The 54,102-nt window shown below is 36.2% G+C and carries 52 protein-coding genes, 1 tRNA gene and 2 pseudogenes; 19 read left to right on the top strand and 36 right to left on the bottom strand.

What is annotated here, in order from left to right; all coding sequences use genetic code 11:
- Positions 1-186: 186 nt before the first annotated feature.
- Together FLS47_RS06550 and FLS47_RS06545 are read right to left on the bottom strand one after the other, a co-directional pair.
- Positions 187-2,115, bottom strand: coding sequence for an LTA synthase family protein (locus FLS47_RS06550; RefSeq protein ID WP_149913578.1), 1,929 nt, complete (start codon positions 2,113-2,115; stop codon positions 187-189).
- Position 2,116: 1 nt separating this feature from the next.
- A complete protein-coding gene (locus FLS47_RS06545) occupies positions 2,117-3,994 on the bottom strand; it encodes an LTA synthase family protein (protein WP_149913577.1) in 1,878 nt (625 codons plus the stop codon).
- A 143-nt stretch (positions 3,995-4,137) separates the two neighbouring features.
- Here FLS47_RS06545 and FLS47_RS06540 point away from each other — a divergent pair, with 143 nt between their 5' ends.
- The 5 genes from FLS47_RS06540 (at position 4,138) to FLS47_RS06520 (ending at position 10,268) form a co-directional block, all read left to right on the top strand.
- Positions 4,138-6,756, top strand: coding sequence for a valine--tRNA ligase (locus FLS47_RS06540; RefSeq protein ID WP_149913576.1), 2,619 nt, complete (start codon positions 4,138-4,140; stop codon positions 6,754-6,756).
- Positions 6,757-7,047: 291 nt separating this feature from the next.
- Entirely contained in the window at positions 7,048-7,341 is a 294-nt protein-coding gene (locus tag FLS47_RS06535; RefSeq protein ID WP_149913575.1) for a hypothetical protein, read from the top strand.
- A 511-nt stretch (positions 7,342-7,852) separates the two neighbouring features.
- Positions 7,853-8,527: a superoxide dismutase gene (locus FLS47_RS06530; protein WP_149913574.1), complete on the top strand. Its 675-nt coding sequence runs from the start codon at positions 7,853-7,855 to the stop codon at positions 8,525-8,527.
- Positions 8,528-8,793: 266 nt separating this feature from the next.
- Positions 8,794-9,741: an IS110 family RNA-guided transposase gene (locus tag FLS47_RS06525; RefSeq protein WP_149913573.1), complete on the top strand. Its 948-nt coding sequence runs from the start codon at positions 8,794-8,796 to the stop codon at positions 9,739-9,741.
- Positions 9,742-10,001: 260 nt separating this feature from the next.
- Positions 10,002-10,268: a DUF4342 domain-containing protein gene (locus tag FLS47_RS06520; protein ID WP_149913572.1), complete on the top strand. Its 267-nt coding sequence runs from the start codon at positions 10,002-10,004 to the stop codon at positions 10,266-10,268.
- Positions 10,269-10,316: 48 nt separating this feature from the next.
- Here the strand turns inward: FLS47_RS06520 and FLS47_RS06515 are convergent, their stop codons facing one another.
- The 5 genes and pseudogenes from FLS47_RS06515 to FLS47_RS06500 form a co-directional block, all read right to left on the bottom strand.
- On the bottom strand, positions 10,317-10,496 hold the full coding sequence (locus FLS47_RS06515; RefSeq protein ID WP_149913571.1) for a hypothetical protein: 180 nt from the start codon (positions 10,494-10,496) through the stop codon (positions 10,317-10,319).
- Positions 10,497-10,504: 8 nt separating this feature from the next.
- Entirely contained in the window at positions 10,505-11,590 is a 1,086-nt protein-coding gene (locus tag FLS47_RS06510) for an IS4 family transposase (protein WP_149913570.1), read from the bottom strand.
- A 118-nt stretch (positions 11,591-11,708) separates the two neighbouring features.
- Positions 11,709-12,578, bottom strand: a pseudogene (locus tag FLS47_RS18455) (glycoside hydrolase family 31 protein); the annotation flags it as partial.
- Positions 12,579-12,599: 21 nt separating this feature from the next.
- Positions 12,600-13,139, bottom strand: coding sequence for a hypothetical protein (locus tag FLS47_RS18450; RefSeq protein ID WP_223225161.1), 540 nt, complete (start codon positions 13,137-13,139; stop codon positions 12,600-12,602).
- A gap of 22 nt (positions 13,140-13,161) precedes the next feature.
- The gene (locus FLS47_RS06500; protein ID WP_149913569.1) at positions 13,162-14,028 is read right to left on the bottom strand and encodes a DUF808 domain-containing protein; all 867 of its coding nucleotides are present in this window, start codon (positions 14,026-14,028) and stop codon (positions 13,162-13,164) included.
- 114 nt (positions 14,029-14,142) lie between these two features.
- Between FLS47_RS06500 and FLS47_RS06495 the strand changes: the two genes are divergently transcribed.
- Complete coding sequence (locus FLS47_RS06495; RefSeq protein WP_149913568.1) at positions 14,143-14,892, top strand: isocitrate lyase/PEP mutase family protein; 750 nt, start codon at positions 14,143-14,145, stop codon at positions 14,890-14,892.
- A 16-nt stretch (positions 14,893-14,908) separates the two neighbouring features.
- On the opposite strand, the gene FLS47_RS06490 is transcribed toward FLS47_RS06495, so the two are convergent.
- A complete protein-coding gene (locus tag FLS47_RS06490; protein WP_149913567.1) occupies positions 14,909-15,226 on the bottom strand; it encodes a DUF4372 domain-containing protein in 318 nt (105 codons plus the stop codon).
- Positions 15,227-15,404: 178 nt separating this feature from the next.
- Between FLS47_RS06490 and FLS47_RS06485 the strand changes: the two genes are divergently transcribed.
- Together FLS47_RS06485 and FLS47_RS06480 are read left to right on the top strand one after the other, a co-directional pair.
- Positions 15,405-15,725, top strand: coding sequence for a winged helix-turn-helix transcriptional regulator (locus FLS47_RS06485; RefSeq protein WP_317131682.1), 321 nt, complete (start codon positions 15,405-15,407; stop codon positions 15,723-15,725).
- Between the two features lie 197 nt (positions 15,726-15,922).
- On the top strand, positions 15,923-18,469 hold the full coding sequence (locus FLS47_RS06480) for a DUF5686 and carboxypeptidase-like regulatory domain-containing protein (RefSeq protein ID WP_149913566.1): 2,547 nt from the start codon (positions 15,923-15,925) through the stop codon (positions 18,467-18,469).
- Between the two features lie 149 nt (positions 18,470-18,618).
- Here the strand turns inward: FLS47_RS06480 and FLS47_RS06475 are convergent, their stop codons facing one another.
- The 5 genes from FLS47_RS06475 to FLS47_RS06455 all read right to left on the bottom strand — a co-directional run bounded on the left by FLS47_RS06475 (position 18,619) and on the right by FLS47_RS06455 (position 22,391).
- The gene (locus FLS47_RS06475) at positions 18,619-19,257 is read right to left on the bottom strand and encodes a YciE/YciF ferroxidase family protein (RefSeq protein ID WP_149913565.1); all 639 of its coding nucleotides are present in this window, start codon (positions 19,255-19,257) and stop codon (positions 18,619-18,621) included.
- Positions 19,258-19,323: 66 nt separating this feature from the next.
- Positions 19,324-19,824, bottom strand: a complete 501-nt coding sequence (locus FLS47_RS06470; protein WP_149913564.1) for a hypothetical protein — start codon at positions 19,822-19,824, stop codon at positions 19,324-19,326.
- A gap of 90 nt (positions 19,825-19,914) precedes the next feature.
- Positions 19,915-21,045, bottom strand: a complete 1,131-nt coding sequence (locus FLS47_RS06465) for a serine hydrolase domain-containing protein (RefSeq protein WP_149913563.1) — start codon at positions 21,043-21,045, stop codon at positions 19,915-19,917.
- A gap of 15 nt (positions 21,046-21,060) precedes the next feature.
- A complete protein-coding gene (locus FLS47_RS06460; RefSeq protein WP_149913562.1) occupies positions 21,061-21,792 on the bottom strand; it encodes a DUF3307 domain-containing protein in 732 nt (243 codons plus the stop codon).
- Positions 21,786-22,391 carry a hypothetical protein gene (locus tag FLS47_RS06455; RefSeq protein WP_223225160.1) on the bottom strand — a complete coding sequence of 202 codons (606 nt, stop codon included), beginning with the start codon at positions 22,389-22,391 and terminating at the stop codon, positions 21,786-21,788. The genes FLS47_RS06460 and FLS47_RS06455 overlap by 7 nt, the downstream gene beginning before the upstream one ends.
- A 190-nt stretch (positions 22,392-22,581) precedes the next feature.
- On the opposite strand from FLS47_RS06455, the gene FLS47_RS06450 reads away from it, so the two are divergent.
- Positions 22,582-23,445 (top strand): PPK2 family polyphosphate kinase, encoded by an 864-nt coding sequence (locus FLS47_RS06450; protein WP_149913560.1) that lies wholly within the window; start codon positions 22,582-22,584, stop codon positions 23,443-23,445.
- An 11-nt stretch (positions 23,446-23,456) separates the two neighbouring features.
- Here the strand turns inward: FLS47_RS06450 and FLS47_RS06445 are convergent, their stop codons facing one another.
- Both FLS47_RS06445 and FLS47_RS06440 read right to left on the bottom strand, forming a co-directional pair.
- On the bottom strand, positions 23,457-24,419 hold the full coding sequence (locus FLS47_RS06445; protein ID WP_149913559.1) for a bile acid:sodium symporter family protein: 963 nt from the start codon (positions 24,417-24,419) through the stop codon (positions 23,457-23,459).
- A gap of 76 nt (positions 24,420-24,495) precedes the next feature.
- Positions 24,496-24,924 carry a CBS domain-containing protein gene (locus tag FLS47_RS06440; RefSeq protein WP_149913558.1) on the bottom strand — a complete coding sequence of 143 codons (429 nt, stop codon included), beginning with the start codon at positions 24,922-24,924 and terminating at the stop codon, positions 24,496-24,498.
- Positions 24,925-25,193: 269 nt separating this feature from the next.
- On the opposite strand from FLS47_RS06440, the gene FLS47_RS06435 reads away from it, so the two are divergent.
- Positions 25,194-26,399: a pyridoxal phosphate-dependent aminotransferase gene (locus FLS47_RS06435; protein WP_223225159.1), complete on the top strand. Its 1,206-nt coding sequence runs from the start codon at positions 25,194-25,196 to the stop codon at positions 26,397-26,399.
- 60 nt (positions 26,400-26,459) lie between these two features.
- Here FLS47_RS06435 and FLS47_RS06430 read toward each other — a convergent pair whose 3' ends face one another.
- The 4 genes from FLS47_RS06430 to FLS47_RS06415 are packed head-to-tail and all read right to left on the bottom strand — an operon-like array spanning position 26,460 to position 33,552.
- Positions 26,460-27,731, bottom strand: a complete 1,272-nt coding sequence (locus FLS47_RS06430; protein ID WP_149913557.1) for a glucose-1-phosphate adenylyltransferase — start codon at positions 27,729-27,731, stop codon at positions 26,460-26,462.
- Positions 27,732-27,733: 2 nt separating this feature from the next.
- Positions 27,734-29,152, bottom strand: a complete 1,419-nt coding sequence (locus FLS47_RS06425) for a glycogen synthase (RefSeq protein WP_149913556.1) — start codon at positions 29,150-29,152, stop codon at positions 27,734-27,736.
- A gap of 29 nt (positions 29,153-29,181) precedes the next feature.
- Positions 29,182-31,092 (bottom strand): 1,4-alpha-glucan branching protein GlgB, encoded by a 1,911-nt coding sequence (gene glgB, locus FLS47_RS06420; protein WP_149913555.1) that lies wholly within the window; start codon positions 31,090-31,092, stop codon positions 29,182-29,184.
- Positions 31,093-31,101: 9 nt separating this feature from the next.
- Positions 31,102-33,552, bottom strand: a complete 2,451-nt coding sequence (locus FLS47_RS06415) for a glycoside hydrolase family 31 protein (protein ID WP_149913554.1) — start codon at positions 33,550-33,552, stop codon at positions 31,102-31,104.
- A gap of 249 nt (positions 33,553-33,801) precedes the next feature.
- Between FLS47_RS06415 and queA the strand changes: the two genes are divergently transcribed.
- Positions 33,802-34,851, top strand: coding sequence for a tRNA preQ1(34) S-adenosylmethionine ribosyltransferase-isomerase QueA (gene queA / locus FLS47_RS06410; protein WP_149913553.1), 1,050 nt, complete (start codon positions 33,802-33,804; stop codon positions 34,849-34,851).
- Positions 34,852-34,929: 78 nt separating this feature from the next.
- The gene (locus FLS47_RS06405) at positions 34,930-35,622 is read left to right on the top strand and encodes an IspD/TarI family cytidylyltransferase (protein WP_149913552.1); all 693 of its coding nucleotides are present in this window, start codon (positions 34,930-34,932) and stop codon (positions 35,620-35,622) included.
- A 10-nt stretch (positions 35,623-35,632) separates the two neighbouring features.
- Here the strand turns inward: FLS47_RS06405 and FLS47_RS06400 are convergent, their stop codons facing one another.
- From FLS47_RS06400 to FLS47_RS06360, 9 genes are all read right to left on the bottom strand, one after another.
- Complete coding sequence (locus FLS47_RS06400; RefSeq protein ID WP_149913551.1) at positions 35,633-35,785, bottom strand: lmo0937 family membrane protein; 153 nt, start codon at positions 35,783-35,785, stop codon at positions 35,633-35,635.
- A 91-nt stretch (positions 35,786-35,876) separates the two neighbouring features.
- Positions 35,877-36,647, bottom strand: coding sequence for an MBL fold metallo-hydrolase (locus FLS47_RS06395; protein ID WP_149913550.1), 771 nt, complete (start codon positions 36,645-36,647; stop codon positions 35,877-35,879).
- 1 nt (position 36,648) lies between these two features.
- Positions 36,649-36,918, bottom strand: a complete 270-nt coding sequence (locus FLS47_RS06390) for a hypothetical protein (protein WP_149913549.1) — start codon at positions 36,916-36,918, stop codon at positions 36,649-36,651.
- A 22-nt stretch (positions 36,919-36,940) separates the two neighbouring features.
- Complete coding sequence (locus FLS47_RS06385) at positions 36,941-37,948, bottom strand: glycosyltransferase (RefSeq protein WP_149913548.1); 1,008 nt, start codon at positions 37,946-37,948, stop codon at positions 36,941-36,943.
- 4 nt (positions 37,949-37,952) lie between these two features.
- On the bottom strand, positions 37,953-38,903 hold the full coding sequence (locus FLS47_RS06380; protein WP_149913547.1) for a glycosyltransferase family 2 protein: 951 nt from the start codon (positions 38,901-38,903) through the stop codon (positions 37,953-37,955).
- Between the two features lie 27 nt (positions 38,904-38,930).
- Positions 38,931-39,536, bottom strand: coding sequence for a DUF4199 domain-containing protein (locus FLS47_RS06375; protein ID WP_149913546.1), 606 nt, complete (start codon positions 39,534-39,536; stop codon positions 38,931-38,933).
- Between the two features lie 3 nt (positions 39,537-39,539).
- Positions 39,540-40,208, bottom strand: a complete 669-nt coding sequence (locus tag FLS47_RS06370; RefSeq protein ID WP_149913545.1) for a hypothetical protein — start codon at positions 40,206-40,208, stop codon at positions 39,540-39,542.
- A gap of 4 nt (positions 40,209-40,212) precedes the next feature.
- A complete protein-coding gene (locus FLS47_RS06365) occupies positions 40,213-41,478 on the bottom strand; it encodes a dihydroorotase (protein WP_149913544.1) in 1,266 nt (421 codons plus the stop codon).
- Positions 41,479-41,670: 192 nt separating this feature from the next.
- Positions 41,671-42,240: a UbiX family flavin prenyltransferase gene (locus FLS47_RS06360; protein WP_149913543.1), complete on the bottom strand. Its 570-nt coding sequence runs from the start codon at positions 42,238-42,240 to the stop codon at positions 41,671-41,673.
- A gap of 344 nt (positions 42,241-42,584) precedes the next feature.
- Between FLS47_RS06360 and FLS47_RS06355 the strand changes: the two genes are divergently transcribed.
- A complete protein-coding gene (locus tag FLS47_RS06355) occupies positions 42,585-43,238 on the top strand; it encodes an ankyrin repeat domain-containing protein (protein ID WP_149913542.1) in 654 nt (217 codons plus the stop codon).
- On the opposite strand, the gene FLS47_RS06350 is transcribed toward FLS47_RS06355, so the two are convergent.
- Positions 43,235-44,521 (bottom strand): DUF2851 family protein, encoded by a 1,287-nt coding sequence (locus tag FLS47_RS06350; RefSeq protein ID WP_149913541.1) that lies wholly within the window; start codon positions 44,519-44,521, stop codon positions 43,235-43,237. The genes FLS47_RS06355 and FLS47_RS06350 overlap by 4 nt on opposite strands.
- A 22-nt stretch (positions 44,522-44,543) precedes the next feature.
- Positions 44,544-45,599 (bottom strand): bifunctional diaminohydroxyphosphoribosylaminopyrimidine deaminase/5-amino-6-(5-phosphoribosylamino)uracil reductase RibD, encoded by a 1,056-nt coding sequence (ribD, locus tag FLS47_RS06345; protein ID WP_149913540.1) that lies wholly within the window; start codon positions 45,597-45,599, stop codon positions 44,544-44,546.
- Positions 45,600-45,665: 66 nt separating this feature from the next.
- Between ribD and prmC the strand changes: the two genes are divergently transcribed.
- On the top strand, positions 45,666-46,523 hold the full coding sequence (gene prmC / locus FLS47_RS06340; protein ID WP_149913539.1) for a peptide chain release factor N(5)-glutamine methyltransferase: 858 nt from the start codon (positions 45,666-45,668) through the stop codon (positions 46,521-46,523).
- Between the two features lie 170 nt (positions 46,524-46,693).
- Positions 46,694-46,766: transfer RNA gene (locus FLS47_RS06335), tRNA-Lys, on the top strand.
- Between the two features lie 739 nt (positions 46,767-47,505).
- Here FLS47_RS06335 and FLS47_RS18445 read toward each other — a convergent pair.
- Positions 47,506-48,303 (bottom strand): annotated as a pseudogene (locus FLS47_RS18445) (recombinase family protein); the annotation flags it as partial.
- A 26-nt stretch (positions 48,304-48,329) separates the two neighbouring features.
- Positions 48,330-48,491: a hypothetical protein gene (locus FLS47_RS18250; protein WP_185211645.1), complete on the bottom strand. Its 162-nt coding sequence runs from the start codon at positions 48,489-48,491 to the stop codon at positions 48,330-48,332.
- Between the two features lie 390 nt (positions 48,492-48,881).
- Here FLS47_RS18250 and FLS47_RS06325 point away from each other — a divergent pair, with 390 nt between their 5' ends.
- The 3 genes from FLS47_RS06325 (at position 48,882) to FLS47_RS06315 (ending at position 51,219) form a co-directional block, all read left to right on the top strand.
- Positions 48,882-49,514, top strand: a complete 633-nt coding sequence (locus FLS47_RS06325; protein ID WP_262713858.1) for an antirestriction protein ArdA — start codon at positions 48,882-48,884, stop codon at positions 49,512-49,514.
- Between the two features lie 365 nt (positions 49,515-49,879).
- On the top strand, positions 49,880-50,245 hold the full coding sequence (locus tag FLS47_RS06320) for a TIR domain-containing protein (RefSeq protein WP_149913538.1): 366 nt from the start codon (positions 49,880-49,882) through the stop codon (positions 50,243-50,245).
- Entirely contained in the window at positions 50,245-51,219 is a 975-nt protein-coding gene (locus FLS47_RS06315; protein WP_149913537.1) for a caspase family protein, read from the top strand. Before FLS47_RS06320 ends, FLS47_RS06315 begins: the two co-directional genes overlap by 1 nt.
- Before the next feature lie 28 nt (positions 51,220-51,247).
- Here the strand turns inward: FLS47_RS06315 and FLS47_RS06310 are convergent, their stop codons facing one another.
- The 4 genes from FLS47_RS06310 to FLS47_RS06295 all read right to left on the bottom strand — a co-directional run bounded on the left by FLS47_RS06310 (position 51,248) and on the right by FLS47_RS06295 (position 53,445).
- Entirely contained in the window at positions 51,248-51,691 is a 444-nt protein-coding gene (locus FLS47_RS06310) for a response regulator (RefSeq protein ID WP_149913536.1), read from the bottom strand.
- Positions 51,692-52,046: 355 nt separating this feature from the next.
- A complete protein-coding gene (locus tag FLS47_RS06305; protein ID WP_045756378.1) occupies positions 52,047-52,325 on the bottom strand; it encodes a hypothetical protein in 279 nt (92 codons plus the stop codon).
- Between the two features lie 103 nt (positions 52,326-52,428).
- Positions 52,429-52,833 carry a DUF3872 domain-containing protein gene (locus tag FLS47_RS06300; RefSeq protein ID WP_308214544.1) on the bottom strand — a complete coding sequence of 135 codons (405 nt, stop codon included), beginning with the start codon at positions 52,831-52,833 and terminating at the stop codon, positions 52,429-52,431.
- A 54-nt stretch (positions 52,834-52,887) separates the two neighbouring features.
- Complete coding sequence (locus FLS47_RS06295; RefSeq protein WP_149913534.1) at positions 52,888-53,445, bottom strand: conjugal transfer protein TraO; 558 nt, start codon at positions 53,443-53,445, stop codon at positions 52,888-52,890.
- Positions 53,446-53,605: 160 nt separating this feature from the next.
- On the opposite strand from FLS47_RS06295, the gene FLS47_RS06290 reads away from it, so the two are divergent.
- Positions 53,606-53,905: a transposase gene (locus FLS47_RS06290; RefSeq protein ID WP_149913533.1), complete on the top strand. Its 300-nt coding sequence runs from the start codon at positions 53,606-53,608 to the stop codon at positions 53,903-53,905.
- The last annotated feature ends 197 nt before the right edge of the window (positions 53,906-54,102 follow it).

Genomic DNA, 54,102 nt, shown 5'->3' with positions numbered 1-54,102 from the left:
GAAGTTTTGCCTCAGACTTCCTTCAGATTCCACCTCGCGCTGGACACCCTTGTCATAAGCTAACACTTCCCACTGTAAAGGCGTGTTCGGGACTTACACCCTAGAGTTATTGCCCATGCTGGGCACACCAAATAGCAAAGGCTCGAAAATTCCGAGCCTTTGCTATTTTATTCTTCCTTTCTTAAATTAATCGTAAACTAATTTATTATGAATCATACTGTAATTATACTGCTGTATAAAAGTTTTGAGAGTATGCTCTAGCGAATCTTTTAACTTGTTATCAGGTAGTAAATCTTTTTTTAAGAATTTATCATGCTTGAGATCGAAAATAGAAGTTGGCTTTTCACCATCGTGTGTCATATAATAATTTCCTTGGAAAAGATTGTATACCCCACCTATATTATTGACTACAAAATTATTCTGTTGATTTGCGAATGCATCAAATCCAAATGAAAAATAAGGTTTTGGGTAATTCAAATAATTCAATACAGTTGGCAAAATATCTATTTGTTGCACTAATTTGTCTGACAATCCCTTTAAATTACCACCCGGATTATAAAATACAATAGGTATTGCAAATGAATTGGGAGCAGTTTGGTATTCGGGCAAATGGCTCACCGTTGCGTGATCTGCACATATCACAAATAATGTGTTATTAAACCATGGCGATTTGGCTGCTTTATCAAAAAATTGTTTTAATGCATAATCCGAATACCCAACTGGTTCATGAACCTCTAGAGGTCCTTTCGGGAATTGTCCTTTATATTTTTCAGGAATTTTGAATGGATGATGAGATGACAAAGAAAAAAATCCAGCAAAAAATGGTTGTGGCAGATCATCAATTTTATCTGCCATAAACTGCATAAAAGGCTCGTCCCAAATACCCCAAATCCCATCAAAATCCGCTTCGTTATTATATTCGTTCTTGCCGAAATAATGGTTTATTCCCGCCAATTGCGTGTAAGCTGAGAAGCCCATACTTCCATTAGGAGCACCATGAAAAAATGCAGTTTCGTAGCCTTCATCACCTAATAATTTGGCAAGACTTGTTGTTTTATTACCTGAGTAAATAGAGAGAACAAAAGGTTCACCAACTGAAGGAATACCCGTTATAACCGAAGGTAACGCATCTATCGACTTGCGACCATTCGCGTATGAACGTGTAAACGTGTAAGACTCTCCTATCAAAGAATCCAAAAATGGCGTATACCCTTTGTAAGTTCCATTATTAATATCCTTATTGAGCGCTCCAACATGTTCCTTTCCAAAACTTTCTAAAATTAACACCACAACATTTAGCTTTTTAAATTCTGTGCTGTCTTTTGGATGATGTATTACTGGATATATTTTTTCTAATTCTTTGTCCGAAAAGTAATGTACTTCTTTGAGCGAAATTGCTTTCAGCGTTTTCAGAATACTGAAAGGTGTGTTCAACACAATATTCATTTCTTCAGGATTTCTCACATAATCTCCAGCGTTACTCAACGTAATAGGTCGCGTGCTGTGCGCCCACCCTCCCCGAACTCCACCAATGAATAAGAATATAGTGAATAAAAAAGCTATAAATTGAACTCCATAAAATAACCAGCTTACTTTTTGAACTTTAACTAAACTAACCGAATTGTATACTTTAAATAAAAAGAATATAAAAAGCACAAAAAGTATAAGTAAATACCAGTATCCAATTAGAAAATCAAAGCTTAGTTTAAACAAATTTTCCTCGTTAGCAAATTGCCCAAATACAGTTCCTGTGGTTCTTTTAAGTGTGAAGGGATAATATGCGTAATCAACTAAATTTAATGCTATGCCAATTGAATTAGTTGCTACAAAAACCCATTTACAAACTTTTTGATAAGCAATAGCATACTTAAAAGGAAAAGGTATACTCTGCAACAAAATGTAAATTATATTCAAATAAAGAATAGCGACAGTATCAAACTTAACGCCTCCCCACATCATGAGTAGTAATTCAGAATTACTCACTTGCGGAAACATGGATTTATTAAAAACATAAAATCCATAACGCAATCCCGCATAGATCACGAGAACAATTACAAATTGAATAAACAATAAAAGTAATGTATTCGAAACACCCTTTAATTGAATCTGCTTCATTTTAATATTGCTGAAAGTCTTTAAAAACATATTGATAATAACCTTTGGCGATTCGTATCAAGCTATCTTTTTGCAATTGAGTATTAAGTCCTTGATCAAAAGACACTTTTGCACCTTGCACATCGTACGAAATAGCTTCACTGTTTGTCACGATACCTAATGTTGTATTGGAATTATAAAAGGCATAATTTGGTCGGTTAGTTGAAAATAGATCTATAGAATACTTAAAAGGCGAAGGTTTATCACTCACAAAATTCCAAAGTGTGGTCGCTAAATCAGTTTGACTAACCACGTGTTTGATTTGCTGCCCTCTCCACTCATCTTTCAAAGCCTCACCAAACATAAACAGTGGAATATGGTAACGATCCGGATGTTGCAACCCAAATTTTTCGCTAGGATAAACAGAACCATGATCCGACAAAACAACGAAAAGTGTATTTTCATACCAGTTCTCCTTTTTCGCATGATTAACCATATCATTTACAACCGAATCGGTATAGTAAACCGTACTTCTGTATTTGTTAGCTTTCGTGTCACTTCCAAATTTATAATTTCCCTTTAAATCAAAAGGTTCATGATTTACAACTGTATAAAAGATTGAAAAAAATGGCTTCTCATCATCATTCAAATCCTGCAACATTCTATCCGCTACAACATGGTCATAAACACCCCATGAGACGCGCTCCGTTGCAAGATCAAAGCTATTATTGTCAACAACACGATCAACACCGTGCGATAGCATATAGGATTTGAAATTATAGAATTCCGACTGTCCGCCATGATAAAATGAAGTCGAATACCCTAACGAATCATACACCTGCATGATGGCTGGTAATCGCTCATGTTTGGAAATATATTTGATGATACTTTCAGATCCTTGAGCCGGAAAGCCACTGAATGTAGCAATCATCCCTTTGTCCGAACGGTCTGCTGCGGCATAAGCACGCGTAAAGGTGATTCCTTCATTCATCAGATTATTCATACCTGGAGCAATTTCTTTTTCTCCACCTAATGCCTCAAATACTTGTGCTACTATTCCTTCCAATAATATAACTACAACATTTGGCTTATTTGTATGTAATATCTGAGAAATACTATCTGGAGAAGCTTTAAAAATTGAATCGACTATACTGTCTGCCTCAGCGATATCCATAAAATTGTACGGATTTTTCACTCCACTTTTTGTCAAGTCTTTTAGAAATGCCCAATACGTATTGACAGCAGTATGATTTAAAGTCGAACTTTCAGAATAGTACGCCACACTAGGATTTAAATTTGCACGACCATATCCTCCTCGAATCATCGTAAAAATCACGCCCAAACCGAGTAAGAATACCAATACATTACCTCCAATAGTAAGTGGAACATATTTCGCATAGCTAGCCACGACTAAATGATAAAAGTAATGGGCAAACCCAAAAAAAACAAGTAATCCAATAACCACCTGAAACACAATAGACCAGTCCAATGAAGCCGTTACGCCTTGTGGTGTATCAACCGCCATGCCGATTGCACGTTTGCTGATTTTCTCTCCCCAAGATTGGTACAATGGAATATTTGAAACACTGATTGCTGCACATAAAAAAGTCGGTACCATCACATAACCTCTTAACCACCAACTTGATACAACTTCTCTTATAAAGAAATGCTGCACCATAAAAAATAGAAAAGGTAAAACAAACAGGTATCCCGCTAGTGACAAATCCAACTTATAACCAGCTACCGACGTGTCAAATAATGCCGAAATATAAGATTGCTCTATTTTATCTGAAACGGAAAACAGAAACAGCGCGCGATCAATCGCAGAAAGCAATAACCAATACGCCAATAAACTAAGGTAAAAAGTTACAGCAGAAAAGTAACCTAACTTTTTGTTCATACTCACTTCAAATGAAAAAGCAAAACTAAGTAATATTCTGTGTAAATATGTCGTTTAGCGGTAAGATATTAATGTAAGAATTAAAGGAATAATTGCTTTATTTCCGTATTTTTGTACTTCAATTTTTTGAACGAATTATTACAATGAGCATAGCAAAAACTTATAGCCCAAAAGAAGCAGAAGAAAAATGGTATTCTTACTGGATGGAAAACGGTTTTTTCCGTTCCACACCAGACGAGCGTGAACCCTACACAATTGTAATGCCTCCGCCAAACGTCACTGGAGTATTGCACATGGGGCACATGTTGAATAATACCATTCAAGATGTATTGATTCGTCGTGCACGTATGCAAGGTAAAAATGCATGTTGGGTGCCTGGTACTGACCACGCCTCTATTGCTACAGAAGCTAAAGTTGTTGCCATGTTGAAAGAGCAAGGAATTGATAAAAAATCGTTAACTCGTGAGGATTTCTTGAAACATGCATGGGAGTGGAAAGAGAAATACGGCGGTATCATCTTGAAGCAATTAGAAAAATTAGGTGCTTCATGTGATTGGGAACGTACTAAATTCACGATGGATCCTGATTTGTCAGAAGCGGTTATCGATACCTTCATAAAATTCTACAAAGACGGTTACATCTACCGTGGTGTGCGTATGGTGAATTGGGATCCACAAGGCAAAACTGCGCTTTCTGATGAAGAGGTAATTCGTAAAGAAGTAAATCAAAAATTATACTACATCCGATATAAAATCAAAGATTCGGATGAATATATCATTATAGCGACTACGCGTCCAGAAACGATTATGGCGGATTCAGCCATCTGTATCAACCCTAACGATGAGCGCTACCAACACCTTAAAGGTAAGAAAGTTATCATTCCTTTAGTTAACCGTGAAATTCCGATTATCGAGGACCAATATGTAGAAATGGAATTCGGTACAGGATGTTTGAAAGTAACACCTGCACACGATTTGAATGACTATGAATTAGGTCAAAAACACAATCTTGCGGTTATCGACATCCTAAATGATGACGGTACATTAAATGAGAAAGCAGAAATCTTAGTTGGCGAAGACCGTTTCATTGCACGTAAGAAGATAGCTAAATTATTAGAAGAAGTTGACCAAATCGAGAAAATCGAAGATTACAAATCTCAAGTTGGATTCTCAGAACGTACAGATGCGGCTATAGAACCAAAGCTATCTATGCAATGGTTCTGCAAAATGGAAGACATCGCTAAGCCTGCTTTATCTTACGTAGAAGATGGTACGATCAAATTAATTCCAGAAAAATTCTTTGCTTCGTACAAGCACTGGATGGAAAATGTGAAAGATTGGTGTATCTCTCGACAATTGTGGTGGGGACAACGTATTCCAGCTTGGTATAATGAGAACAACGAATGGGTTGTTGCTAAAACAGAAGGAGAAGCTGTAAAAGAATTCGAAGTGCAAGGTAAATCTACGGCAGCATTGCGTCAAGAAGACGACGTATTGGATACCTGGTTCTCTTCTGGCTTGTGGCCAATGTCTGTTTTCGACGGTGTACGTAACCCTGAAAACGAAGATTTTAAATACTACTACCCTACAAATGATTTAGTGACTGCGCCAGAAATTTTGTTCTTCTGGGTGGCACGTATGATTATTATGGGTCATGATTATACACAAAAACCTCCTTTCCGCAATGTATACTTAACAGGTATCGTGCGTGACAAGTTAGGTCGCAAGATGTCAAAATCATTGGGTAACTCCCCTGATCCTATCGAATTGATGGAACAATACGGAACGGACGGCGTACGTGTAGGAATGTTATTATCTTCTCCTGCCGGAAATGACTTGATGTTTGACGTTTCTTACTGTGAGCAGGGTCGTAATTTCGCCAACAAAATTTGGAATGCTTTCCGTTTGGTAAAAGGTTGGGAAACGAAAAATTCACCAGCAACTGAAGCACAAAAAACTGCTGCTGTTTGGTTCGAAAATCGTTTCAATCAAGCTGTAGTAGAGATTGACGAACACTTCGCAAATTACCGTTTATCTGATGCCTTGATGGCGACTTACAAGTTAATTTGGGATGATTTCTGTGCGTGGTATTTGGAATTAGTAAAGCCTGCTTACCAACAGCCAATCGAAGCGGAGACTTTAGAAACTGTAAAAGGTTTCTTCTTGAGGGTATTGGCTTTAGCACATCCATTTATGCCATTCTTGACTGAAGAATTGTATCATGATGAATTATTCGGATTACGTGAAGACAAAGATTGTATAATCGTAGCAGAATACCCTAAAGTAGCTGCTTTCGATGAGAAAATCATAAAAGAGTTTGCTACAGTACAACAGATTATTTCTGAAGTTCGTGCTGTTCGTAACTCAAAAGGTCTTTCTCCAAAAATTGCATTGCCTTTAGCGATTAGCAACACAGATATCGATTTTGCGAAATACGAAGAGTCAATTACTAAATTGGCAAATATTTCGGAATTGACTTTTGTACAAGAGAAAATAACTGGCGCATTGAGCTTCTTAGCTGGTAAGACAGAATGTTATGTTCAGTTAGCCGCTGATAATATCGATGTAGATGCAGAACGCGAGCGTATTACTAAAGAAATTGATTACTTAAAAGGATTCTTGATATCTGTAGATAAGAAATTATCCAACGAGCGCTTCGTACAAAATGCAAAACCAGAAATCATCGAAAACGAAAGAAACAAAAAAGCAGACGCTGAAGCTAAAATTCAAATCTTAGCAGAAAGCTTAGCGAATTTGGGATAATTTTGTTTAAAACGTTATGTCGACCGAAGAGAGACATCTAAACGTAAGATAATCTACAAAGTATATAAAGCCTCATCAAGTTTTTGGTGAGGCTTATTTTATTATAATTTATTCGTATTTTCACAATACTAAGACCATAATAAATGAGTAAAACTGTATCGACAAATAAAAATTCTGAAGAAAAGACAGAATTAAAAGAGTGTTTTATTATCACTCCAATAGGTTCTCCTGATTCTGAAATTTTCAAAAAAACAGAAGGTCTGATTAATTCAGTTTTGAAGCCAGTACTTAATGAACACGGATTCGAACCTCTCCCCGCGCATCATATTAGATAGCACAGGCTCAATAAATAAGCAGATTATCGAAAAAATTGTAAACTGTGAACTGGTTATTGCCAATTTGACAAGTGTAAATCCAAATGTAATGTATGAATTAGGTATTCGTCACTCTTTTGAAAAGAGAGTGATTACAGTTACCGAACATGGTACTAAACTGCCTTTTGATATCATAGACCAACGAACATTATTTTATAGTGATATATGCATGGTGTTGATAAATTTAAACCTGAATTATCAAAAGCTATAAAAAAATGTATTGAATAAAATGAAGATATTCAAAATATTAGCAATCCAATTTACGATGCTGTTAAACAAATTGCAGAAATTAAGAGCTTACCAGAAAAGAATAGAGATGCATTAGAAATTATATTAAATAAATTAAATGATTTTTCTTTTTTCAACAGAAACCTCCCTCCTAATAACTTTGAAGAAACTAACACTCAATCAATTTACTTCTTTTTATATTCAAATTCAATTGATCAAGTTAAATTACCTGCGGCACAATTACTTGAAAAAGAAAGGGTTATGCACAAATTTCTTTTTACCTGTGCAGAGCATTTTGTGGTTGAAACCTTAAATCTGGATGATATTGATTCAAAAATATTACTAAATAAATTAAAAATAATACCCGGAATAAAACACGCTGAAATAAGTTTTTTACCGTTCTAAGCTTCTATTTGTTAAAATAATTGTAATAAAACCACGACGATTTGTATTGAATACCAACAAAGCTTATATTTAAAACAAAAACAAATACTATGAATATATTGAAATCAGCTTTCTTGGCTTCAGCGATATTTGCTTCACAAGCTACATTTGCGCAATTCAAACAGACACCACTTCCGTACGCATTCAATGCATTAGAAGGTGCGATTGATGCACAAACAATGGAAATTCACTACGGCAAACATGCGGCAGCGTATACAACAAACTTAAATAAAGCTATCGCAGGAACTCCAACCGAAAAAGAAAGTATTGAGTCAATCCTTGGTTCGATTAGCAAACAATCTGCAGCAGTGCGTAATAATGGCGGTGGTCACTACAACCACGAATTATTCTGGTCTATATTAACCCCTAAAGTTGGAACAAAGCCATCTGCAAAATTAGAAAAAGCGATAAACGAAACTTTTGGATCAGTAGATGCTTTAAAAGAAAAAATCAATGCTGCTGGAGCTGCTCGTTTCGGTTCGGGATGGTCTTGGCTGTCCGTAGACAAATCTGGTAAATTATTCGTTTCTTCGACAGCAAATCAAGACAATCCATTGATGGATGTCGTGGAAGAAAAAGGCACCCCTATTTTAGGGCTTGATGTGTGGGAGCATGCTTATTATTTGCGCTACCAAAACAAACGTGCTGATTATTTAACTTCGATTTGGAACATCATCAATTGGGATGAAGTTTCAGCACGCTACGAAAAAGCTTTAAAGAAATAATATTACAAATATATTATCGTCATCGTAAGTTTGTAAGTAATTAGTTGGAAATGATCTATCAGAATTTAATTTTGTTTGGTTAACAGATCCAGCAGAGAGAGGGATTAAGACTTTTACTTGTCCTTGGTCAAAGAGACCCTTCGAAATGTTAGTCCCTCTCTCTCATTCTTATTGCGAACTTGGACAGTTCATTAGGCCTGTAGAGCCTGTTTTTACGATTGATAAGTCACGATAAGAACTGCTGTGATCCACTATTCAATACAAATATGGTAACAGGTATCGATTGTTCAAAGGATTATTTTGACATTGTAGTATTAAAAGAAGGTAAAGTAGGTTTCAAAAGCAGGTTTACAAACGACATAAAAGGCTTTATAGATATGCTTCCGCATATTTTGGATACCCATTTAGCGATGGAAGCCACAGGACCTTATTATTTCCAGCTGGCAAGATTTGTACATCATTCGGGAATACTCGTTTCGGTCGCAAACCCCTTGGTCATACGCCGGTTTGCACAGATGCGAATGTCCCGGGCAAAGACAAATCAGAAAGATGCTATGGTCATAGCAGAGTTTGCAAAAATGACTGTACCAAAGTTATGGGAACCGCCCACTGTGGAAATCCAGGCTATCCGCAACCTAGAGAGCTACCTTGAAGGATTAAAACAACGACGGCAGATGTTATCCAACCAGTTGCATGCATTTGAGGCAGCAGGCACAATAGATGAGCTATTATACAATGAAATAAAGGAGGAAGTGGAAAGCCATGATAAAAGAATTAAGAATAAAGAGCACCAGATTGCAGAATTGATACAGCAAAACTATGCAGAAATGGCCGCTAACCTCAAGAGCATACCAGGCATAGGACCAAGGAGTACCTCCATGCTCATTATCGCCACGGATGGCTTTGGGATGTTCGAGAACTATAAGCAGGTGATATCTTATTTCGGACTGGCACCAAGGATATATGAATCGGGCACAAGTGTGAAAGGAAAAGGCCATATCTGCAAAATGGGAATGGGGCAAATGAGAAAAGTGTTGTATATGGCTGCTACTTCTGCAATACGTTGCAATAAGGCTTGTAAAGAATTATACGAAAGACTGATGGCTAAAGGGAAACCTTATAAGGTAGCTCTGATAGCAGCTGTAAACAAGCTGATCAAGCAAGCCTTCGCTATAGCAAAATCAGTCAAGTCGTACACGGTACAGCTTATCTGAACAAAATATTATTTGGAAAAATTTTAAATTTTATTTGGATTTAAATACAGTTCATTTCGAACGAAACAGCGTGAAGTGAAAAATCTAAAATTTAGAAATTCCACCTTACCCATTCAATTGAAATGACGATTTCTTTTTGGTAACACTTCACCGAAAAATTCACCAATCTCGCCGACATTTATTCTTTGTACGCCTATTCCCTATCCCTTTCCATATTGTCAGCTGCTATCTTTGAATATAAATTTTAAACAAAGAACATTATGGCAACTAAAAGAATATTTTCAATCAACGGAGGCACAATCAATAACATGATCAAAGGTCTATTTTCAAACATCAATAATTCGAGATTTGTAGCTACATCAAAATCAGGAAATAATATTGTTAATCTTCCACTCCTACTCGTGATTATTGTAGCGATAATACTTCCTTTTACTTTAATTGCAGGTATTATTTTGGGATTAGTTTTTAAAATTAATATTTCGATAGAAAGAGATATCACAAAAGATACTAAATTATTAAATCCATAAAAAAACCGGATTTCAGTGTAATCCGGTTCAAATTTTAATAGAAATTATCTATTTAATTCTTTCGAAATAAGGTAATCGAGTTAAGGGAACATCCAATCTATATGTTTTTCCACCTTTATAAATTTTGCCCAAGTCATCTTTCCACTTGTATCCTTTAGGTAATTTAACTTCTCGCTCTAATTTATTATCCACAACTGGAGCTACTAAATATTTTTCACCTAAGTACATGACAAAAACTATAATAGACTGATGTATAATTCATTGAATCCGGATAATAAACACTCTGCAATATAATCAAGGCCGTATTTGAATATTGACACGGCTTTTCTTTGATGTTTCTTGATTTTAATGGGTCGAATCTGGTCATGAATATAATCACCAACTTTGTAGCACCACAGGCATGCTATCATCGTAAGCATGAACAATTTTTCAAGGCCCTCCAAGTCAGTGACATGGGTATCTTCTATATTGAACCCGCTAGATTTCATAAATTTGAATAGTGTCTCGATATTCCAACGCCGCCTATAATATTCCAGTGCCTGCTGTGGTTTATTGAATGATACCAGTATTAAAAATTCAACTTTTCCATCGATCACAGTTTTAGTAGCTGATAGGTAACATAATTGACCGTGCATTTCTACAATATGCTGGTAATGTCTGAATTTCCTACTATTAAGGTTGTTAAACAAGTGCCATACCGTTATTTCTTTTTGTTTTCTAGGCAAGAACACCTTAAAGTTATTCCGGATTCTGATATGATACCGGATGCTATGTTCATTTAAGAATCCTAACCATTTCTCTCCGATAAATTCACGATCAGCTAATATACAGTCAATAGAATCCAGTCCAAACCAATCGATGAAATTCTGGACCAATGTAATTCGTTCCTGTGAATTAGAGTTCCCTCGCTTGTCCAGCATCTTAAACATGATTGGAATGGCAACAGACTTATAACTGATACCCAACATGAGTATATTGATGTTTTGCTGTCCAAATTTCCAGTTTGTCCTATACATGACTAGAATAACGGGGTTATTGTTTTGTAAAAGATTGAATATAAGTGTACTGATAAGTCGCATTGGCAGATCCACTTGCGCCATGAAGCGCGGGATTCTCCTAAAACAACTGCTGGCAGCGGATGGAGAATCAAATCCTGCAGACAATTTGGAATAGTTTACTGACTTAACTTTGCATAGAGCAGTTATAAAAAGACAGACCAGGCGGATCCTGGAAAGATTGAGATCCTTACTTAGATGGGGTGTAAATACGGTTAATAAATCCGTACATTTATCGCACTGACTGGCATTCGTGTTTAAGGACATTACGTTGAAAATAATTACTTAACATGCTGAATATCAGTCTTTTATCCAAATTTATTACGAAATAATTACCTGATAATTAGGTGGTTATATTTTTTGTCATGTGCTAAAATTTTTCACCTCACATGAATTGATCAGTAACTGTAGCAAAACCTTCAGCAGGAAAAGAATATTCCATATGCCTTAGGATCGGTTCGCCAGTTTTAGAAGATTGTTTTCCCGCTTCTAGTATGTAATCGCCAAATTTTTCATGCAATAATGCACATTGACGTACTAATTCTAGATTCTCACTATTTAGAATACGCCATGGAGCTACAGAGTATTGCATCATTGGCATCAATGCATGCACCTGAGCTGAACGTACAATTAAAGATTGGTCGAAATCCTCTGCTTTTTTGTTCAAAAATGTCGTAAACTCTCCTCCACCAATCATATCAGGGCAAGTGTATGCATACCCCAACAATCCAGTTGCAATCATATCGGGGATTAAGGTACGAACCGAATTCCACGAATACGTTTTATCCCCCAAACGTTGTACAAGGGGCTGTCCCCCCATTTTCCATCCCGCTCTATATTCATTAAATGGAAACTCTAACCCCAATCTAGCCCAAGCCAATGTATGATCAACTGATAGTGCATTCTTATCATAACTGTCCAGCAAATTCTCATCATAAAATGCATTATCACCAGCATCAAATTTGAATCCGTCGATTCCATAATCTGCTTGCATTTTTTTCAAAATGGTAACGAAATGATTAAAAGCAGCTGGATTTGTCAAATCATAACATGCTGATTGACCATTCCACCAATTTAGAATTGCAGGCTCATCCTTGCCTTTCTTCTTTATTAAATAACCTTTTTGGGCTAATTCACGATATCCAGGACTATCAGGACTTAAAAAAGGACATATCCACAACATCACTTTGAAACCTTGAGAATGGAGCTTTTGAACCATACCTTTTGGATCTGGAAATCTTTCAGCTCTAAAATCAAAATTTCCGTAATAGCGTTGCTAGTTATCGTCAATCATCAAGACTCCAGTCGGAAAGTTGTTGTCCAAAATATCTTTCGTATATTTTAGGATATCATCTTGATTTTGGTTATACATCAACTCTATCCATGTATTATATTGTGGTTTTGTAAAAAATTCTTCTGCTGGAAGAACTCCTGATGCAGGAAAATATTTTGCACTAGCTGCTAAGTAAGCCGACTTTAAGGTATTACCTTCTTGTTGGATTTTTAATTCTTCGAAATCAGATTTTGACACAATTTTTTCTGTAGTTACAGAAAATTTAAATGGTGTATCACTCCAAATATATCTTCCCCTGTTCGACACAAACAAAGGCACGACTTGATTATTGGAATTTTCCCTTGCCAAATCATATTCCTTGGCGGCTTTTAAATAAGGCATACTCGCGCCCTGTGCTACTACGCCACCCCACAAGTATTCATCTTGCCCAATAGATAGTTCCACAGTATAGGGTTTCTGTGAATAAGCCAAATGAATACCAGCTAGTAAGACGAATAGACTTAATATTAATTTAATTCTCATAATTGTTTATAGTTTAGTTGGTTTATTTTTTTACAGCATAGTACATTTTCTTTACTAATGTAATGATGACAACTACAATTAAGCCCATACCAAATCCAATCAACATTTCTTTCAAAGTGCTGTTCCAAGTTGGTAATATATGATGAAAATAATCTATATTATGTACAAAAATGCCCCCCGCAACCATCAACAAAGCAATAGTCCCAACAACAGAAAGAATTTTGATCACTACTGGAAGAGATCTCACCAATAGCCTTCCAAGAGCAGCCAAAAAACCTTCATTGCGAGTACGCTTAATTAATTTATATCCTGCATCATCCATACGAACAATCAGTGCAACAATACCATATACACCCACCGTTGCTAATAACGCAACCACAGATACAGTCATTATCTGAACAGATAATGGACGATCCAGAACTGTAGCTAAAGCTATAATCACAATTTCTACAGATAAGATAAAGTCTGTCGTAATTGCAGATTTTACTTTAGATTTCTCCAAGTCTTCATTGGATTGGACTGATTCCACTATGACTTCCGCTCCCCTTTTTTTACGATGAAAAATAAATTCCACAATTTTTTCTACCCCTTCATATGCCAAATACAATCCACCGATAATCAGAATTACTTTAATAGCTATTGGAAAAAAGACTTGTAATAGAAAAACTACTGGAATAATAATTACTTTATTAATAAAGGAACCTTTCGTAATTGCCCAAAGAACAGGTATTTCTCTTGAAGAGAGAAATCCAGTTGCTTTCTCTGCATTTACAGCAAGATCATCCCCCAATATCCCTGCTGTTTTACGCGTAGCTATCTTACTTGCAACTGCTACGTCATCCATTAATGCGGCAATGTCATCTAACACTGCGAAAATCCCTGAAGCCATTTATGTTTTTTTAAGTTTAGGTGGTAAAAATATAAATTTTGGCGAAAACACAGCGCAAGTAAAAGAAAAAACATTTTATAACTGTCGTATGTTCTTTACTAAACGGAATTAGATATGACATATACAAACTTTAAGAAATTACACCACGAATCTGAGTTACTGATTTTAGGAAATGTATGGGACGCACAGTCTGCAAAAATTGCCCAAGAAGCTGGTTTTAAAGCATTGGGCAGCTCAAGCCACGCTATTGCCAATGCTATGGGATACGAAGATGGAGAACAAATAACAGTTGATGAGATCTTGTTCGTAGTCGAGCGTATAGTAAAAGCAGTTAATATTCCAATATCTGTGGATTTTGAATCGGGCTATTCGGATAATCCGGATGAGGTAGCTAAAAATGTTAAAAGATTAGTGGATATTGGAGTTGTTGGGATAAACCTTGAAGATGGGCAAGTTAAAGATGGGAAACGTATATTGGGAGATGCAGAGGTGCATAAGCAAAAAATCGAGGCTATAAAATCATTAACAAAGAATATATTTATCAATGCGCGTACTGACACATACACAACGAAACACGCTACAGCACTTGAAGAATCTATTAAACGTATAAATAGCTACACGCAAGCTGGCGCAGATGGAAGCTTTGTCCCACTGATAGAATCAGTTGATGATATTGAGACCTTCTTGAAGCAGACATCTATACCACTCAATGTTTTTTTAACAGATAACCTTCCATCTATAGAAAGACTTAATGAATTGGGTGTTAAAAGATTGAGTCATGGTGCGAAAATCTACGAATGGCTAATCAAACAAAACACGAAAATCTTTCAAGAATTTATAAACAATCCGAAATTACCAAAGTAATTTGTAGAAAGCACTATTATAAAAAATGGTGCTTTTTTATATTATCACGGAATAGGCCATGATCTCGATGTTTGTTTATGTAGGATAGATTGGATTTGCTCGGCGTACTAGAGATACCCATATGACTCATGTTACCTGTAGTACTACCCAGACCATTAGAAATATCACGAACGGAATCAGCAGAGGATAAATGGCAGAAAAGCATACTCACAAAGTGTGTCCAACTATTGATCCCTTTGTGATGTTTGTCGGACTGATATTGTTGAACCAATTTGTTAAAAATATTGCGATCTACAAGCCCTAAAATCTGAGAAAATACGTTTATATTTACCATGGCGGTTGAGTAATTTTAGCGAATTAAATATAGCAATCCTTGATATATAAATCCACCGCCATTTTTCCAATTATTTAGGACGGTACTGAAAAACAATACTAAAAATAGTTTGATATATTTGCAATAAAAGAACAAAATGATAGTTACAGATGTATAGTATAGACAACAAGACCTACCCATACCATACAAGCTTGACAATGAAATACATAGGTGGCAAGTAAAAAGCAGTAATACTCATCCATTTATTCGAAAAAAAAGGTATAGTGAGCTACGAAAAGAATGTCGGGTTATCACAGAACGAACATTAAGTCTGCAGCTCAAGGAAATGGAAGAAGATGGTTTAATAAAGCGAACAGTTTACACCTCAAAGCCGCCACTGAAAGTGGAATATGAATTGACCGAATTTGGCAAAACATTAATTCCGATTTTGCAATCCATAGCAGATTGGGGTAAACAAACAGCAGAAAATAACGATAAAATAAAAAGTCATTTTGTATAGAATCAATAGAGTCCTTTTCTAAATGAAATACTCATCTATGCTATATTTGTAATTAAAATGTATAGTTTTTAGACTTTTATCATCAAAAAGTCAAACTGAATTTAACGCTTTCTTGATATTCAAAATAAGTGTTTTCTTTGTATCAGAATTTTTGAACAAATTACACAAAAAGTCAAAAGTTTTGATTCAGATAAGTCATGAGCTATTACATACAAAGAACTATATTATTAATTTTAGGGATATCATTTAGCCTAATTTCGGTTGCACAATCATTTGTTATCAAAGGTAATGTCAGTGATAAGGATACCAAAGAACCTATCGAATTTGCAACCATTGCTATTGTCGGGAGTACGCATGCTACCAAAACGGATGAATTGGGTAATTTTGAATTTTCTATTCCAAATCGAAATGTTAATGTACGAGTGTCTTACGTAGGGTATCCTTCACAGGATTTAGATTTATCTTCAGGTAAGAGTAATTTTAATATAGAATTATCTTCCGAAAATCAAATCGCTGAAGTGGTTATAAAACGTCCAAAACTTAAATATTCCAATAAAAACAATCCTGCAGTTGAGTTAATTAGAAAAGTGATTGCTAATCGTGATCAAAATAGATTAATGGGGCAAGACTTTGTGGAATTCGAACAATATGAAAAAATTTCACTTGGTCTTAGCAATCTATCCCCAAAATTTGTAGGAAGAAAAGCCTTTAAAAATTATCAATTTTTATTTCAAAAACAATCAGACTCCACTTCTACGTATGTTCTTCCAGCATTTATGGAAGAGAAAGTTTCAAAAGTTTATTATAGAAACGACCCAAAGAAAACAAAAAAATATATTATTGCGGAGCAAAAGGCAGAATTTGATCCAAAATTTATAGATAACGAAGGTTTGTCTAACTATTTCAACAAGCTGTATGATAAAGTTGATATCTATGACAATAATATCACCTTATTGACGAATCAATTCCTTAGTCCAATTGCAAATAGTGCCCCTACATTCTACCGATTTTATATCACGGACACCATAAAAACTACTACACCCTTTCTCGTGGAATTGAGTTTCTTTCCGCGTAGCAAGACGGACTTCCTTTTTCAAGGAAAATTGTATGTGACCTTAGATGGTCAATATGCGGTTCAAAGTGCTAAGATGAAAGTTAATGAAGATATTAATCTTAATTTTGTCCGTGATTTGAATATTGAATTGTCTTTTGAGAAGGATAATATCAATAAGTATTACCTAAGCAGAAGTGCACTTGGGATTGATTTTGCATTGACTGGTAAAGGAACTGGAATTCAAGGAAATCGGGAAGTTTTTTATAAGGACTATGTCAATGGAAAATCTAGACCCGATTCATTATACGCAGGTGCAGAAGTAGAAAAAGTCATTGCTAAGCCTACAATGCCTAATCAAAGGCAATATTGGTCGGGTTTGCGTCAAGCCCCTTTGTCAAAGCAAGAGATTTCCATTTATCAGAATATCGATTCACTGCAAACAATGCCTTCTTTCAGAAGATTTATGGACGTGGCTGCTTTAGTTCTTTCTGGATACAAACAAGCAGGCCCAGTAGAAATAGGTCCAGTAAATACTTTTTACAGTTACAATCCTATTGAAGGCTTACGTCTACGAATCGGTGGGCGCACTACAGAACAGTTGAGCACTCGATTTTTCTCAGAAGCATATGCTGCATACGGTTTAGAAGACAAAAAATGGAAGTATTTTTTGAGTGGAACTTATTCTCTAAACAATAAGTCTGTGTATAAATTTCCACAGCATTACATTCGTGCTTCTTACCAACATGACACAAAAATTCCTGGTCAAAACCTAGAATTTATTCAAGAGGATAATGTGTTACTTTCTTTCAAACGTGGTGAAAACAGAAGTTATTTGTACAATGACATCTATAAATTGGAGTACAAGGCTGAATTTCAGAACAATTTCTCAATCAATGCGGGCTTAACAAAGTGGAAACAAAATCCAGCAGGAGTTATTCGTTATCAAATTATTCCAGAGGTTGGAGACCCTACTACGATACATCAATTAAATACTACTGAAGCTTCTATTGGATTTAGATGGGCGCCAAAGGAGCAATTTTACCAAGGTAAATTGTATCGCACACCTATTTACAATAAGTACCCAATTTTCACCTTTAACTATACAGCGGGCATTAAAGGTTTTTTGGAAGGAGAATACAATTACCATAATTTGACGGCTGGAGCCTTCAAGCGTGTTTACTTATCACAATTTGGCTACGCGGATGTGAATTTAGACGGAACTTATGTTTTAGGTGATAAAATTCCGTATCCATTGTTAACATTACACCGCGCAAATCAAACATACGCTTATCAATTGCAATCGTATAATTTGATGAATTTTATGGAATTTATTTCTGACCATCACGCCGCACTAAATGTGCAATATTATATGAATGGCTTTATTTTAAACAAATTACCACTCATCAAAAAATTACAACTACGCGAAGTATTTAGTTTCAAAGGAATTTACGGCGGTTTGCGTGACGAAAATAACCCAAGTATTAACAAAGATTTGTTTGCTTGGCAACGCAATTCTGACGATGAAATATCTTCTTTCACATTTGGAAACAAACCATACATGGAGGCAAGTGTGGGTCTGGCGAATATTTTCAAAGTTTTACGCGTAGATTATGTGCAACGCCTCAACTACCGCGACCATCCGAATGTTTCTAATTCAGGAATTCGCGCCAGAATTAAAGTAGATTTTTAGTTTAATGTTTTAAATAGTTAGCTAGATGCTCTCAATTGAGGGGCATAAAGCTGAAAGTGCGAAGCTTCGACTTCGCACTTTTTATTTAAAATAAAAATGGAATATTCACTCCTGAATATTCCATTTAATAATAGTTAAGATAAAAACCCTTATTCTGCCTTAGAATTCAAATTCGTATCAGCCAGTCCAGTCAGTGTTTTATCACATTTCTTTTCTTCTTTCAACGTTTCTAATAATAATTTTAAAGCCTCTTTATGACCTAAAACTTTCGCAAAAGCAGCTAGCGTGCCGTATGTAGCAATTTCATAATGTTCGACTTTTTGTGCAGCAGCGATGATTCCTGCGTCACGTACGGCGCCTATTTCGGTTTCTTCGATTATACCCTTTCCTTCATCCAACAATCCCGCCATCGCATCACACTTTTCTGCTTGGGCTTTTTTGCCTAGAGATTTGAAAACCGATTCCAACCTTTTAATTTGCTCTTCTGTCTCCGTCAAATGGCTTGCTATAGCATTTTTAAGTTCTTTTGAACTTGCGTTTTTTTCCATTTTAGGAAGTTCCTTTTTCAACGCTTTTTCAGCCCAATAAATGTCTTTTAATCCATCTTCAAATAAGTCTTGTAAATCCTTCGCAGCCCCTTTCTTGGCTGTAACTTTACTTGAATCTGCAGATTTGCTTTTAGGAGCTGTATCATTTTTCTTAGTTGTAGATTTTTTATTACTAGATTTTTTTGAATCTGCAGGTTTGTTTTTCGCTGTTGTACCTTTTTTATCTTTTGTGGTCGCCATAATTAGATATATTAGTGTGTATAATAGCTTTACAACAAAAAAATAGATATAATGTTTTCCTTTAGATTAACGCGCTAATAAACTCAATTCTTCCGAATTATACATATTGGCACCTTTTAGGTATTTGTAGATTATATCCTTTGTTGCTTCATCTTTCAATTTATGCAGGTTTGAAACTAAATAATCCTTATCCTGCTCAATATTGTCTTTGTACCCCAAAAAGTCAGGTATATGATATTGAATGCATAGACGAATAAAGCGAAGTTCTGTATTGTTAGGGTCGATTTTTATTTGGCTTTCCAGGAGTTTTCTACCATCTTTAAAATAACTCATTTTTTTAAATGGATTAGCGGTATGCTTTGCCATGAACATATTGAAAGCCGCTTCATAGCCTTTTTCTAAAGGTGTTTTGGAATGGGCTTTTAACTTTTGTAAATGCTTTTTACAAAGGTTTTCATCTTTAACACCTTTATTAAAGTCTTTACGTACGTCCTGGAGATTTATAGTTTGTGCATCCGCCGTGCTTAGCATCAAAAACATAACCAGAGTTACAAAAAATTTACCCATAATTTATACTCTTTATAATTTTTTACATTTCAATATTTACAAAAAATAAGCCAATTTTGAGGATACTACAATTAAATTATTTTCTTTTAATTATTTTATTAACCTTTGGTATAGAATATTAGTGATTTCTGCTGTCAATGCAACATTGCCGTCTTTATATGTCGGCACACACCCATTCGTAATAACTACTATTCCATATTTCTCTTTCGGGTTAAAAAACATCGAACTATACAAGCCATAAGCTGAGCCCGTGTGTCCAACTAAATGTTGTCCTGATATTAATTTTGTTGTTTCTAACAATGCTAAACCATAACCTTCTTTATCCGAGATTTTGGTTTGCATTATTTTAGCTGATTTTTTACTTAAGATTTTAACTTTACCAAACTTCCCGTAATTCATGTGCATAGTCATGTATTTCGCTAAATCTACAGCGGAAATTTTCATTCCTCCTGTTGGAGAAAAAATAGGTGTACTCTCCCCTATTTTGTAATTGCGCACTTCCTCACTTCGCGGATTGTAAGCCAAAGGTTGTAGTACAAATGTTTCATTCTTATTATCGTAAGAATATAAAGAAGCAAATCGAGCATTATCCAGTGAATCGATGCAATACCCGCCGTATAACCCCAATGGATCTAATATCTGCTGGCGAATGTAGGTATCAAACCGAACATTGGTTAACCTTTCCAACACTGCTCCAGCCATGTTGAAGTTCAAATTACAATATTGGTAATCAGTTCCAGGAGCGTAAGAATTATAGCTTTTGTGGTAATCTGGATTTTTAGTAGGGTTAATCACATCCAACTCAAAATAACCATTTGCATCGTTGATGCTTGACGTATGCGATAATACCATACGTAACGTAATTTTGGTATCCGGAAATTTTGGATTACGCACAGGAAATCCGACCAAATCACCAAAATCATCATCCAAAGAAATTTTCTTTTTTTCTACTATTTGCATCAATGCCGTAGCAGTGAAAGACTTTGAAATAGAAGCAATACGAAAGATATTCTTATCCGCATGTAATGGAGTATTATTCTCCACCGAACTATACCCTATTGCATTTTTCTCGATTATTTTACCATCCTTTACAACCACATAAGCGACCCCGACCGCTTTATATTGATCAGCGATTTTTTGGACTTCAGTTTTCAGACTTTGACCAAATAGCATTGTATTACTCACAAGAATAGTCAAACAACAACAAATAATGTTTTTCATTTTAATAGATAGTATTTAGGTGAATTTTAATGTCAAACGAAGCGCATATCCAATTACAATAGCAATTACAAAACTTGCCAATGTCCCCAACAAGATATACTCCGTAAATTTAGTGTCTTTTGCGTTTGCTAAATCACCAAACCTGAAAATTGATTTGGCTGCTAGCAAAAATCCAATTCCTGATAAGAATCCTACTTGTATGAATAATACGATTATTAGGCGTTCTATTATGCCGATTAATAATCCTGCATGCAACAAACTTTCTTTGCGTTTGGTTTGAAATTCAAACTCTTTATCCCATTTAGAGAAAAATAAGCGTAGAAAAATTGGACTCACTACTGTAATTAGTAATAGTGCTATAGCGTAGAGCAGAACGCTTGTGGTAAAAATAAGATCTAAATCCAATGTAGCAGGAATTCCAAAATTATATAATACCACAGCTCCTAATACCGCAACATGCAACAATTGATCTACACAAAAAAACAACAGTGATTTATTCGCAAATTTACTTTCTAACCCAATTTTCAGACTGTCAATAGCTAAATGCGAAAACGTAATAAATGCGATTGATATCCAGTAGTTTTTTAGGTCGGTATAAAATAACAACAATAGCAGAATGGCATGGATGAGGACGTGCAAAAATAAATAAGCTACATTTTCTTTGCGCTTACTGACCATAGTTTTTGTCTGAAATACAAAATCTCCCAATATGTGCGCAAATAGTAATTTTAGAAATACGACTAACATCTTTTAATCAATTCTTTGGTACAATAATCAATCGTGACTTTTATTTTTTGCCAATTCGCATTTCCCAATTCCGTGCTAATTTGACTCTGGTATTTTCTTTTCAATATATTAGCAAGCTCACTTTGGTTTGCATCAGGATTTCTAATCTGTGCGGCTACAGTTTGTGCCATATTTTGCGTCCAGCGATTAGCTAGTTCAGTGGCCAATTGCAACATTATATTTGTCGGTTCATCCCATTCTCGCCAAGGCGATCTGACATTAATTAAGTTTTTGTCCAAATCATCAAATGCTTCACCCGATCTGACCAACGCATCGCCGGCCGAATTTTTGATATGTTCATCCCAATAGCTTATCTCTCCTAGCCCCAAACCTATCCGCACATCTAAAGGTTCTATTGAACGCATAGTTGCCTTTATCAAAAAAATAGCCTCTATACACTGCTCTATAGAAACCGCGACTTGGAAACTATCTCCTCTAAAAATATCAAAATTATTTGAATAATGTTGCAGACTCTCTTCTAAAACAGGCAACCATTTTTGTATGTCTGCTTTACGTGAACCAACCACATCTCCTGTCAAGATTGCATATATCTTTGCCATAACATTTTCTTTAACAACCATAAATATCGCTAAATAAAGTGATATTCGCAAATATCATTAATATCAATGATATTTATATTTATCATTAATATCGGTGATAATCAAAACATATTGGATGATTAATTGTCTAAAGAAATAACTAACTTGACAAGATAGCAGTTCAAGAAATTATAAACACAACACGAGAAGAATGAAAAATTTTAAAGCTGATAAAAATTTCAGGCTAAAGCATTATCCAACCAAAATTGATGATATCGATTCGGATAAGGCGAAAAAAGAACTCAAAGAGTTACGAAAAGAAATTGCCAAAATCCAAGATACAATGTATGCACACAACAAGTACAGTGTGCTCATCTGCCTTCAAGGAATGGATACTTCCGGAAAAGATTCGCTGATACGTGAAGTTTTCAAAGACTTTAATGCAAGAGGTGTAGTCGTTCATAGTTTCAAAACACCGACCAGCAAAGAATTGCAACATGATTATTTGTGGCGGCATTATGTGGCCTTGCCCGAACGTGGCAAATTCGGTGTTTTCAACCGCACACATTATGAAAATGTATTAGTTACTCGCGTGCACCCCGAATATTTGCAAAATGAAAATTTACCAAAAGTCAGCGACAGCAAAGATTTAAAGTCCTCATTTTGGAAAGATCGTTTTAATCAAATAAAAGCGTTTGAAAAGCATATTAGCCAAAATGGAACTATAATTCTAAAGTTCTATTTAAATTTAAGCAAAGAGGAGCAAAAGGAAAGATTGCTTCGTCGATTGGAAGAAGAAGATCATAATTGGAAATTCTCGCCAGGAGATCTTGCGGAGCGAAAATTATGGGATAAGTATATGGATTGTTATGAAGATGCTATCAAAAACACATCTACGACGTATGCACCTTGGCATATAATTCCAGCTGACGATAAAAAAGTAGCACGCTATTTAGTAGCTAAAACAATATTGGAAGAACTAAAAAAATATAAAGACATTAGTTACCCCGAGTTGCCAGATGACATTGAAAAACATATCGCAAGTTATCGAGATGAATTAGAAAATGAAGTATAAGAGTTGTAGAATTATTCTACGCGCTTCTTGTGATAACGTTGCGCGATGAATGTGATAATAAAAATCTGAAATGCATGATATATCATTAGGGGTAAGAAATATAAACCAGCATACGGATTATTCATAAAGATGAACTTACCAAATACACTGCCGTGGGTCAATGATTTCTTTGACCCACAAAATAATGTCGTAATTTGATCAGACTCATTAAACTTCAATACATATTTACAGAGAAAATACAACAAACCATATATCAATACAAAAAGCAAAACCACTGCAACAAACATTTGAAGTAAATATTGATTGCTAAGCGTAGAAAAAATTCCATTTTCAAACGAATGCGCGAAGCTACTATACACAATCAACAAAATGACAGTCTTGTCAAAAGAGGACAGTTTCTTACTGTGTCTAGATGCCCAAAATCCCCAATATTTTTGAAGAAAAAGTCCCACAATAACAGGAAGAATTATTTCTAACATCAATCCTCGATATACATCCAACAATACATTTTCTGTTGTAAAATCCAAAAATAAACTCATCCACAACGGAGTAATAACCACCCCAATAAGTCCAGAAATACTCGCATTGAAAATCGCCGCCGGTATATTGCCTTTAGCTACAGAAACCATTACAACAGAAGAAGATACGGTTGAAGGCAAAGCCGCCAAAAAGAAAAATCCGATCCAAGTATTTTCAGAAATAAACTCTCCAATAAAAGGTCTAAATAATAAAACAATTAAAGGAAAGATTATGAAAGTCGCTAACTGAACCACAACATGAAGCCTCCAATTCTTCAAGCCCGATTTTATCTGACCAAAACTTAACTTCAATCCATAAAAAAAGAAAATTAAGGATACTCCGATAGAAGTAATTGTATCCAAGACAAACCCATCTTGGTATATGGCTAAATATGGAAGAAAATATGCAATTATGATGCTAAATACAAGATATACTATAAAGAGGTCTATTTTCATACAAACCAAATATAGTGCATATTACCTTGCAAGAAAAATTATAAAAGCGTATTTCATTCCACAAAAGAAAACGTTTCTAACTGTGTATATAGCTTTGCAAATGATCTATAGTTTGTTTTTGATCTTCAATAATAAATTTCACCAAATCACCAATGGACAACATACCAATTACTTTTTCATCTTCTACAACCGGCAAATGCCTGAAATGATTTTCTGTCATCAAAACCATACAACTTTCTATCGAATCATTGAGACTAATTGTTCTTGGAGAAGAAGTCATAATCTCTTGAATTGTCGTATCTTTTGAAGACTTTCCATGCAATACCACTTTACGTGCATAATCTCTCTCCGTGAAAATTCCCAAAAGCTTTTCATCTTCAATAATTAATAAAGCACTGATATTTTTTTCCATCATAATTTGCAGAGCTTCCAATACAGAGGTATCACGAGACACAGCAAAAATAGCTACTGACTTTGATTGAAGAATATGTTTTACAGTTTTCATAATCTTGTATTAATTAGTTAATTGATATGTAGAATAAGGCTATTCCCAAATATATAATGTAGCATCACATGTACTTGACTAAAGATAAGAAATCATAGCGATAATAAATACATTAACATTCAATATTTTACTTAGAATAAAATAGAAAAATTCACAATCATAGAAGTAGCCCACATGTAAATATAAATTTTACATTCTTCAATCCATTTTATTAAAATATTCTTAAAATTAACTTCAAAATGTTTTTATATAATTATATTTGTATCACCATGAGTACAGCATCATATTTATCAAATAGAATCAATAGCCTTTCAGAATCGGCAACATTGAAAATGACCAAATTGGGTCGTGAATTAGCAGCAAAAGGCATTAATGTAATAAGCCTAAGTGTTGGGGAACCGGATTTTAATACACCTGATCACGTAAAAGAAGCGGCTAAAAAAGCATTAGACGATAATTTCACACGTTATTCTCCAGTACCAGGCTACCCTGACTTACGTCAAGCTGTCGTGAACAAATTGAAAAACGAAAACGGCCTTGATTACGATATTTCACAAATCGTGGTTTCTACTGGTGCTAAACAGTCTTTATCAAATGTAATCCTTACGTTGGTAAATCCAGGGGATGAGGTGATCATCCCAACGCCATACTGGGTTTCATACTCTGAAATGGTAAATTTGGCTGAAGGTAAATCGGTATTTATAGATACAGATATTGAAAGCAACTTCAAAATTACGCCGGAGCAATTAGAAGCGGCTATTACGCCAAAATCAAAAGTCTTTATGTTCTCTTCACCTTGTAACCCTACAGGATCGGTTTACAGTAAAGAAGAATTGGCTGCTTTGGTAAAAGTATTTGAAAAACACCCTAATATTTTCATTATCTCTGACGAAATCTATGAGCATATCAATTTCGTAGATAAGCACGAATCTATCGCTCAATTCGAAAGCGTAAAAGATCGTGTAATTATTATCAATGGTTTCTCAAAAGCATTTGCGATGACAGGCTGGAGATTAGGTTATATTGCTGCAAACAAAGAAATCGCTGCAGCTAACGATAAGCTTCAAGGACAAACTACTTCTGGTACATGCTCTATCGCACAGCGTGCTGGTATAGTTGCTTACGAGCAAGGTTTGGATTCGGTATACGAAATGAAAGAAGCCTTCACACGTCGCCGTCAACTGGTTTATGAATTATTAAATGATATTCCAGGTGTAAAAACGAACTTACCAGAAGGTGCATTCTACTTCTTCCCAGAAATTAGTTCTTTCTTTGGTAAAAAAGATCCAGAAGGAAATGTAATAAAAGATTCTTCAGATTTAGCATTATACCTATTGAATTTTGGACATATTGCTACTGTAGGTGGTGATTCATTTGGTAACAATAATTACATTCGTTTGTCTTACGCAGCTTCAGATGAAAATTTGAAGGAAGCTTTAAGAAGAATGAAAGAAGCTTTAGGTAAATTAGCGTAATTGTTTAAGTTTGATATAAAAAATATAAGGCTTCAATTTAAAATTGAAGCCTTATATTTTTTAGCGGCCAATAACTGTACCGTTCGGAATTACAGCATTTTTCTTTACAACGACTATTCCATCGCATATGGTATAATGTTCAGAATCTTCATCTCCAAGGTGCACTCCTCCAACTATACGCACATCATTTCCGATTCTACAATTTTTATCCAAAATCGCATTTTCGATATAACAACGTTCACCTACTCCGATTGGAGGTGGCTGTTGCGAATTCGTCTTTTCTACCACAGTACTTAGATCTTCATAATAATCCGAACCCATCATATAAGTACGTTTAATAACCGTTCCTCTTCCTATTCGAGAGCGCACCCCAATTACGGATTGCTCAACTTTATCACTCAAGATGATACAGCCGTCAGCAAGTAATGCATTATTCAATGTTGATCCGGAAACTTTAGAAGGTGGCAACATACGTGGACGCGTAAAAACAGGCTCTCCGAAAAGATTGAATAATGGAATATTATCGGTCAAACTGATATTTGCTTCGAAGAAAGAAGCAATAGTACCGATATCTGTCCAATAGCTATCAAATGGATAACTTAACACCTTACTTTTACCGATAGCCTCAGGAATAATCTCTTTACCAAAATCCATACCTGGATTCTCTGCCAACAAACGAGATAAAACCCCTTTTGAAAAAACATAGATACCCATGGAGGCAAGAAAATTTCTCCCCTGTCTAGCAAGATTTTCTGGCACTTCAGAAGTCCAGTCTGGCAATAAATCAGCCGAAGGTTTTTCAATGAAAGATGTCACATCTCCATTCTCATTTGATTTTAAGATACCAAAACCTGTAGCCTCTTTACCCTCCACTGGAATTGTTCCGATAGTGATTTCGCCACCATTTTTAACATGGAAATCCACCATCGCTGCATAATCCATCTGATACAATTGATCACCAGAAAGAATCAACACATAGTCGTAATCAACATTTACAAGATTCTTTTGGGTACGACGTACGGCATCTGCTGTACCTTCAAACCATCTATCTCCTTCATTGGTTTGCTCAGCAGCTAAGATATCGATGAAGCCTTTACTGAACACACTAAAATTGTATGTATTTTTAATGTGTTTATTCAGTGACGCTGAGTTATACTGCGTTAAAACAAATATTTTGTTATAACCTGAATTTAGACAGTTTGAAATTGGAATATCGACCAAACGATACTTACCTGCAATTGGTACTGCTGGCTTTGAACGCTGATCGGTCAATGGATAAAGGCGAGTTCCTCGACCTCCTCCTAGTACTATGGATACAACTTTGTGTGACATAATTATTTGAGTAACTGGTTATATAAATCTATGTATTTTTGTGCTGATTTGTCCCATGAAAAATCTAGAGCCATTGCTTTTCGCGTGATAACCGACCAATCTTTTTCTTTAGCAGAATATGCCAAGGCACGCTTAATCGTGCTATCGATACTTTCCACTGAAAAATCGTTAAATACGAAACCGTATCCATCTTCTTGGCTAACATCAATGACTGTATCTTTCAGTCCACCGACGCCACGAACGAGTGGTATAGTACCATATTTTAGTGCGTATAGTTGGTTAAGGCCGCATGGTTCTACGCGTGATGGCATAAGTATAACATCAGATGCAGCATATGCTTCATGCGCTAATGCTTCATTGTACCCAAAAAATACCGCAATCTTAGGCGCATATTTTTCAAATGCTATTTCGATATCTTTCTGTATCCCCTCATCGCCAGAGCCTAAAATAAATATAGTTAAATTATTTTCATTTTGCGAATAATGATTATGCAAAACTGATGCTAAAATATCTGCACCCTTTTCATAAGCAAAACGACCAATATAAGTCAAAAGCAGACCATCCGAAGGCAATCCAACTTTCTCACAAAATGCCTCCTTATTTTTTCTTTTCCCACTTTTCACTGTTCGCGATGTATACTTGATAGGAATTAATGGATCTTTAGCAGGATTCCAAAGATCTAAATCTATTCCATTTACAATGCCATGAGCCTTATACGCCTGATCTACAAATAAGCTTTCTAAACCTTTTGCTTCGTGAACAAGTTCCCCCAAATATCCCTCTGAAACAGTGGAATACGCATCACAACAACGTATTGCTGATGATAGTGGATTAATCGAACCGCCCCAATCCAGTAAGCCCCACTTCCAGGTATCAAAACTTGGCAACAAAATTCCTTTATTCCAATTCATCCAACCTTGGTACTGACCATTATGAATTGTAAATAATGTTTTTATACCAGCTAACTCTCTAAAATCGTTTGTATTTTTAAGTAAAAAAGGTATTAATCCAACATGGTGATCATGGCAATTAATCACATCTGGACGAATATTATTATTTAATATCCAGTGTAAAAATGCATGTTGAAATGCCAGCCATTGTTCACTATCATCCCCATAACCATAAACTTCAGGTCGATCCAAAAAGCCAGGAACTTTAATTAAATATAATGGAAACCCTAGATTAGACTCTTCGTGTGAAAATACCGTGTAATTTAGATATTGTGAACCTTGGTAAAAGCCGCCCTCAGCTACCACCTCAAATTCATGAGATTGCATGTAAGGCTTCTCAAACCACGGCATTACTACACTAGAATCAACACCAAGCTTGCGCTGGTATTTAGGTAGAGCGCCTACCACATCTGCTAAACCTCCAACTTTAGCGACAGGGTAACACTCTACACTTAAATGAATAACTTTCATATTTTGTATTAGTTTAGGTTGTTAAATATTTAAGTTGTCATCTTTAATATAACCCCTCCTAATGGAGGTAACTTTAAGTTGATTGAATTGTCTCTATACATCCAATGTATTGGTTCTGATTTTATATTTCCGATGCTAACACCCGAACCAAAATAATCTAGGTCGTCAGAATTGAAGATTATCTCCCAATTACCAGCAGCAGGAACGCCTACTCGATAGCCCACACGTACAACCGGTGTAAGATTTAACACCACAACCAAATCATTGTGTTGATCATGACCTTTTCTGATATATGCTAAAATACTATTGTCCGCATCATTCAATTCTAACCATTCAAAACCTTCTGGGCTAAAAGCCTTTTCGTAAAGCGCTGGTTCATTTTTATACGTCGTATTTAGCTTTTTGAAGAATTCGAACAAGCCTTTATGAGGTGGAAAAGCCATCAAATGCCAATCCAAAGATTGGTTTACATTCCATTCAGAAGTTTGTCCAAATTCGCCACCCATAAATACCAATTTTGTACCCGAGAAAGTAAACATAAATAGATATAATGCGCGCAAATTTGCAAACTTTTGCCATTCGTCTCCTGCCATTTTATTCACCATAGACCCTTTACCATATACCACTTCATCATGAGATAAAGGAAGCATAAAATGCTCATGATAAGCATATACCGAAGCAAATGTCAATTGACTGTGATGGTATTTTCTATTTATCGGATCTTCTTTAAAATAACCTAAGGTGTCGTGCATCCATCCCATCATCCATTTCATTCCAAATCCCAATCCCCCATCATAAGTTGGTTTACTCACGCCTGGCCACGATGTTGATTCTTCAGCTATAGTCTGTACATCTGGGTAATTTACATACACAGCTTCATTAAATTCTTTTAAGAAATGTACGGCTTCCAAATTTTCTCTTCCACCAAATTCATTCGGAATCCATTCGCCCTCATTTCTCGAATAATCAAGATAAAGCATAGAAGCTACAGCATCGACACGTAACCCGTCAATATGGTATCTATCGAGCCAAAATAATGCATTACTAATTAAAAATGAACGTACTTCATTGCGACCATAATTAAATATATAGGATTTCCAATCTGGATGAAATCCCTTACGCATGTCTTCATGCTCATACAATGCGGAACCATCAAATCGGTAAAGTCCATGGGCATCACCAGGAAAATGTGATGGAACCCAGTCCAAGATCACCCCAATTTCATTTTTGTGCAATTGCTCAATTAAGAACATCAATTCCTGTGGTGTTCCATATCTTGACGAAGCTGCAAAATAGCCTGTGATTTGATAACCCCATGAAGGATAATATGGATGCTCCATAATTGGCATAAATTCAACATGGGTAAAACCCAAGGACTTTACGTAAGGCACCAGCTTTTCAGCTATCTCCCGATAGGTAAGCAAACGATCTGGATCATTAGGGTCTCGTATCCAAGACCCTATATGCAATTCGTATACTGACATCGGCCGATCAAGACGATTACGATCGTGACGATCTCTCATCCATTTATCATCTTGCCATTGATGCCAAGTTGTTGTAATAACAGAAGCTGTTTTTGGTGGAATTTCCATAGACAATGCAAATGGATCAGCTTTTTCTAAAATCTCACCAGTATAGGTCTCAATGCGATATTTATACATTTCACCGATGCCGACATTATAAATAACCCCTTCCCAAATACCACTTTCGTCCCATCGCACATACAATTCATGACTATATGGATTCCAACCATTGAAGTTTCCAATCACGGATATCTTTTTGGCATTGGGTGCCCAAACCGCAAAGTACACTCCCTGTCTTCCATCTAAAAATACAGTCTGAGAACCGAATTTTTCATAAAGACGAAAGTGTTTGCCACTTCTAAACAGACTGATATCAAAATCTGTGAACAAAGAAAAAACTTCAACTGCTCTACTCATAATTGTATATTATTCAATTGTTAATTTTTTGAAATCATTATCCACAAGAATGTATTTTTCACCCTTTTCGTCTGTTTGGAAGTCTAAAGAAATACCGTCAACTATTACTTTTTTAGGTTCAAATGGCAGTCCTACCGGATAAATTTTATAATCATCGTACTTTTCTGTAAATAAACCTTCGCGTTGTTGTAAAAGCTTCACACTATTACTCATACTTGTTTGAATAAAATGCTTCTCCAGATAAATTTCTTGTTCGTAAGCGAAAGTATCACCATGATCGGTATATCCATAACTGTGATTCTCTCCTTGATCGTAAAACATTAACAACTTCAATGACTCTATTTTTTTCTCTCCTGTATATTGCATTACAGGATATTCAGCCATTACAGTTCCTGCTTTGATAAATATTGGCATTTCATCAAGAGGTGTAGCTACTTCTACCTCCGTACCTCCTGCGTGAACAGAATGATTAAAATAGTAATACCAATTACCTTTTGGTAAATAAACAACTTTAGATTTTTGACCTGGGTTTAATACAGGTGAAACCAAAATTTTATCGCCGAACGCAAATTCTTCCTCACGCAATAAGTTCTTGTAAACATCTTGTTCTAACATGGCTACTGGTCTCAAAATTGGTAAGCCATATTTGTGTTGTTGCCAAAAAACAGAATAGATATAAGGTAATAATTTATAACGTAATTCAATAAATTTTTTACAAATAGCTTCCCACTCTGGACCAAAACTCCAAGGCTCTCTATCCACAGTATCACCAGCAGAGTGTACACGCATAAATGGTGAAAATACACCAAACTGCATCCAACGCGTGTATAATTCGCCATCAGGATTACCCGTAAAACCTCCAATATCGGTACCGCAGAATGATAAACCTGACATCGATAGACGTTGCAATTGTAATGTACCAATTCTCAAGTGTTCCCATGTCGCAATATTATCACCTGTCCATACTGATGAATAACGCTGCGTACCAGAATAGGCAGCACGTGTAATTGTAAATGGTCTTTTGTTCTTATATAACTTTTTCAAACCATCGTACGTAGCACGCACCATCTGCATACCATAAATATTATGAGCTTTGCGGTGAGAACCTCGATATCCTTCGTAATAGTGTCTTACATCATCTGGGAAAGTGCCTTTACCAAATATTGCGGGCTCATTCATGTCATTCCAGAAACCAGCTACACCATCCTCAACTAGACCTTTATATAAACCGCCCCACCATTCTCTTACTTTGGGATTTGTATAATCTGGAAATTGACAACGACCTGGCCACACGAAACCTTCCATAAAGTAATCATCTCCACGACGGCAGAAATATTTATTGTCTTGCCCTTCTTTGAAGACCCAATAATTTTCATCTACTTTTATACCCGGATCGATCATTACAACCGTCTTAAAACCATTCGCAGAAAGATCAGAAATCATCTTGCGTGGATCTGGGAAATATTTTTTGTTCCAAGTGAAACAGCGGTACCCATCCATATAATCGATATCTAAATAAATAGCATCACAAGGAATTTCTCTTTTGCGGAATTGCTCGGTTACATGGCGTACATTCGCTTCTGGGTAATAACTCCAACGACATTGATGATATCCAATAGCCCAAAGTGGTGGCAAGAAATGCGTACCAGTCAAATCGTGGTAACGCTTTACGACATCTATCAATTGTGGTCCATGAATATAATAATATTGCAACTCACCACCTTCAGACCAAAAACTTGTTTGGTCTTTATGTTCAGCCGCGAAGTCAAAATATGTTTTAAATGTATTGTCGAAGAATATACCATATGCGTCACCGCCTGTTACACCCAAATAAAAAGGTATAGTTTTGTACAGTGGCTCTTGATTAAAAGCATACGAATAAGTGTCAGAATTCCAATTTACAATTCTTCTTCCACGAAGATTTAAATGAGAAGCCTTATCTCCGCAGCCGTAAAACACCTCATCATCAAAAGCTTTTTTCGTAGCGTATACATAATAACCACCATAATCCATATTCTCTTCCCAGTGCATAGGAGAGTAATCGGCATTCATTAATTTTCCTTTAGCATCCGAAAAAGAAACTAAAAAATCTTTTTTACTTATAGTGCATGTAACATTATTTGTGCTTACGTGATAATTTTTATCGTTTTCCGAAACCTCATGTACATGGGGGTCATGTTCTTGTTCTACAACCGCGTATGAGAAATCATCTAAGAAAACGCCTATAGGTGCCAAACGTACCCTGATGATATCATCCGATATTATTTTAACTTCAACACGCGCTTTTCCATCAGAGAAAATGTAGTTATTTCCCTCTTTGGTAACGCTTTTAACTTCTTGTAGATATGTTTTTTCGATGGTAGGTAAATCCAACACTGGGTTATTTACGTGTTGAATATTTTCTAAGGTCTCCTCAGTAATAAGATCGGAAGCGATTCCTTCTTTCTTTGTGTCCGTCATAATTAAATATGTAATTAGTTTAGTCTGATTGTTTACTGTATTTTAAATTACAATTATTTTTCATAATCTTTTAATTAATTTCATTTTTTTTATTCTATGTTATAAAACACCCAATGATGGTAGATTGTTTAAATCTCATAATACCATCATATATTTATGTCTTATTAGCATTTTATAGTTCTAATTGCGTACCTTTGTATGCTTTTAGCTAGCCCTGTAAGCTGGCGAATAAACATAAAACTGATACAAATGAAATTATCACAATTTAAATTCAACTTACCTGAATCTCTATTAGCTAACGAACCTTCAGAACACCGTGATGAAGCACGTTTAATGGTACTTCACAAGGACACTGGTAAAATTGAGCATAAAATTTTCAAAGACGTTCTAGATTATTTTGATGATAAGGATGTAATGATTTTGAATAACACTAAGGTTTTCCCTGCGCGTATGTACGGCAACAAGGAAAAGACTGGTGCTACTATCGAAGTTTTCTTGTTACGTGAATTGAATAAAGAATTGCGTCTTTGGGATGTTTTGGTAGATCCTGCTCGTAAAATCCGTGTTGGAAATAAATTGTATTTTGGTGATGATGATTTGTTAGTAGCGGAGGTTGTAGACAACACAACTTCGAGAGGACGTACTATTCGTTTCTTATTCGACGGTACAGACGAAGAATTCCGTCGTAATATTGAAATTTTGGGCGAAACTCCACTTCCTAAATATATTACACGTAAAGCAACTCCTGAAGATAAATTCCGCTATCAGACTATATATGCTAAAAACGAAGGTGCTGTTGCTGCTCCTACTGCAGGTTTGCACTTTTCTCGTGAATTAATGAAACGTTTGGAACTGAAAGGTATTGATTTTGCTGAAATCACGCTTCACGTTGGTTTAGGAACATTCCGAACAGTTGAAGTTGAAGACTTGACCAAGCATAAGATGGATTCTGAGCAATTCATAATCACTGCTGAGGCGGCAAAAATAGTAAATAAAGCAATTGATGGTAAAAGACGTGTGTGTGCGGTAGGAACTACTTCTATGCGTGCCATCGAGTCTGCTGTATCTGCAGATCGTCGTTTGAAACCAGCTGCTGACTGGACGAGTAAATTTATTTACCCTCCTTATGATTTCAGTATTGCAAATTCGATGATTACGAATTTCCATACACCTGAATCGACATTATTAGTAATGATTGCAGCATTCGCTGGATATGAAAATGTCATGAATGCATATGAGGTAGCTGTAAAAGAAAAGTACAAATTCTACAGCTATGGTGATGCAATGTTGATTATTTAAGAATTTAATAATATTTCAATATTTTTGAGCGTGATTGTTTTCAGTCACGCTTTTTTAATTATAAATAAGTAACTATCTATGTTGAATCGAGTTGTTATCATTGCTGCAGGAGGATCAGGCTCAAGGTTGAATAAGAATCTACCAAAACAATTTATGCTTTTAAATGAGAAGCCTGTATTGATGCATACAATTTCAGCTTTCGAGCCCTATGTCGATAAAATCATCGTCGCGATAAACGCAGAAATGGTCGATTACTGGAACGAACTGTGTGAGCAATACAATTTCACCCTACCTCACGAATTAATATTAGGTGGCAAAACAAGATTTCAAAGTGTGCGAAATGCATTGAACTACTTAGAAACACGGTTCCCTGATTTTTTCTATGATGAGGATAATACGGTAGCAGTTCATGATGCTGCCCGTCCATTAGTTGATTCGGTTTTAATCGAAAAGTCATTTGCTTTAGCATTTGAAGGAAAATCAAATGTATTAGCACAGAAAAGTACTAATTCAATTAGAATTGGAAGCGTAAGTGATAATGATGCTATAGATCGTGATACGGTGTGGCAAATCCAAACCCCACAAACATTTCCTGCACAAGTAATCCAAGAAGCTTATCAGCAATCTGAATTACCGACGTTCACTGATGATGCTTCAGTAGTTGAAAAAATTGGCTATTCCATTCATCTCATTGAAAGCAGCTATAAAAATATTAAACTAACTTTTGCAGAAGACTTTGAAATAGCCAAACTGTATCTTAATACGAATTAATGTCTTATTGCTAAGCGTTACCTCGTATTACACGTAATAAAACGACAATGATTGCAATTACCAACAAGATGTGAATAATACCACCTGTTGCATAACCGCCTAAAAAACTAATCGCCCATATAATTACCAATATAACTGCGATCAAATAAAGTAGATTTCCCATATTCCTTAATTTTATAATTGAACCTAGTGTGTTAATTAATTTGTTTTAGGTAATAACAACTAGAAATAAGAAAGGTTTGATTAACGATAAATTATTTTATTTCTACACACAGTTTATCGTATGCGGGAAAAACATTTTGGGGTAAAATGGATTGTATGTATTCGTGTGTACCGAATCTATGACTGATGTGCGTAAGATAAGCTGTTGTAGGATTTATATCTGCTATAAATTCTAAGGCTTCATCTAATGTAAAATGTGAAATATGTGGTTCCTCTTGAAGCGCATTAACGACCAAAACCTCCACTCCCTCTAAAACCAATCGGGATTCCGGAGTTACTGTTTTCGCATCTGTAATGTACGCAAAATTTCCTATTCGGAATCCTAAAACAGGCATTTTGTAATGCAACACTTCGAAAGGTAAAATTTCAGTTCCTAAGATTTCAAAACTATCGAGAGGTTGAATTTCTTTTAACTCCAATTGCGGTACACCAGGATATTTGATCGCAGAAAAAGCGTAATAAAACTCACGTTGCAACGCTTCTAAAGTCGCAGAATTAGAATATATCGAAATGGCTTGCTGCTGCTGATAATTGAATGCACGTACATCGTCTAGACCCGCTATATGATCTTTATGGGAATGCGTCATCAATATGGCATCAAGATTCTTTATACCTTCGCGCAACATCTGATACCTAAAGTCAGGACCTGTGTCGATTACAATATTACGACCATTATCCAATTCGATCAGAACAGAAGAACGTAAGCGATTATCATGCACATCTGAAGAAGTGCAGACTTCACAACCACAAGCTATGACGGGCACACCTTGTGAAGTTCCTGTTCCCAAAAATCGAATCTTCAAACTAAGCCTCTTCTTTTTTAATTAATGTCTTATAAAATGTCCATTGTTTTTCGTCTAAATCTACTTTAGCCACTTCAAATTCACGCAACAGAAGAATCAACGAATTGATTTTTATCTCTAAATTGGAGAATTTGTTCACAATAATCATTTTTGTATTCTGAATTACACAAGCTCCAGTCTTGAAATTTCCCTTTTCATAACGAACCTTGTAGCCCAAATCTAATAATAGATTTTCTATTTTGTCTAAATTATATTGCGTAATAGATACCACGATAAATTTACTTTGTAGGTGATTACTTTGACGTATTTTTGTGAAGCCAAATACGATCTATATAATTTGTCATAAACCCTGTTCCATACGCAAATAGCTGTGTAAAGGCAGCAATAACGCCATTGAAAGCAACAACAAGACTTTTTGTTGAGATGAGCGCATGTAAAAACAATAAGCAAGTATAAAGAACAACGAAAGCATTACCGAGGTAAACCAAAATTTGTAATGGTTTGAATGCGGTAAAAATCGTATAATTAATAATATTTAGCACCAGCAAAACGATCACGCCTAATGTAAAAGCAGCGGGTAAAGCGTGAACTAATTTTAGCTCTGAAGGATAAAGTATTGAAATATCAATACGACCTTTCCCAAATGCATTTGTCTGTTTGAAAAACTGCGGAAAGCTTGTTCGTCTTTTATGATATACAAAAGCTTCCGGTATTAATCCCACTTTATAGCCAGAATTGATCATTCGAATACTAAACTCGATATCTTCAGAACGACGTGACAAATTAAATCCACCAATATTAAACCACAACGCTCTAGAAAGCCCCATATTGAAGCTGCGTGGGTGAAACTGTCCAACATGCTTTTTGTTGCCACGAATGCCGCCTGTGGTGAAAGGACTTGTCATGGAATAGCTAATTGCTTTCTGAATTGTTGTGAACGATTCATGAGCTGCATCGGGTCCACCAAAAGCATCCCATTTATTTTCCTCAATCGACCTTTTCACTACTTCTAAATAACCAGAAGGAACTATTATATCCGAATCAAAGACAATAAAATAATCACCTTTGGCTCGTTCAAAACCATAATTACGCGCAAATCCCTGTCCCTCATTTTTCTTTTCAAAATAATGTATATCCAACTTACTTGAAAAAGATTGAACGATATGCTTTGCAGGTTTGCTAGAACCATCCTCCACAATAATAACTTCAAACGATGTATAAGTTTGTTGCGACAGCGAGGCCAACAACTCTTTGATTTCGTCGGGTCTATTGTATAATGGGATGACTATGGAAAAAAACATATTTTTAGATGACGCGTTCAATATGGTATTTATTTCTTTCAGAACTATTACGTGACAGCAATTCAGCGATAAAGCCTGTCAGAAAGAGTTGAGTACCGATCATAATTGCTAATAATGACAAGAAAAACAGTGGTTGATCCGTCACATTACGATAATCTGTACCATTTGCAATACTCATCAATTTTTCGCAAATCAAGTATATTGTGATAAAGAAACCAATTAAAAAGCTCACCACTCCTACTGGTCCGAAAAAGTGCATTGGACGCTTACCAAATTTTCCGACAAAAAATATAGACATCAAGTCCAAAAATCCTTTTACGAAACGCCCTGGACCAAATTTGGTCGTACCATATTTACGTGGATAATGTTGTACTACTTGCTCTTGGATATTTGTAAAACCAGCCCATTTTGCAATCACAGGAATATAACGATGCATTTCGCCATAAACTTCAATACTCTTCACTACATCTTTCTTGTAGGCTTTCAACCCACAATTAAAATCGTGCAAATTATCAATTCCCGATACACTACGCGTTACGGAATTAAACAATTTTGTAGGAATGGTTTTCGTCAATGGATCATAGCGCTTTTGTTTCCAACCCGAAACCAAATCCGCTCCTTGATTCATAATTCTATCGTACAATTCTGGAATTTCGTCTGGACTATCTTGCAGATCCGCATCCATAGTGATAATAACATCACCTTGCGTAGCCGCAAAACCCACATTTAACGCAGCAGATTTTCCGTAATTTCTTCTGAACTTGATTCCTGAAATTTGCTCATGGGTTTTCTTCAAATCCATAATTACCTTCCAAGAAGAGTCCTTACTTCCATCATCTACTAGAATAATTTCGTAAGAAAAATTATGCGTAAGCATGACGCGACGAATCCAGTCTGTTAATTCAGGAAGTGATTCTTCTTCGTTGTACAATGGTATTACTACAGATATATCCATTTTATATCGAACCTATTTGGCTATGATTTAGTTAAAATTTGCGGGTTGACCTTGCGAAAGTTTTTCGTTACGCGTAATGGCCGAAAGTATTAATGAAAAAACAAACTGCATCAGAATTGAAATCATCAAACTTCTAAAAATATTTTTGATGGTAATCTGACCCAGCGTATTCATTTGTTCTTCTAATGCTGCTACGCGCGAATCGATTACGTCATCTGGTGCACCACTCGTCTCAAGCTGTTCTATCGTGATATTGATAGTATTGCGCAATACTTCCTCTTGCAATCCAGGATTTATGACATGTACGTATACCATAGTAGATACAGTTGCTAGTACCGTAGATACTAATAGCATTAAGAATATGGATTTCAATCCAATAGAAAAATTCCAAAATCCACCATTCTTTTTGCGCAATGTGTAAGAAAATGCTAATGCCACGATCATATAAAGAATCGTATTGATAATGAATGACATAGAAGTCAACATCCAAAACGATTGCATATTGCGGCTTACAAATAACACGATGATTCCTAAAAGAAATGAAATTATCCCTAGGATAATTCCATACTTAATACTTTCCTTTTTGTTGTACGAGGCATTGAAGCCCGCTTCAGAAAACTTTCCTTCAACCATTTTTTACTTGTTGAAATTAACGATTACCTGATAAATAGCTGTTTCGTAAGCTTTATTTTCAGCATGAGAAGTAAACTCTTCAATTTGTTGAGCTGATGGATTTTGCTCATAGAAGAAAGAAACAACAGGATTAAATAGCTCATACAATTCTTCCATAGGACCAACTGTTTTTGCAACTTTAGCAATTTCCGAATAATCCGATTCTACCAATATTTGATTAGCAATTACTTTTTCATAAATGCGGTGTTCATCTTGGAATTCATCTTCTTCTACCAATAAGAATTCTTTCAAATAATCATCCAAATCAGCTTCTATCTCATCATCCGCGCATTCTTTCAAATACAAGAAAACATTCAATAATTCGGTACCACGATCCAAAGTATCCTCTTCTATTTGCTCCCATTCTTCCGAATCCAAATAATCCTCTTCTAATTTCTGTACGTCTTCTGCAAAGAAATTGATCATCAACAAATCAAAAGATAGTTCTCTTAATTCCTCAAATGACTGGTGATTATCAAATACGGTATCCATAGCACCCACTTTCGTCATAAAAGGAGCTTCTAGCGCGAATGTCGTTTTTAATGCAGAAAAAAATTCAGCACTTTCAATATTTTCTAGTGATGCATAAGTCGCTACACCAGCTTCTAACGCATTTTTTACTTTATTATCCATATTATTAATTATTTATAATCAATTGGTTATTATTTACAACCAATTTTACTTTACCCACTAATTCTGAACCGAATAATGGATTATTTTTACCTTTAGACTTGTTTGATTTCTCATCAAAAGTCCATTTTTCATTACGATTGAATACCACCAAATTAGCTTTGGCACCTTTTTCAAGTACAGGTATATCCAAACTTACGACTTTACGTGAACCGATTACTAATTTATCAACAATTTGCTCATCAGACAAGCCAGCTTTGATTAATAATGGCAACACAGTTTGTAAACCTGTGATACCATTTTTTGCAATTTGGAATTCTACGTCTTTAAATTCTATTTCTTGTGGTGTATGCTGAGAAACTACCGCATCAATTACCCCCTCTTTCAATCCCTTCAACAACGCTTTGACATCCTTCTTGGTACGTAAAGGAGGACTTACCTTATAATTGGAATCAAATCCTACCACATCATCATCTGTAAAGATTAAATTATGCGCAGCAACATCACAAGTAACTTTTAATCCTTTAGCTTTTGCTTTTTTGATTAATTCAACGGATTCTGCTGTAGAAATTGTCGTAAAGTGGATAGGCGCTTCATTGTATTCTGCTAAGTACAAGTCACGCGATACCATTAACGATTCAGCCAAATTTGGAATACCTTTCATACCCAAATATGTGCTCATTATCCCCTCATTCATTTGATTTCCTCCAGCAATGGATTCATCCTGTGCAAAAGAAATAATCAACCCCTCAAATCCTTTTGAATATAATAAGGCTCTCCCCATCAAACCAGCTTGTTGAACACTTCTATTCCCATCACAAAAAGCCAACGCACCGTTGATCTTCATATCATACAACTCAGCCAATTCATTGCCTTCGCGCTTTTTTGAAATAGAACCAATTGGATGCACATCTACCAGATTTCCTTTCGCCGCATTCACCAAAAGAGAAACTTCAGCTCTACTCTGAATGGAAGGATTTGTATTCGGATGAACAGCTATACCCGTAAAACCACCCGCTGCCGCGGCAGCAGTTCCTGTCGCTACATCCTCTTTAGTTTCGTAGCCCGGTTCACCAATATTTACATTCAAATCAAAGAAACCCGCACTCACTGTAAATCCATCAACATCGATAGTTTGAACATTTTTTTCTGCCGTTATTTTACTTGCTATATCTGCAATTACGCCATCTTTAATTAAAACATCAACTTTTTGACCGTCTAAAGTATGACCTGGCGAAATCAAATTGGCAGAAGTAATTAGGAATGTACTCATTGGATTAATTCTTGGAAAAAAAAGGGATTTGAAATTCTAAATGTTGTGGAATACACAAAATATTAAATAGTATGTCCATATAAATCGCATATAAGTTGACGCATAAATAGACTATATTTTTGTGTTTTTTCATTAAAAGACAAATGTACGCAAAAATGCTTTTACATAAAGAAGGATTTTCAACGGCATACGTTATTTATCGCCCCAACGATAGGTGTCAATTTTTAAATCTATAAGTGACAACACGCGATCTACAACGGTCGCCGCCACATCCTCCATAGACTGCGGTAAACTATAATATGAGGGAGATGCTGGACAAATAATTCCACCCGCCTGTGTCACTGTAGCCATATTGTTTATATGGATTAAGTTAAGTGGAGTTTCGCGAGTAACCAATACTAATTTGCGGCGTTCTTTCAATATTACATCTGCTGCACGCGTAGTTAAGTCTGAGGAAGTTCCTGTCGCGATACGAGCTAATGTTCCCATTGAACATGGGCAGACAATCATACTATCGTATTGCGCAGATCCCGAAGCAAAAGGCGCCATAAAATCATTTTTTGAATAAAATGAAAAATCAAAATTATTGTAAGATTCATCACCAAGCTCATACCTCCACACATCTTTTGCATTATCAGACATCACCACCCCTACATTTGCTAGTTGATCTGTTTTAATTAATGCTAATTTTTCCAACAACACTTTTGCATATATGGATCCTGACGCGCCAGTTATTGCAACTACTATCTTCCTTTTACTCATAAAAACAAAGCTAAATAAAAAAGGGTCGAATAAGAAATATTCGACCCCTACATCTACCTATGAAAAACATGCCCTTGGGGAGGGTATACCAAAAGTAGCAAGAGTTTTGTTAACCACAAGGGAAAAGTATTAATTAATACAGGACTTATATGAATTTGTAGTTATAAATCTACAAAATACATCCACTTAGACAACCGATCGCACAACCATAAATAACCTTTTATTAAATAAATTTCTTATAGATTTAGTTAATGAATGTTTTATTAATAAACATTCTGAAATTTATGCACAATTTCAATTTTTTTGATAATTTTTATTTACTTAGAACTATCAAACATGTAATAATGAGCTTATCAATTCTTGAACAATACATAGAGACTGGCAATCATTTGGATTTAGAACATCTTTTAAGCGTCCAACCTGATATTCTAAAAGAGAGAACAAGTCATGATATTTCTCCATTGCTACTTGCGTGCTATTACAATAAGCCTCAAATAATTCAAGTTATACTCAAATACACCACCAGTATTACAATACATGAGGCCTGTGCGACAGGTTTACTTCAACATGTACAAATGATGGTTGAACATAAACAGGATATTGTTGAAGAATTGTCCACTCATGGATTCACTGCATTAGGAATTGCTACACATTTCAACAAAGAGGATATAGTGCGATTTTTACTTACCCATAAAGTTGATCCAAATATTCCCTCTCAAAATGGATATCAAGTATACCCTTTACATGCTGCATTGAGCAATAATAATAGCAACATAGGCAAGCTTCTAATTGAAGCTGGAGCTGAGGTGAATGTTCGACAACATGGAGGACTTACTCCATTACATTATGCTGCGCAACATGGAAATATTGATTTAATTATTATTTTATTAGAACAAGGAGCTGATATCAGTGTAGTAAGTGACACAGGAGATACTGCAGCTGATTACGCTGCAAAAAAAGGATTTCACGAAATAGCAGAAATACTTAAAACAACTTAACGACTAAGCACACAGTAACCTATTGCGCAATCCAGACATTTCTTTCCTGCACAATAATGACGGAATAACTGCAGCAATGCTTGTGACTCGCCTGCAGTTTTAGCTTCTATTGCTCTTTCCTTGAACCCCGCAACAATATTATTTTTCTCAACTTTCAAATTATGTAACCATTCCAAGGCCTTTTGTTGTAAATCTTCTCGGACAATATATTTTCCGTACGTAAATAATATGGGTATAAAAGCATTTAAGACAATATGCTGTATAAAATCAGAAGTCAATCGAGTATCGTGTGCTTTTGATATTTTATGGAAATGAAAATGATCTCGCCAATATCCAGATGTACAAATAGCTTCCAAATCTTCAATAACCTCCTGCAATGCGCTTGTTTTTATAAATTCAAACCATTGCATTCGTTTAATTAGCAATCCGCATAATTGCGCCATACGATATGTAGGAAAATTATAAGGACGCATTCGCAAAAATTTCCACTCGACGAGTGATTGGCCACCTAAACCATGCATATGCTTTAAATATCCAAATTCCTGCCAAAGATCTTTAGCATATGCATCATCTAAATTTTTGCTAGACAAAAATCCTGACAATCCAAACAATAGAGCTTCTAATTTGAATGGATCATTAGCGTATTTGTACAACATATTAGTATTCAATTGGAGCATTAATTTCTCAAACGCATCTGAATTTACCTTCATCCCAAATGCTCTAGGTATGGCTATCAATTGCACTTTCTCCCAATCATATCCTGTTAGTTGAGCCCACGAAGTCACCATTTCCATTTTAGACTCTAAGCGTTCAATTATCAATCTGTCCAACCAATTTGAAATCGTTAATTCCGGAACTTTATGCAATTGATTTTCACAGGACATCCATTGTTCATTACTCATCAATTGATGGTATTTTTCTAACAAAGCATTGTCTACATAATTTTTAAGCACTAAAGTCGGGATAGTAGTGTTATCTAATCGAACAGCTTCACTCTGTTCATAATTTTCCCATACAACGTGTAATATAGTAGAGTTGTAACGGGGATCTAAATGATGTTGATGAAATTTCCAATCCAATGAGCAAACATGTAACTCTACATTTCCCACCCAAATTCGACCATTGATTTCAATTTTGGCAAATTCAAAATCAGCTCCTGCATTCGTATTATATTGTCCAAAATCAAGCACAAGCAGAACTTCACCCTGTGTAGTACGAAGGTTGGATTGGTTAATTAATTTATAGCGCCATATAAAATGAAGCAATTTCTCAGACCACTTCATTCTGAAAATTAACGAAATATAATTAATTTTTATAATAAATATTTAACTCATTATCACCAACCAATTGTTTTTCTGTTGCTTTAGATCTTAAAACAGGAGATTGCACGCCATTCTCCCACGATGAATTACCAACAAATACACGTGCTTCATCCCACAGTCCAGCGTCTACAAATTGTTGAATAGTCTTCGCCCCTCCTTCTATAATAATGGATTGCACATCCATAAGATAAAGTTGGTATAAGATATTTTGCGGAAGGTATAAATCAAAATTTTCGAGCTCAATATATTTTAGATGACCATTCCAATCGGTTTTGATGGAATTGAAAATTATTAAGTCTGATTCTGTGGATAAAAATAAATTTGAATCAGTTGGAACAGCTAATTTTTTATCAATTAGGACACGTTTTGGCGATTTTCCTGACCACAATCTATTTGTTAATTCGGGATTGTCAACTATAGCCGTTCTTGTACCTACTAAAATAGCATCTTCTTCCGAACGCCATTTATGAACCAACTGTTTACTCGCAGCATTCGATATCCATTTTTGTATTGCATCAGCTGGAGCAAAGAAACCATTTTGCGTTTCTGCCCATTTCAAAATTACGTATGGTCTATGTTGACTTATACGCGTAAAAAATCGACGGTTTATAAATTTACATTCTTTTTCCAAGACACCCAAAACAACCTCAATTCCTGCGTTAGTTAACTTCTGAACACCAAGACCATTAACCTTTGCAAATGGATCAAGACAACCAATCACAATTTTTTGAAACTGATACGAAACCAACATATCTGCACAGGGAGGCGTTTTACCATGGTGTGCACAAGGTTCTAAGGAAACATATATAGTTGATTTTTTAAAAAGTTGTTTTGCTGCTGATTCACCCAAATAGATAATCGCATTTTGAACTGCATTAACTTCTGCATGCGCACCACCATATGGTGAAGTATATCCCTCTCCAATGATTTTATCTTCCCACACAATCACTGCCCCAACCATAGGATTTGGACTTACAGTCCCCGCGCCAAAAACTGCCAATTCCAAACAACGTTTGATATACTGTTCCTCTTTTTGCATAATACAAACTTAGCATTTTGCCATATTTTAAAAGAAAAGCCTCGCATAATATTGTAATTTTGTGAAATGAGTACTACTTGGAAAGATTTTGAGATGCTTTTTCAGCAAAAGCTTTCAGCACTTTACGATGTGAATGAAATCAAAGCATTATTTTTAATGGTGATAGAAGACATTGCTGGTGTGAGTTCGGGGAAATATTTAGTAGAAAAATCAAATCCTGCTGATAATACCACTGCACAGATAAATTCTATCCTTCAAGATCTCATGAATGGAAAACCATTGCAACATATATTGTGTAAAGCCGATTTTTATGGTTTAAAATTTGAAGTAAATGAAAACACACTGATTCCAAGACCTGAAACTGAAGAGTTGGTTCATCTAATTCTACAAGATCATATTAAACAAGCGAAATTAAAAGTTATTGATATCGGGACTGGAACAGGATGTATTCCCATCACCCTACAAAAACACCTTAAAGAAAGTTATATCTGGGCGGTCGACATTTCCGCTGAGGCCATTGAAGTAGCAAAACGAAACAACTCACGTCTCCATCAGAACGTTCAATTTATTTTGACTGATATTTTAGAATGGGAATTCATGTTTGCTGAGCCACAAGGTTTTGATATTATCGTAAGTAATCCACCCTATATTACACCACTTGAGAAACAGCATATGCACGCAAATGTGTTAAATCACGAGCCACACTCCGCGCTATTCGTAGAAGAATCGGCTCCGTTAATTTTTTACGACTATATCGCGGATTTTGCACTGCATCATTTGCAACCTGACGGAACGTTATATTTTGAGATTAATCAATATTTAAGTCAAGAGACGACGGACTTATTGCGCAAAAAAGGATTTGAAACAGTGGAAATATTTAAAGATATTAATGGGGCAGACCGAATGATTCGTGCAAAAAGATAAAATCATTTAAAACAGCTTTAGAACATTAATTAAGAACATATTTTTTCAATCTGTAAAACAAAGAGTTATTAAATTTATTAAAATATTTTGAAGTAAAATTTTGCATGTGCGATAGTTTTTTCTACCTTTGCATCACTTCAAACAACGAAGGATATTTCATTACGAAATAGGATTCCGTAGCTCAGCTGGTAGAGCAATACACTTTTAATGTATGGGTCCTGGGTTCGAATCCCAGCGGGATCACCTCTTGGGACAAGTCTAAAAAAGAAAGACTTGTCCCATTTTTTTTGCCTTGTAACTTGCTGTTATTCTGATAGATAAGTGCAATCGCAGAATTTAGCCTCGGAGTTCGATGTTGTGTTCCGTCAAATTCCAAAAAATCGGGGAACATCGAACTCACTATAAGCCTTTTTTCCTCAATATCGCCGTTTTCATAGCGTCTATCAATGTTTGCGACCTTTTTTAAGGTGGATGCTACCAAGTCTTTTATCTCCGTTCCGACTACTGCCAAGTCGTTTAATCTCCGTTCCAAAGCCTCAATCTTTCCTTTGGTCAATTTCTTTACTTCTTGGAAATCGTCATCTGCCATTTCTCCATCGGCATTCTTTAAAAGAGCATTTTGATAGCGTTTGTTCAACGCATCAATCTCACCTATGATATTTGCCCGTTCGGTATTTTGGGCTTTGGTCTTGTTATTGAAGTCTTTTATAAAGGCTTCGATAAAAACATCGACCATACCCTCTTTTGGTGATAGATGCCGTAACTGTTTTAAGAAAGCCTCATTGGCGGTTTCGGCTTTGAAACGTACTCCGCAGGAGGAAGTGCAATGATAATAGTAATAGTAATTGCCCATCTTGCCCTTTGAGGCACTTCCTGTGAGCATCCTATTACAATTAGGATTAGGGCATTTAATAAACCCTCTAAGCGGTAGATTGTCCATAGCCACGATTTTAGGCTTTACAACCCTCTTTCTCCCATCGAGTATATCCTGTACATCCGCAAATGTCTTTTCGCTGATTAATGGCTCATGCTGTCCTTTGACAAAATATCCCTTTTCCTCTTTGTAGGGAGGAATGAATATTTTGCCACAGTACAAGGGGTTTCGGACGGCTACCCAAAAGTTATTTTTGCTGAACCGACCTTTTCCATCGGCTTTCTCCCGAACCATTTTCCATATCTGTTCCGTATTGAAGTTATTGGAAACGATTTGCTCAAACGCCCATTTTAATATGGGTGCTTCAAAGTCATGCGGTGCTATGAATTTCTTTTTGCCCTCTGTTATCTTATTGACATATCCCAATGGAGCAGTACCCATATACCGCCCCTCTTTTTTCGCCCTGCGCATTCCGTGAAAAACATTTAATGCACGCCTGTCGTTCTCAACTTCCGGTGAAGCAAGATAGAACGCAAGCATAATTTTATTTTCGGGAATGGTAAGGTCTAAGGGCTGTTCTATCGCAACAGGCTCAACGCCATGTGTCCGTAACTGGTTAATCATTTGATACGCATCTCCTGCATTTCTACTGAACCTATCCCATTTGGTAAATAATATTATCGACCCCGCTTTGTTGTTTTTTGTTTTACGCAGGTTGGATAAATATTTCTGCCACTCTGGACGTTTGAAAGATTTTGCCGAATGGTCTTCTATGTACACATCCCTTACCGAAATACCTTTTATCTCACAATATTTTCTTAATCGGTCTTCTTGGTCACGTTGCGAATATCCCTTGTCCGCTTGCTCGTCTGTCGATACACGTATGTATAAATCTGCCTTTCTCATCACAACAGTTTTCCTTGTTCATTAGGTTATAGTTTTCCTCTTAGATACTGGTTAACTGCAATGTCAGCTATCTTCTTGACAAACTCCAAGATGGTTTTTGCTTCCTCTAAATTGACCTCTGTTCCTTTCTTTTTCAAGATTTGTACAACTCTTTCGGGTGTTAAATCGTTCGCTTTTTCTTTATCCATCTTCAACTGTTTTTTGCCTGTTAACCACACGGATTAATCCGCACAGACAAACTTATCATACTGATGGAGTGGATATTGGATTGTGTCTTTGGGTTGAATTATTTGGCATAGTCTGCCTGTTTAGAACCATTTCGGCAATGCTATCCCCATTTCTTCCACGTTTGGTTATACCTAAAAAGCGGGTATGCCTGTTGTTCACGTTTCATGGAGCAAAGGTTGGACGTGTTCTTAACGGAGGCAAAAGGTCATGCAAGTTTGAAAAAAAATCTCCACCCGTTGGGTAGTATTTGTTTTCCAAAACCTTGTGCATCCTAAACACTAACCTAAACTGCTCTCGAAACGAAACACAGCATACTCCGGCTCTTTACACGAATAAAAAAAATGTCAGGCATGAGGAATATAAGCATTGGAAATGGTATTGAAACAAAACAACAGCACCACCTCTCATTGCCGAATAAATCAAAAAAATTAATTCAAAACAGTAAAGAAATGACACATCAAATAAACACATCGGAAGCAAGGGTATATGTCGGCACATACGCAAAATATAATGACGGTTCAATCTTCGGGGAATGGCTAACGCTATCCGACTATGCGGACAAAGACGAATTTTACGACGCTTGCAGGGAGTTGCACGATGACGAGGAAGACCCCGAATTTATGTTTCAAGATTACGAGAACATCCCAAACGGCTTAATCGGCGAATGTTGGATAAGCGATAGCATATTTGAGGTTTTGGAGGCTTTGGAAGATATGGACGAAACCCGAAAAGAGGCATTTCTAATATGGTGTGACAATGGACACCGTAAGTTGTCCGAGGGGGATATTGACGACCTAATGAGCGACTTTGACGATGACTATATAGGGGAATACAAGGACGAGGAAGATTTTGCCTATGAACAGGTAGAGCAAATGGACTTGCCCGAATTTGCAAAAACGTACTTCGATTATGAGGCTTATGCCCGTGACCTGTTTAGCGGTGACTATTGGAGCGATAGCGGTCATGTATTTTATAATTCTTGAATTTTCGGGAACGGTGCGCCGTTCCCATTTTTATTAAAATCCGGTGGGCAAAAAGATAGATCCTTTCGATGGTCGGGACCGTCTTTTTGCGGAAAGCGGAACAACCCCTTTGTTAAATGCTTCCGCTCCGCAGTTTCTTACCTGCATTTTCCAAATAGGTTGTATAGAGCATAGCCTACTTTCTTTCATGAGTTGAGACGGAAAAGAAAGTAGCAAAGAAACCATAAGATTATAAATTAGTTCGAATTAGAGACGGAGAGGACGTTTTTATTTATTAAATTTGTTGTAAAGTAAACCATAGTGTAAGCCACAAGCTAATCTCGCTATTTTTAAAAAATGGAGTGTTATAAAAAAATTAGTCATTTATGAAGAAAGTTGTATTTATCGCATTTGCTATTGAAGACAAAACACAAAGAGATTTTTTGAAAGGACAATCTCTTTTAACACATTCACCTTTCGAATATATTGATATGTCTGTGAAAGAACCTTATAGTGAAGATTGGAAATCCAGAGTTAGAACGAGAATTAGACGTTCCGATGGTATAATTGTTTTAGTTAGCAAGAATTCTTTATCGTCATCAGGACAAAAGTGGGAAATTCAATGTGCTAAGGAAGAGAGAAAAAAAATTCTTGGGGTTTGGGCGTACTCAAATGACCGAACCGAAATCGCAGGTATAACTACGAAAGTTTGGACTTGGGACAATATTAAAAATTTCATTGATTCCTTATAATGAAAATTGCATTAATTATCGGAATAAATCACTATCCAAATGGAGGCGATTTATATGGTTGTGTTAATGATGCCTACTCAGTCAAAGGCATTTTAGAAAGAAATTTTGATGGCTCAGTAAACTTTGATTGTAAATTGCTCACAGCTTCAAATGAGAGAGAATCCCTTGATAGAGGTCAGCTTAAAGATGCTATTAGCCAGCTGTTTAACACTAAATCAGAAGTAGCCTTGCTTTATTTTGCTGGTCATGGGCATATTGAAACAACAGGTGGCTATTTGTTAGGAAGTGATGCAAAAAGAGGTGATGATGGAGTTTCTTTAAACGATATTTTAGTTTTAGCTAACGATTCACCAGCAACCAACAAAGTTATTATATTAGATAGTTGTCATTCGGGTATTGCCGGAAATCCACCTAATATAAAAGATAGTGCTTTAATTAATGAGGGAATAACTATTTTAACAGCCTCAACCTCCGACCAATATGCATCAGAACAAAACGGTAGTGGCGTTTTTACAACATTATTAGTTGACGCCCTAAACGGTAGTGCCTCTAATATTTTAGGAGATATAACGCCAGGAAGTGTTTATGCTCATATTGACCAATCCTTGGGGGCATGGGAGCAACGACCTATCTTCAAAACAAATGTACGGAACTTTATATCTTTAAGAAAAGCGTCACCCTCAATAGAATTGGACGACTTACGAATGATAAAAGATTTATTTCCCGTAGCCGGATTTGAATTTAATCTTGACCCTTCCTTTGAACCGGAAATGAAAGGACGAGATAAAGGTATGCCCGACCCAATTGAAGAAAACACCAAGATATTTGCTGTTCTACAAAAATATAATAGACTTAATTTACTTAAACCAGTAGGCGCTCAACATATGTGGAATGTCGCAATGGAAAGTAAATCTTGCAAATTGACAGCATTGGGAGAACATTATAGGAAACTTGCGGAAAACAATAGAATATAAAATTAGAAGTTTTGATTAGCAAAGAAACCTAAGATTGTGATTGATTTTTAAAATATTCCATTGCTATCCCACTAATCCCAACACTGAAATATTTTTTGTTTTCGCTCAATGCTTTAACGGCGGTTAGCATTTCATCGGGGTCTGCAAATTTCAGAATATATCCCGAAACACCTGCCTTTAGCATATCCGTTACGCTTTCGGTGTCGTCTTCCGTACTGGAAATTAGGACTTTCAAATCGGGATGCTTTTCGAGTAAAAGTTTAGCCGTGGCAAAATCTTCCTCAATGAGACAGACATCGGGTAATCTGTTATTCTCTTTTAGTTTTTGTAGGGCATCCTGCCCGTTACCTGTTTGGAACAATACTGTATAGCCCGAATTTTCAAGTTGCTTTACGGGCATCTCCCGAAGATGTGCATGGCTATCTATGACCGCTACACAGACTTTTTTTTTGTTTTCTTTTCCAGTAACCATAATATCTGTTTTTAAAAGTAGCGACCTGCAATAAAAAAGCGTAGGCAACTACACTTATCGACATTAAGGCACTGGTACGCCTCTCTCCGAATAAGCGAGCGCCCACGCCATAGCATGAGCGTTCTTACTTATTTGTCTCGGAGAATTGTTTAAAATTACCAGTTTTAAATGTCGAGACTTAAAGCAAAAACACTTTAAGATTTTTATATTTTCTAATAGCAAAGATAACAATGTGGATTTTCTTATACAACAGCCATCCGCCTTTTCAATTTGGGTTTAACATGGGAAGATTGTAAAAGAAAAACGGTACAGACCGTAAAGACCTGTACCGTTCCCTAAAACTAAATATCGTTACTTATCGTGGGTTCTGTATCTCCGTGTTTTGGGATGCTTTTTCTTTTGCCTTTTTCTGTCTCGAATAACTCCACAAGAACAGCACACCGAATATAATCAAAGCATAAGCTATCCATTTGCCCAAACGTTCAGAAGTTTTAATAATAACCGACTTTTCATAGGATGAAAAGCCTTCCGCTCCGGTCGGGCTACGCCTGTAAAACTTCCTGCGGTTAATCCAGTAACGGAGACCTAATCCCAAAACCAGTGCTATTATGCCTAAAACCAGTGATGCACCCATAACGATAGCTATTATAATTCGACACTTTGAATTTACGAAAAAGCACCGAATGGCAGGCTTAAAAATGAAAAAAAACTGCCCAACGTGCAGGTTTTTTCTGTCTTTAATCACGGCTGTTAAACTGGAAACTTATTTGCTTTTCGTTCCCGAAGTTGTCCGAAATCCAAATATCAAACGCCTGTGATACGGTGGATTGCGAGGTGTAATACAACCTAAATTGTGTCTGTGGCAACAGGTACACGTCATTGGGCATATACGGCGGTTCACTGTAATAGCGCAATGCTCCCTGTCCGTCAAACTGGAAATAGCGGATGTAGTAACTTGCATCACTGAAATTTCCGCTTCGCTGTATCGTTACCCTTATTTCTACGGTTTGACCATTTGACACATCCTTTGGAACAGGCATTACCTGTACCTCAAACAGGTAATTTTGTTGTATGTCGAGGTCGTCTTTTTCACACGAGGTCAGTACCACGGCGCAGACCAACATCGCCAAGAGCATGAACATTGCCTGCAAATGTAGCCCGTACTTTCTGATTAATATTTTCATCGTAAATCAATTTTAAAAGTTAAACCTTAGTCCAATCCCTGCCGATGGACGGAACTGTTTCAAATCCGTACCCCATAATACTTTTGTCCGCCCTTGCAGGAGCAGGACAAAACGGTCGGACAGGTGCGTTTCGAGCGTGAGCCGTCCGCCCATACCATAGACGAAATTGTCTTTGTCGAGGATGGTCGAGCCATCCGATAGCATGGCTTCGCTCCGGTTGATGGTTTCGTAACCTGCCACAGCTGTTAGCCCTGCATTCAGCGTAACGGTCTTTCTTGCATCCCCCAATAGCTGAAGACTGTAACCCACCTCGCCTGTATAGGTTTCGAGCGGTATCTGTACATCCCTGTAACAGGAAAATTGATGGGTGTACTCCGCACCCCATATCCAGTAATTGCCGTTCTTTCCGTTCACGGTCAATGTCAAATTCAGATAGTAATTGTCGCTTATTTCTTTGGACAGCATACCTGCGTTTACTTCCAATCCCTTTTGTTTGGGGAGCATTCGCTGTGCCTGTACCGCCGTCATGCTTAGCATGGCAAACACCACGGCAAAAATGTATCTTATCATTGTTCGTTCCTTTTTGGTTAATCAATCTTTAGGTGCATATCGCTTATCAGCTTGGCGTGTACGAGGTCGGAATTTTCCACCTGCAATACCTGTTGTCTGCCACTGGAGTTGCTACCTTTAGTGCGAGACAGATTTAATAAGTAATTTTAAATTTGTAGAGATGCATAGAAAATTTGATGATTCATTTAAGATCATGGCAGTCGAGCTGAGCGTTGTTAGGGGCTCTGTAGCTGAAGTTGCAAAAGAGCTTGATGTTGATCCCAGCCTACTTAGCAAATGGCGTAGGAACCCTCGTTATAATGGTAATAAAGTTTTGCCTGACAATCCCAAGATAAGTCCTGAGGAACAGGAACTGCGGATTTTGCGAAAACGACTTAGAGACGCCGAACTGGAACGTGACATACTAAAAAAGGCCATAGCCATCTTCTCCAAGGGAGACGGTCCATATACCGGTTCATAGCGGCGAACCGCAATATATATTCCGTAGAGAAGATGTGCCAGATATTGAATGTTAGCAGCAGCTGCTTTTGCCGTTGGTTGGTTTCACCGGATCCTCCTGGAGAGCAGCGGAGCAAAATGCTTATTGATAAAATACAGAAAGTCCACAAGGAGAGCGGTTACATCTATGGCAGCCCACGTATAACCGCAGAGCTACAT

The organism is Sphingobacterium cavernae, assembly GCF_008520265.1.
Taxonomy (GTDB): Bacteria; Bacteroidota; Bacteroidia; order Sphingobacteriales; family Sphingobacteriaceae; genus Sphingobacterium; species Sphingobacterium cavernae.
Note: the sequence above shows the minus strand (reverse complement) of the source record. Positions and strands in the feature narration are given on the sequence as shown.

Bases quoted from the DNA above. Each gene is read 5' to 3' on its own strand.
- FLS47_RS06455 (WP_223225160.1), bottom strand. From the start codon at position 22,391: ATGGCAAAGATATATGCAATCTTGACAGGAGATGTGGTTGGTTCACGT.
- FLS47_RS06545 (WP_149913577.1), bottom strand. From the start codon at position 3,994: ATGAACAAAAAGTTAGGTTACTTTTCTGCTGTAACTTTTTACCTTAGT.
- FLS47_RS06530 (WP_149913574.1), top strand. From the start codon at position 7,853: ATGAATATATTGAAATCAGCTTTCTTGGCTTCAGCGATATTTGCTTCA.
- FLS47_RS06480 (WP_149913566.1), top strand. From the start codon at position 15,923: ATGAGCTATTACATACAAAGAACTATATTATTAATTTTAGGGATATCA.
- FLS47_RS06385 (WP_149913548.1), bottom strand. From the start codon at position 37,948: ATGTTTTTTTCCATAGTCATCCCATTATACAATAGACCCGACGAAATC.
- ribD (WP_149913540.1), bottom strand. From the start codon at position 45,599: ATGCAAAAAGAGGAACAGTATATCAAACGTTGTTTGGAATTGGCAGTT.
- FLS47_RS06470 (WP_149913564.1), bottom strand. From the start codon at position 19,824: ATGGGTAAATTTTTTGTAACTCTGGTTATGTTTTTGATGCTAAGCACG.
- FLS47_RS06510 (WP_149913570.1), bottom strand. From the start codon at position 11,590: ATGTCCTTAAACACGAATGCCAGTCAGTGCGATAAATGTACGGATTTA.
- FLS47_RS06440 (WP_149913558.1), bottom strand. From the start codon at position 24,924: ATGAAAACTGTAAAACATATTCTTCAATCAAAGTCAGTAGCTATTTTT.
- FLS47_RS06515 (WP_149913571.1), bottom strand. From the start codon at position 10,496: ATGTACTTAGGTGAAAAATATTTAGTAGCTCCAGTTGTGGATAATAAA.
- FLS47_RS06290 (WP_149913533.1), top strand. From the start codon at position 53,606: ATGCATAGAAAATTTGATGATTCATTTAAGATCATGGCAGTCGAGCTG.
- queA (WP_149913553.1), top strand. From the start codon at position 33,802: ATGAAATTATCACAATTTAAATTCAACTTACCTGAATCTCTATTAGCT.
- FLS47_RS06320 (WP_149913538.1), top strand. From the start codon at position 49,880: ATGAAGAAAGTTGTATTTATCGCATTTGCTATTGAAGACAAAACACAA.
- FLS47_RS06295 (WP_149913534.1), bottom strand. From the start codon at position 53,445: ATGATAAGATACATTTTTGCCGTGGTGTTTGCCATGCTAAGCATGACG.
- FLS47_RS06305 (WP_045756378.1), bottom strand. From the start codon at position 52,325: ATGGGTGCATCACTGGTTTTAGGCATAATAGCACTGGTTTTGGGATTA.
- FLS47_RS06435 (WP_223225159.1), top strand. From the start codon at position 25,194: ATGAGTACAGCATCATATTTATCAAATAGAATCAATAGCCTTTCAGAA.
- FLS47_RS06405 (WP_149913552.1), top strand. From the start codon at position 34,930: ATGTTGAATCGAGTTGTTATCATTGCTGCAGGAGGATCAGGCTCAAGG.
- FLS47_RS06425 (WP_149913556.1), bottom strand. From the start codon at position 29,152: ATGAAAGTTATTCATTTAAGTGTAGAGTGTTACCCTGTCGCTAAAGTT.
- FLS47_RS06315 (WP_149913537.1), top strand. From the start codon at position 50,245: ATGAAAATTGCATTAATTATCGGAATAAATCACTATCCAAATGGAGGC.
- FLS47_RS06400 (WP_149913551.1), bottom strand. From the start codon at position 35,785: ATGGGAAATCTACTTTATTTGATCGCAGTTATATTGGTAATTATATGG.
- FLS47_RS06370 (WP_149913545.1), bottom strand. From the start codon at position 40,208: ATGGATAATAAAGTAAAAAATGCGTTAGAAGCTGGTGTAGCGACTTAT.
- FLS47_RS06535 (WP_149913575.1), top strand. From the start codon at position 7,048: ATGAACACGGATTCGAACCTCTCCCCGCGCATCATATTAGATAGCACA.
- FLS47_RS06380 (WP_149913547.1), bottom strand. From the start codon at position 38,903: ATGGATATATCTGTAGTAATACCATTGTACAACGAAGAAGAATCACTT.
- FLS47_RS06500 (WP_149913569.1), bottom strand. From the start codon at position 14,028: ATGGCTTCAGGGATTTTCGCAGTGTTAGATGACATTGCCGCATTAATG.
- FLS47_RS06475 (WP_149913565.1), bottom strand. From the start codon at position 19,257: ATGGCGACCACAAAAGATAAAAAAGGTACAACAGCGAAAAACAAACCT.
- FLS47_RS06520 (WP_149913572.1), top strand. From the start codon at position 10,002: ATGGCAACTAAAAGAATATTTTCAATCAACGGAGGCACAATCAATAAC.
- FLS47_RS06490 (WP_149913567.1), bottom strand. From the start codon at position 15,226: ATGGTAAATATAAACGTATTTTCTCAGATTTTAGGGCTTGTAGATCGC.
- FLS47_RS06450 (WP_149913560.1), top strand. From the start codon at position 22,582: ATGAAAAATTTTAAAGCTGATAAAAATTTCAGGCTAAAGCATTATCCA.
- FLS47_RS06495 (WP_149913568.1), top strand. From the start codon at position 14,143: ATGACATATACAAACTTTAAGAAATTACACCACGAATCTGAGTTACTG.
- FLS47_RS06375 (WP_149913546.1), bottom strand. From the start codon at position 39,536: ATGGTTGAAGGAAAGTTTTCTGAAGCGGGCTTCAATGCCTCGTACAAC.
- FLS47_RS06540 (WP_149913576.1), top strand. From the start codon at position 4,138: ATGAGCATAGCAAAAACTTATAGCCCAAAAGAAGCAGAAGAAAAATGG.
- FLS47_RS06350 (WP_149913541.1), bottom strand. From the start codon at position 44,521: ATGAAGTGGTCTGAGAAATTGCTTCATTTTATATGGCGCTATAAATTA.
- FLS47_RS06460 (WP_149913562.1), bottom strand. From the start codon at position 21,792: ATGTTAGTCGTATTTCTAAAATTACTATTTGCGCACATATTGGGAGAT.
- FLS47_RS06360 (WP_149913543.1), bottom strand. From the start codon at position 42,240: ATGAGTAAAAGGAAGATAGTAGTTGCAATAACTGGCGCGTCAGGATCC.
- FLS47_RS06430 (WP_149913557.1), bottom strand. From the start codon at position 27,731: ATGTCACACAAAGTTGTATCCATAGTACTAGGAGGAGGTCGAGGAACT.
- FLS47_RS06445 (WP_149913559.1), bottom strand. From the start codon at position 24,419: ATGAAAATAGACCTCTTTATAGTATATCTTGTATTTAGCATCATAATT.
- FLS47_RS18250 (WP_185211645.1), bottom strand. From the start codon at position 48,491: ATGGATAAAGAAAAAGCGAACGATTTAACACCCGAAAGAGTTGTACAA.
- FLS47_RS06310 (WP_149913536.1), bottom strand. From the start codon at position 51,691: ATGGTTACTGGAAAAGAAAACAAAAAAAAAGTCTGTGTAGCGGTCATA.
- FLS47_RS06300 (WP_308214544.1), bottom strand. From the start codon at position 52,833: ATGTTCATGCTCTTGGCGATGTTGGTCTGCGCCGTGGTACTGACCTCG.
- FLS47_RS06465 (WP_149913563.1), bottom strand. From the start codon at position 21,045: ATGAAAAACATTATTTGTTGTTGTTTGACTATTCTTGTGAGTAATACA.
- FLS47_RS06415 (WP_149913554.1), bottom strand. From the start codon at position 33,552: ATGACGGACACAAAGAAAGAAGGAATCGCTTCCGATCTTATTACTGAG.
- FLS47_RS06550 (WP_149913578.1), bottom strand. From the start codon at position 2,115: ATGAAGCAGATTCAATTAAAGGGTGTTTCGAATACATTACTTTTATTG.
- FLS47_RS18450 (WP_223225161.1), bottom strand. From the start codon at position 13,139: ATGAGAATTAAATTAATATTAAGTCTATTCGTCTTACTAGCTGGTATT.
- FLS47_RS06325 (WP_262713858.1), top strand. From the start codon at position 48,882: ATGAGGAATATAAGCATTGGAAATGGTATTGAAACAAAACAACAGCAC.
- FLS47_RS06365 (WP_149913544.1), bottom strand. From the start codon at position 41,478: ATGAGTACATTCCTAATTACTTCTGCCAATTTGATTTCGCCAGGTCAT.
- FLS47_RS06525 (WP_149913573.1), top strand. From the start codon at position 8,794: ATGGTAACAGGTATCGATTGTTCAAAGGATTATTTTGACATTGTAGTA.
- FLS47_RS06355 (WP_149913542.1), top strand. From the start codon at position 42,585: ATGAGCTTATCAATTCTTGAACAATACATAGAGACTGGCAATCATTTG.
- prmC (WP_149913539.1), top strand. From the start codon at position 45,666: ATGAGTACTACTTGGAAAGATTTTGAGATGCTTTTTCAGCAAAAGCTT.
- glgB (WP_149913555.1), bottom strand. From the start codon at position 31,092: ATGAGTAGAGCAGTTGAAGTTTTTTCTTTGTTCACAGATTTTGATATC.